68 protein-coding genes, 1 tRNA gene, 3 rRNA genes and 1 pseudogene (2 of these 73 only partly in view) are annotated in these 54,770 nt (G+C 47.0%); 10 read left to right on the plus strand and 63 right to left on the minus strand.

Features of this window, described 5'->3' with window-relative positions; translation table 11 throughout:
- The 31 genes and pseudogenes from NIA71_RS08175 to NIA71_RS08320 all read right to left on the minus strand — a co-directional run.
- A protein-coding gene (locus tag NIA71_RS08175) for a PBSX family phage terminase large subunit (RefSeq protein WP_253020159.1) crosses the window boundary here: on the minus strand, positions 1-296 show its 5' portion. Its footprint begins 1,348 nt before the window's first position; only the first 296 of its 1,644 coding nucleotides appear in the window; it begins with the start codon at positions 294-296; the stop codon falls past the left edge of the window.
- A 112-nt stretch (positions 297-408) separates the two neighbouring features.
- Positions 409-1,062: a DNA-methyltransferase gene (locus tag NIA71_RS08180; RefSeq protein WP_253020160.1), complete on the minus strand. Its 654-nt coding sequence runs from the start codon at positions 1,060-1,062 to the stop codon at positions 409-411.
- 177 nt (positions 1,063-1,239) lie between these two features.
- Positions 1,240-1,620 (minus strand): hypothetical protein, encoded by a 381-nt coding sequence (locus NIA71_RS08185; RefSeq protein ID WP_253020161.1) that lies wholly within the window; start codon positions 1,618-1,620, stop codon positions 1,240-1,242.
- A 3-nt stretch (positions 1,621-1,623) separates the two neighbouring features.
- Positions 1,624-1,818, minus strand: a complete 195-nt coding sequence (locus tag NIA71_RS08190; protein ID WP_253020162.1) for a hypothetical protein — start codon at positions 1,816-1,818, stop codon at positions 1,624-1,626.
- Positions 1,802-2,059 carry a hypothetical protein gene (locus tag NIA71_RS08195; RefSeq protein ID WP_253020163.1) on the minus strand — a complete coding sequence of 86 codons (258 nt, stop codon included), beginning with the start codon at positions 2,057-2,059 and terminating at the stop codon, positions 1,802-1,804. Before NIA71_RS08195 ends, NIA71_RS08190 begins: the two co-directional genes overlap by 17 nt.
- Complete coding sequence (locus NIA71_RS08200; RefSeq protein WP_253020164.1) at positions 2,056-2,328, minus strand: hypothetical protein; 273 nt, start codon at positions 2,326-2,328, stop codon at positions 2,056-2,058. The genes NIA71_RS08195 and NIA71_RS08200 overlap by 4 nt, the downstream gene beginning before the upstream one ends.
- Entirely contained in the window at positions 2,325-2,534 is a 210-nt protein-coding gene (locus tag NIA71_RS08205; RefSeq protein WP_253020165.1) for a hypothetical protein, read from the minus strand. The genes NIA71_RS08200 and NIA71_RS08205 overlap by 4 nt, the downstream gene beginning before the upstream one ends.
- Before the next feature lie 120 nt (positions 2,535-2,654).
- On the minus strand, positions 2,655-2,873 hold the full coding sequence (locus tag NIA71_RS08210; protein ID WP_253020166.1) for a hypothetical protein: 219 nt from the start codon (positions 2,871-2,873) through the stop codon (positions 2,655-2,657).
- 17 nt (positions 2,874-2,890) lie between these two features.
- Positions 2,891-3,076, minus strand: coding sequence for a hypothetical protein (locus NIA71_RS08215; RefSeq protein ID WP_253020167.1), 186 nt, complete (start codon positions 3,074-3,076; stop codon positions 2,891-2,893).
- 1 nt (position 3,077) lies between these two features.
- A complete protein-coding gene (locus NIA71_RS08220; protein WP_253020168.1) occupies positions 3,078-3,395 on the minus strand; it encodes a hypothetical protein in 318 nt (105 codons plus the stop codon).
- Positions 3,396-3,626: 231 nt separating this feature from the next.
- On the minus strand, positions 3,627-4,007 hold the full coding sequence (locus tag NIA71_RS08225) for a hypothetical protein (RefSeq protein WP_253020169.1): 381 nt from the start codon (positions 4,005-4,007) through the stop codon (positions 3,627-3,629).
- Positions 3,997-4,398: a hypothetical protein gene (locus NIA71_RS08230; protein WP_253020170.1), complete on the minus strand. Its 402-nt coding sequence runs from the start codon at positions 4,396-4,398 to the stop codon at positions 3,997-3,999. Before NIA71_RS08230 ends, NIA71_RS08225 begins: the two co-directional genes overlap by 11 nt.
- A 4-nt stretch (positions 4,399-4,402) precedes the next feature.
- A complete protein-coding gene (locus tag NIA71_RS08235; RefSeq protein WP_253020171.1) occupies positions 4,403-4,786 on the minus strand; it encodes a DUF551 domain-containing protein in 384 nt (127 codons plus the stop codon).
- Between the two features lie 4 nt (positions 4,787-4,790).
- Positions 4,791-5,114 carry a hypothetical protein gene (locus tag NIA71_RS08240; protein ID WP_253020172.1) on the minus strand — a complete coding sequence of 108 codons (324 nt, stop codon included), beginning with the start codon at positions 5,112-5,114 and terminating at the stop codon, positions 4,791-4,793.
- 27 nt (positions 5,115-5,141) lie between these two features.
- Complete coding sequence (locus tag NIA71_RS08245; protein WP_253020173.1) at positions 5,142-5,564, minus strand: phage N-6-adenine-methyltransferase; 423 nt, start codon at positions 5,562-5,564, stop codon at positions 5,142-5,144.
- A 139-nt stretch (positions 5,565-5,703) separates the two neighbouring features.
- The gene (locus NIA71_RS08250) at positions 5,704-6,183 is read right to left on the minus strand and encodes a hypothetical protein (RefSeq protein WP_148399160.1); all 480 of its coding nucleotides are present in this window, start codon (positions 6,181-6,183) and stop codon (positions 5,704-5,706) included.
- A gap of 9 nt (positions 6,184-6,192) precedes the next feature.
- Positions 6,193-6,321: a hypothetical protein gene (locus NIA71_RS19920; protein WP_290445980.1), complete on the minus strand. Its 129-nt coding sequence runs from the start codon at positions 6,319-6,321 to the stop codon at positions 6,193-6,195.
- A gap of 361 nt (positions 6,322-6,682) precedes the next feature.
- A complete protein-coding gene (locus NIA71_RS08255) occupies positions 6,683-8,563 on the minus strand; it encodes a DUF927 domain-containing protein (RefSeq protein ID WP_148399159.1) in 1,881 nt (626 codons plus the stop codon).
- Complete coding sequence (locus NIA71_RS08260; protein ID WP_148399158.1) at positions 8,542-9,057, minus strand: CHC2 zinc finger domain-containing protein; 516 nt, start codon at positions 9,055-9,057, stop codon at positions 8,542-8,544. Before NIA71_RS08260 ends, NIA71_RS08255 begins: the two co-directional genes overlap by 22 nt.
- A complete protein-coding gene (locus NIA71_RS08265) occupies positions 9,054-9,512 on the minus strand; it encodes an ERCC4 domain-containing protein (RefSeq protein ID WP_148399157.1) in 459 nt (152 codons plus the stop codon). The genes NIA71_RS08260 and NIA71_RS08265 overlap by 4 nt, the downstream gene beginning before the upstream one ends.
- A gap of 12 nt (positions 9,513-9,524) precedes the next feature.
- Positions 9,525-9,926 carry a single-stranded DNA-binding protein gene (locus tag NIA71_RS08270; RefSeq protein ID WP_148399156.1) on the minus strand — a complete coding sequence of 134 codons (402 nt, stop codon included), beginning with the start codon at positions 9,924-9,926 and terminating at the stop codon, positions 9,525-9,527.
- Positions 9,919-10,677: a PD-(D/E)XK nuclease-like domain-containing protein gene (locus tag NIA71_RS08275; RefSeq protein ID WP_148399155.1), complete on the minus strand. Its 759-nt coding sequence runs from the start codon at positions 10,675-10,677 to the stop codon at positions 9,919-9,921. The genes NIA71_RS08270 and NIA71_RS08275 overlap by 8 nt, the downstream gene beginning before the upstream one ends.
- On the minus strand, positions 10,678-12,108 hold the full coding sequence (locus tag NIA71_RS08280) for an AAA family ATPase (protein WP_148399154.1): 1,431 nt from the start codon (positions 12,106-12,108) through the stop codon (positions 10,678-10,680).
- Positions 12,089-12,616: a hypothetical protein gene (locus NIA71_RS08285; RefSeq protein WP_148399153.1), complete on the minus strand. Its 528-nt coding sequence runs from the start codon at positions 12,614-12,616 to the stop codon at positions 12,089-12,091. Before NIA71_RS08285 ends, NIA71_RS08280 begins: the two co-directional genes overlap by 20 nt.
- On the minus strand, positions 12,613-12,810 hold the full coding sequence (locus NIA71_RS08290) for a hypothetical protein (RefSeq protein WP_148399152.1): 198 nt from the start codon (positions 12,808-12,810) through the stop codon (positions 12,613-12,615). The genes NIA71_RS08285 and NIA71_RS08290 overlap by 4 nt, the downstream gene beginning before the upstream one ends.
- Entirely contained in the window at positions 12,803-13,042 is a 240-nt protein-coding gene (locus NIA71_RS08295) for a hypothetical protein (RefSeq protein WP_148399151.1), read from the minus strand. Before NIA71_RS08295 ends, NIA71_RS08290 begins: the two co-directional genes overlap by 8 nt.
- On the minus strand, positions 13,039-13,284 hold the full coding sequence (locus NIA71_RS08300; RefSeq protein ID WP_148399150.1) for an AbrB/MazE/SpoVT family DNA-binding domain-containing protein: 246 nt from the start codon (positions 13,282-13,284) through the stop codon (positions 13,039-13,041). Before NIA71_RS08300 ends, NIA71_RS08295 begins: the two co-directional genes overlap by 4 nt.
- A 48-nt stretch (positions 13,285-13,332) precedes the next feature.
- Positions 13,333-13,707, minus strand: a pseudogene (locus NIA71_RS08305) (STIV orfB116 family protein).
- Between the two features lie 64 nt (positions 13,708-13,771).
- Complete coding sequence (locus NIA71_RS08310) at positions 13,772-13,960, minus strand: hypothetical protein (RefSeq protein WP_253020174.1); 189 nt, start codon at positions 13,958-13,960, stop codon at positions 13,772-13,774.
- Positions 13,961-14,006: 46 nt separating this feature from the next.
- Positions 14,007-14,171: a hypothetical protein gene (locus NIA71_RS08315; RefSeq protein WP_253020175.1), complete on the minus strand. Its 165-nt coding sequence runs from the start codon at positions 14,169-14,171 to the stop codon at positions 14,007-14,009.
- Positions 14,172-14,219: 48 nt separating this feature from the next.
- Entirely contained in the window at positions 14,220-14,384 is a 165-nt protein-coding gene (locus tag NIA71_RS08320; RefSeq protein ID WP_253020176.1) for a hypothetical protein, read from the minus strand.
- 110 nt (positions 14,385-14,494) lie between these two features.
- Between NIA71_RS08320 and NIA71_RS08325 the strand changes: the two genes are divergently transcribed.
- Positions 14,495-14,812: a hypothetical protein gene (locus tag NIA71_RS08325; protein ID WP_253020177.1), complete on the plus strand. Its 318-nt coding sequence runs from the start codon at positions 14,495-14,497 to the stop codon at positions 14,810-14,812.
- Here NIA71_RS08325 and NIA71_RS08330 read toward each other — a convergent pair.
- On the minus strand, positions 14,796-14,996 hold the full coding sequence (locus tag NIA71_RS08330; RefSeq protein WP_253020178.1) for a hypothetical protein: 201 nt from the start codon (positions 14,994-14,996) through the stop codon (positions 14,796-14,798). The two genes, NIA71_RS08325 and NIA71_RS08330, sit on opposite strands and share 17 nt — an antisense overlap.
- A gap of 143 nt (positions 14,997-15,139) precedes the next feature.
- On the opposite strand from NIA71_RS08330, the gene NIA71_RS08335 reads away from it, so the two are divergent.
- Positions 15,140-15,529 carry a helix-turn-helix domain-containing protein gene (locus tag NIA71_RS08335; RefSeq protein WP_253020179.1) on the plus strand — a complete coding sequence of 130 codons (390 nt, stop codon included), beginning with the start codon at positions 15,140-15,142 and terminating at the stop codon, positions 15,527-15,529.
- On the opposite strand, the gene NIA71_RS19925 is transcribed toward NIA71_RS08335, so the two are convergent.
- Positions 15,526-15,654 (minus strand): hypothetical protein, encoded by a 129-nt coding sequence (locus tag NIA71_RS19925; RefSeq protein ID WP_290445982.1) that lies wholly within the window; start codon positions 15,652-15,654, stop codon positions 15,526-15,528. The genes NIA71_RS08335 and NIA71_RS19925 overlap by 4 nt on opposite strands.
- Before the next feature lie 212 nt (positions 15,655-15,866).
- On the opposite strand from NIA71_RS19925, the gene NIA71_RS08340 reads away from it, so the two are divergent.
- The 3 genes from NIA71_RS08340 (at position 15,867) to NIA71_RS08350 (ending at position 18,628) form a co-directional block, all read left to right on the plus strand.
- The gene (locus tag NIA71_RS08340) at positions 15,867-16,496 is read left to right on the plus strand and encodes a hypothetical protein (protein WP_253020180.1); all 630 of its coding nucleotides are present in this window, start codon (positions 15,867-15,869) and stop codon (positions 16,494-16,496) included.
- Between the two features lie 43 nt (positions 16,497-16,539).
- Positions 16,540-17,034: a hypothetical protein gene (locus tag NIA71_RS08345; RefSeq protein WP_253020181.1), complete on the plus strand. Its 495-nt coding sequence runs from the start codon at positions 16,540-16,542 to the stop codon at positions 17,032-17,034.
- Positions 17,035-17,095: 61 nt separating this feature from the next.
- Positions 17,096-18,628, plus strand: coding sequence for a recombinase family protein (locus NIA71_RS08350; protein ID WP_253020182.1), 1,533 nt, complete (start codon positions 17,096-17,098; stop codon positions 18,626-18,628).
- On the opposite strand, the gene NIA71_RS08355 is transcribed toward NIA71_RS08350, so the two are convergent.
- The 7 genes from NIA71_RS08355 to NIA71_RS08385 all read right to left on the minus strand — a co-directional run bounded on the left by NIA71_RS08355 (position 18,617) and on the right by NIA71_RS08385 (position 25,745).
- Positions 18,617-19,219 (minus strand): glycosyl hydrolase family 18 protein, encoded by a 603-nt coding sequence (locus tag NIA71_RS08355; RefSeq protein WP_253020183.1) that lies wholly within the window; start codon positions 19,217-19,219, stop codon positions 18,617-18,619. The genes NIA71_RS08350 and NIA71_RS08355 overlap by 12 nt on opposite strands.
- A 53-nt stretch (positions 19,220-19,272) precedes the next feature.
- Positions 19,273-20,916 (minus strand): family 10 glycosylhydrolase, encoded by a 1,644-nt coding sequence (locus NIA71_RS08360; protein WP_253020184.1) that lies wholly within the window; start codon positions 20,914-20,916, stop codon positions 19,273-19,275.
- A 134-nt stretch (positions 20,917-21,050) separates the two neighbouring features.
- Entirely contained in the window at positions 21,051-22,136 is a 1,086-nt protein-coding gene (locus tag NIA71_RS08365) for a glycoside hydrolase family 10 protein (RefSeq protein WP_253020185.1), read from the minus strand.
- Complete coding sequence (locus tag NIA71_RS08370; protein ID WP_148397185.1) at positions 22,133-23,044, minus strand: D-2-hydroxyacid dehydrogenase; 912 nt, start codon at positions 23,042-23,044, stop codon at positions 22,133-22,135. Before NIA71_RS08370 ends, NIA71_RS08365 begins: the two co-directional genes overlap by 4 nt.
- Positions 23,045-24,325 carry a M16 family metallopeptidase gene (locus NIA71_RS08375; RefSeq protein ID WP_148397184.1) on the minus strand — a complete coding sequence of 427 codons (1,281 nt, stop codon included), beginning with the start codon at positions 24,323-24,325 and terminating at the stop codon, positions 23,045-23,047.
- Positions 24,326-24,883 (minus strand): Fe-S-containing hydro-lyase, encoded by a 558-nt coding sequence (locus NIA71_RS08380; protein WP_253020186.1) that lies wholly within the window; start codon positions 24,881-24,883, stop codon positions 24,326-24,328.
- A 19-nt stretch (positions 24,884-24,902) separates the two neighbouring features.
- Entirely contained in the window at positions 24,903-25,745 is an 843-nt protein-coding gene (locus NIA71_RS08385) for a fumarate hydratase (protein ID WP_253020187.1), read from the minus strand.
- 158 nt (positions 25,746-25,903) lie between these two features.
- On the opposite strand from NIA71_RS08385, the gene spoIID reads away from it, so the two are divergent.
- Positions 25,904-27,022 carry a stage II sporulation protein D gene (gene spoIID, locus NIA71_RS08390; RefSeq protein WP_148397181.1) on the plus strand — a complete coding sequence of 373 codons (1,119 nt, stop codon included), beginning with the start codon at positions 25,904-25,906 and terminating at the stop codon, positions 27,020-27,022.
- Positions 27,023-27,098: 76 nt separating this feature from the next.
- On the opposite strand, the gene NIA71_RS08395 is transcribed toward spoIID, so the two are convergent.
- From NIA71_RS08395 to NIA71_RS08410, 4 genes are all read right to left on the minus strand, one after another.
- Complete coding sequence (locus NIA71_RS08395) at positions 27,099-27,635, minus strand: rubrerythrin family protein (RefSeq protein WP_148397180.1); 537 nt, start codon at positions 27,633-27,635, stop codon at positions 27,099-27,101.
- A 427-nt stretch (positions 27,636-28,062) separates the two neighbouring features.
- Positions 28,063-29,337 carry a UDP-N-acetylglucosamine 1-carboxyvinyltransferase gene (gene murA, locus NIA71_RS08400; protein WP_253020188.1) on the minus strand — a complete coding sequence of 425 codons (1,275 nt, stop codon included), beginning with the start codon at positions 29,335-29,337 and terminating at the stop codon, positions 28,063-28,065.
- 235 nt (positions 29,338-29,572) lie between these two features.
- Positions 29,573-29,815 carry an AbrB/MazE/SpoVT family DNA-binding domain-containing protein gene (locus tag NIA71_RS08405; protein WP_148397178.1) on the minus strand — a complete coding sequence of 81 codons (243 nt, stop codon included), beginning with the start codon at positions 29,813-29,815 and terminating at the stop codon, positions 29,573-29,575.
- Positions 29,816-29,887: 72 nt separating this feature from the next.
- On the minus strand, positions 29,888-30,220 hold the full coding sequence (locus tag NIA71_RS08410) for a hypothetical protein (RefSeq protein WP_148397177.1): 333 nt from the start codon (positions 30,218-30,220) through the stop codon (positions 29,888-29,890).
- A gap of 160 nt (positions 30,221-30,380) precedes the next feature.
- Here NIA71_RS08410 and NIA71_RS08415 point away from each other — a divergent pair, with 160 nt between their 5' ends.
- Positions 30,381-30,971 carry a nucleoside recognition domain-containing protein gene (locus NIA71_RS08415; protein WP_148397176.1) on the plus strand — a complete coding sequence of 197 codons (591 nt, stop codon included), beginning with the start codon at positions 30,381-30,383 and terminating at the stop codon, positions 30,969-30,971.
- Positions 30,955-31,482, plus strand: a complete 528-nt coding sequence (locus NIA71_RS08420; protein ID WP_148397175.1) for a spore maturation protein — start codon at positions 30,955-30,957, stop codon at positions 31,480-31,482. Before NIA71_RS08415 ends, NIA71_RS08420 begins: the two co-directional genes overlap by 17 nt.
- A gap of 12 nt (positions 31,483-31,494) precedes the next feature.
- Here the strand turns inward: NIA71_RS08420 and NIA71_RS08425 are convergent, their stop codons facing one another.
- The 15 genes from NIA71_RS08425 to NIA71_RS08495 form a co-directional block, all read right to left on the minus strand.
- The gene (locus NIA71_RS08425) at positions 31,495-32,223 is read right to left on the minus strand and encodes a tRNA1(Val) (adenine(37)-N6)-methyltransferase (RefSeq protein ID WP_253020189.1); all 729 of its coding nucleotides are present in this window, start codon (positions 32,221-32,223) and stop codon (positions 31,495-31,497) included.
- A 4-nt stretch (positions 32,224-32,227) separates the two neighbouring features.
- Positions 32,228-33,154, minus strand: coding sequence for a PSP1 domain-containing protein (locus tag NIA71_RS08430; protein ID WP_148397173.1), 927 nt, complete (start codon positions 33,152-33,154; stop codon positions 32,228-32,230).
- A 3-nt stretch (positions 33,155-33,157) separates the two neighbouring features.
- Positions 33,158-33,970 carry a hypothetical protein gene (locus NIA71_RS08435; protein WP_148397172.1) on the minus strand — a complete coding sequence of 271 codons (813 nt, stop codon included), beginning with the start codon at positions 33,968-33,970 and terminating at the stop codon, positions 33,158-33,160.
- Positions 33,967-34,584, minus strand: coding sequence for a dTMP kinase (tmk, locus tag NIA71_RS08440; protein WP_253020190.1), 618 nt, complete (start codon positions 34,582-34,584; stop codon positions 33,967-33,969). The genes NIA71_RS08435 and tmk overlap by 4 nt, the downstream gene beginning before the upstream one ends.
- 234 nt (positions 34,585-34,818) lie before the next feature.
- On the minus strand, positions 34,819-35,640 hold the full coding sequence (locus NIA71_RS08445; protein ID WP_148397170.1) for a lipase family alpha/beta hydrolase: 822 nt from the start codon (positions 35,638-35,640) through the stop codon (positions 34,819-34,821).
- A gap of 403 nt (positions 35,641-36,043) precedes the next feature.
- Complete coding sequence (locus NIA71_RS08450; RefSeq protein WP_253020191.1) at positions 36,044-37,957, minus strand: sensor histidine kinase; 1,914 nt, start codon at positions 37,955-37,957, stop codon at positions 36,044-36,046.
- Positions 37,958-37,970: 13 nt separating this feature from the next.
- Positions 37,971-38,654 (minus strand): response regulator transcription factor, encoded by a 684-nt coding sequence (locus NIA71_RS08455; RefSeq protein WP_148397168.1) that lies wholly within the window; start codon positions 38,652-38,654, stop codon positions 37,971-37,973.
- A gap of 227 nt (positions 38,655-38,881) precedes the next feature.
- Positions 38,882-39,382: a GNAT family N-acetyltransferase gene (locus NIA71_RS08460; protein WP_148397167.1), complete on the minus strand. Its 501-nt coding sequence runs from the start codon at positions 39,380-39,382 to the stop codon at positions 38,882-38,884.
- A gap of 186 nt (positions 39,383-39,568) precedes the next feature.
- Positions 39,569-39,685, minus strand: a 5S ribosomal RNA gene (rrf, locus tag NIA71_RS08465).
- A gap of 132 nt (positions 39,686-39,817) precedes the next feature.
- Positions 39,818-42,711, minus strand: a 23S ribosomal RNA gene (locus NIA71_RS08470).
- Positions 42,712-42,994: 283 nt separating this feature from the next.
- Positions 42,995-43,071 (minus strand) — tRNA-Ile (locus NIA71_RS08475).
- A gap of 37 nt (positions 43,072-43,108) precedes the next feature.
- A 16S ribosomal RNA gene (locus tag NIA71_RS08480) occupies positions 43,109-44,625 on the minus strand.
- The 16S, 23S and 5S rRNA genes sit together here with 1 tRNA gene alongside, the layout of an rRNA operon.
- Before the next feature lie 572 nt (positions 44,626-45,197).
- Positions 45,198-46,601, minus strand: coding sequence for an MFS transporter (locus NIA71_RS08485; protein ID WP_253020192.1), 1,404 nt, complete (start codon positions 46,599-46,601; stop codon positions 45,198-45,200).
- 434 nt (positions 46,602-47,035) lie between these two features.
- Entirely contained in the window at positions 47,036-48,481 is a 1,446-nt protein-coding gene (locus NIA71_RS08490; RefSeq protein ID WP_253020193.1) for a basic amino acid/polyamine antiporter, read from the minus strand.
- A 47-nt stretch (positions 48,482-48,528) separates the two neighbouring features.
- A complete protein-coding gene (locus NIA71_RS08495) occupies positions 48,529-49,299 on the minus strand; it encodes a dimethylarginine dimethylaminohydrolase family protein (protein ID WP_253020194.1) in 771 nt (256 codons plus the stop codon).
- A gap of 133 nt (positions 49,300-49,432) precedes the next feature.
- Here NIA71_RS08495 and NIA71_RS08500 point away from each other — a divergent pair, with 133 nt between their 5' ends.
- Positions 49,433-50,083: a GntR family transcriptional regulator gene (locus NIA71_RS08500; RefSeq protein WP_253020195.1), complete on the plus strand. Its 651-nt coding sequence runs from the start codon at positions 49,433-49,435 to the stop codon at positions 50,081-50,083.
- Between the two features lie 68 nt (positions 50,084-50,151).
- On the opposite strand, the gene NIA71_RS08505 is transcribed toward NIA71_RS08500, so the two are convergent.
- The gene (locus NIA71_RS08505) at positions 50,152-50,766 is read right to left on the minus strand and encodes a Crp/Fnr family transcriptional regulator (RefSeq protein ID WP_253020196.1); all 615 of its coding nucleotides are present in this window, start codon (positions 50,764-50,766) and stop codon (positions 50,152-50,154) included.
- A gap of 149 nt (positions 50,767-50,915) precedes the next feature.
- Here NIA71_RS08505 and NIA71_RS08510 point away from each other — a divergent pair, with 149 nt between their 5' ends.
- Positions 50,916-52,055: an MFS transporter gene (locus NIA71_RS08510; RefSeq protein ID WP_253020197.1), complete on the plus strand. Its 1,140-nt coding sequence runs from the start codon at positions 50,916-50,918 to the stop codon at positions 52,053-52,055.
- A gap of 271 nt (positions 52,056-52,326) precedes the next feature.
- Here NIA71_RS08510 and hypE read toward each other — a convergent pair whose 3' ends face one another.
- The 3 genes from hypE to NIA71_RS08525 form a co-directional block, all read right to left on the minus strand.
- Complete coding sequence (hypE, locus tag NIA71_RS08515; RefSeq protein ID WP_148399051.1) at positions 52,327-53,307, minus strand: hydrogenase expression/formation protein HypE; 981 nt, start codon at positions 53,305-53,307, stop codon at positions 52,327-52,329.
- 347 nt (positions 53,308-53,654) lie between these two features.
- A complete protein-coding gene (gene hypD, locus NIA71_RS08520) occupies positions 53,655-54,689 on the minus strand; it encodes a hydrogenase formation protein HypD (protein ID WP_148399053.1) in 1,035 nt (344 codons plus the stop codon).
- Positions 54,689-54,770 carry the 3' portion of a HypC/HybG/HupF family hydrogenase formation chaperone gene (locus NIA71_RS08525; RefSeq protein WP_148399055.1) on the minus strand. It continues 134 nt past the right edge of the window, so 82 of the gene's 216 nt are visible here — the last part of the coding sequence; the start codon falls outside the window, past its right edge; the stop codon is at positions 54,689-54,691. The genes hypD and NIA71_RS08525 overlap by 1 nt, the downstream gene beginning before the upstream one ends.

Below are 54,770 nucleotides of genomic sequence, written 5' to 3' on the forward strand. Positions count from 1 at the left end.
GCTGTTTGCATCAATCCGGCTTTCTGGATTTTCTTTTCGTCTTGAAGCGCCGCAAGGCATTTGTCTATGATCTTCTCAACGTCGCCTTTCTTTGTGTCCATGTAATCTAAAATGTCGGCGGTGTTCTGTTCTTTTTTCTTCTCAATTTTTTCCGAGGCGTCTTTATTTCCAAGTACAATCTGCCGAACCGTGTAGTCCGATACCTTTCTCTTCCTGGCAACCTGGCTATAATTACCACACTCTATATAATCAGCTAATATCTGTTTCTTCTGCTTATCGGTTAATCTCTTTCCCACATCACCACCTCTCTTTGCTCATATTTTTGATCGACCCGGTGGTGTTGCGCCGGGCCTAATTATCGTCCGTAAAGGGTATTGTCTGGTATACTGCCCGCTCAGGGGCGTTATTTTATATCTCTGCGATCCTCTCGCTTGCAATCTCACAATACTTTTTTTGCAGCTCAAAGCCAATAAAATTACGCCCGGTCTGCTTGCAAGCTACCGCCGTTGTGCCGGAACCCGTGAAACAGTCCAGTACGGTATCGCCCTCTTTCGTAGAATTGAGAATTGCCTTTTCGTGCAATTCTACAGGTTTTTGTGCATTGTGTAATTTATTTTTACTTGTATAGTTAATTGGCCTTATCCTCCACACGTCGCGCTCGGACGCCGAAAATGACCTTTTGCAATCCGGCATCGTAGCATATATGATGAACTCATGTGAATATCTGTAATGGCTCCCCGCTTTGATCCACTCATAGTCCCATACAATCAGGTTTCTAATGTTGAAATACTCTTGGAGGATTGGGTATAAAAATGGATATGTACGCCAATCCGTATTAATATACAGCGCAGCGGTATCACGCAAAACTCCCTTGCATTCGCTAAACAATTCCCTGAAAAATGGTCGGATCAAGTTGTTGTCCTGCCAATCACCCTTCTTTCCGTTGCTCGTCGTCCCGATACAATACGGCGGGTCTGTAATAATCGCATTGATGCTGTTATCATCTATCTTTTTAATACCCTCAAGGCAATCTATGTTGTATATTTTATTCAGTTCTAACATGCTGTGCCTTTCTGCCAAAACAAAAACTCCCCACACCGGAGGAGTCCTTGTCAGTTATTCAAGTTTGGGGAGGATCGAAATGAACTTTTTTCATTCTTTCCATGCTACCATAATATCATAAAATCGTTACCCCAGGGTTCGGATCGGTGCCCCCATGTTCGGATTTTATAAATATTTTTAAATCCAATATAATTTCTCGGCCACTTTACGTAAAAACTTTGTCTTGTATGTCCACCATGTGGTACGCCCGGCGATGATAGGGTATGGAGTTCTATGCACAATGTTGTTCCAGATTCCTTCCCTATACTGCTCCGGAATTTCCAGTTTTGATTGCTCAATCGCCTGAATCTTTTTAAACAGTTCCGCCCGCTTGATCGCCTCCTTAGAGGTAGGGTCACTTGTATTGCCCCCTCTTGGCTGACCATCTGGCGGGCCCGGACTGTCCCAGATCGCATTATCATATTCTAGTTTCATCCTGTCGTAATCTTTAACGAGCCAATATACCTGCCTTGCTAGATTGTCTGGTAGTTCGCAGCTCTTCGGTATGTAGTCCCTCAATCCTTATCCCCTCCTCACCCGTTTATCAACCGTGTCCCGTTTATACCCCGACCATCCGGCATCCTTACCCCTCTCTGCCTTAATCCGCTCTCTACGCTCATTTTGTGCCTGCTCATACTCTGCATAGTACGGGCAGCGGGAGTGGCAGCCTGGGGTTCGCTCGTCGCAGTTGCGGCAGGGGTTAATCATCGCTCTCACCTTTATATCTCCTTAGCGTCCTCACAAAGTTATACGTTGTCATGGCAAGTGGCACGCCGAACATAAGTATGATTGCCAGTATCTGGGGAATCATGAAAATCTCGATGAATATCATGATGCCCAGGACCACAAGCCCAATATATCCAACTTTTCTCAGGAAAAATTCAGCGGTTTTGAGATAAATGTCAAGATATGCAGTCACTAAACTATTGTGTTCGGTTCCGTCAACTCTGCACTTCATTTTGCCACCTCATATGTTTGCTCAAAGATAGCCGGTTTACAGGGATAGAGTTCCCCGGCCACACCCTTGATGATATAATCGCCTGGCTGTGCTATATGACTCCCCTTAAGCGTCTGTATCACCATGTATGGCGTATTGTAATTGTCTGATGTGATTACTACTCTTCCGTCTTTAATCGCTTCTACAATCCATTCTGGGTCCTCAGTTTGATCAATTCCGCCTGTCCATCTAAAGGCTTCTACTTCAACCGGCTTTTTTCTGTATTTCATTTTTCTACCTCCCCACAATCGCTTGCCACAAACTCATATCCGGCACCATCACTGTGTCCATTGCCGCTGCATCCGTCTCCATTTTGGAGATTGTGATAGTGTACAATTCCGCTGCCATCAACCCATATGCTATCATGGCAATCGTCTCCGACTCTATGTATTCGCCCGCTATGCTTGTCTAACACATACAGATCAGTCAGTGCCATCACCGCTCACCTCCCAGCTCCGAATCAGCAACTACAATATTATTCCGAATATCCGCGAGTCGTTGTACTATATTTTGATGGGTATTTATGTACTCATTAGCCTTCCTGAGTGTTATTGGTCTAATCTCCATTCCGTTCACATCCTACTAACTTGACAAACTTGACAAACTCTTTATACGACATTGCCCTATGGTCTATACCATGCTTAGTCCCACTCAATAGGTGCTGTAGTATATATGTCTTGTACCTATATTTCATCTTTAGGTCCATTCTGCTCACCTCCCGCACCCGGCCGGAGGTATGGATGGTTACCAGCTTTAGATTGTCCAGGTTGCTCATGGTCTATCAGCTCCTCTCTACTTGTCCCCCGCATAAATTAATTTGACCCACTCAACCGGAATTTTTCCTCCATGCTCTTCCAATAGACGATTAATTCCCTCTGCTGCTTCTTCCTGTGTCACAAACTCTTCAAAATTAAATGTCACGCTGATCTTTGCTTTTACCGAAGCATCTACCTTCGGAATTGGATTTACATAGGTCATTTTATTCCTCCTCTCCGGCAATCGCCGGTATCCCGCAGTGATGGTTTGGGTCGTTTCGAAAATAGGAACGACCCCTCAATATCGGGGTGTACTCCCCTAACTTTAAATCCCTGTCCCATCGAATGTGTTTCATGCTACCCCCGCATTCGGGGCAAGTAATTATGAAAGGCACCGGTTTATGAAGTTCCGGATATAGCTCGTCTTGAATCGGGTCTTCCAGCCCTTTTTCCAGCCACATTCCTTGCTTATGGCAGCAACGTTCACATCGGTACAGCATCGCACCATGTACCTGTATTTCAGGGATAACTCTACTTTTCATCGGATACCTCCTAATCTTCTCTTAGCAAACATCCACAATATGGGCAACACCTAATACCGAACGCAATATTTTTTTCATTTGCAGTATCAATGTGAAGATAATTTACGAGATACCACCCCTTGTATGATACCTTTTGATTTACGTCCTGAACCATTTCTTGTATAGCTATAAAATCCTCTTTACTGCTTTTTTGATTTTTTAAATACTCACATTTATGTTCATTTATCACTCTCATTCCGCTTCCTCCGATTCTGCTAATTTAGCATGAGTCCACGGGGTTGGGCTACTATTACTTGTCCACGATGTTTGTCCGATATCAAATGTATGCACCAACTCGTTTTCATACTTTGCGAAATGTTTTTTAAACCATCTTTTGCAATCGTTACTTACCAGTACCGGCGTATCCACGGCCACCTTACTCCAATCCGTCTCAGGCTCTTTGTATTCTTCATCGAGCCACATATGCAGTAAAATGTTACACTCTCTGCAATCGACCATTCCACATCTGAGTTCAAATGCAGGAAGTGTGAGGGGTTCTATGATTTTTTTACACATAGTTTTATTTATACATGCTCTAATTATTTCTTCTTCATACTTCTCTCTATTTTTCATTGTTCTCCTCCAATTCTTCCAGCCGTGCTTTTTTACGATGATTTACGCCATCATCAATCTCAAAGCTCTCCGGATGTTCGTTAAAATAGTACCAAGATCGTTCGGGGAACAAGGAAATAAGTTTAATACCTCTTTCGTCAACACCTATTTCGTCGACCCGAAAGCAACGTCTGCTATATTTGTCAGTGTATGTAAAATAATCCCCCAATCGCGCGGGTAACTCCATCAGTCGCCCCTGCTCTGCAAGGTCCTCGTAATATGTTAATTTTTCTAGTTGTTTTTGCCACAACGGGCAATCGCATGTACATCCTCTATCTGGGTCTATCCATTCCGGTTCGCAGGCTGCACAATCAACTTTTCCGTTTTTTAATCGTCTTGTTAATCTTTCCATATCCTTATCCCTCCCTATATGGCTCTGGTAGTGGCATCCAGGCATCAAATCCCGACTTCCAAAATTCCACGTCTATATCATTATCTTTCGCAAATTCACATATCTCTACTTTTGCAATCTCGTCAGTTTTGTTGTCGTAATCGGTGTAAGATATGAGGTAACAGCCGTTTTTATCCGGCAACCTCTCCCATACCGGTATCCAGCCGTGTATCTGCTCCGGCTCCATGCCGGTATCCTCGTATGCAGCAAGCCGGTCTAAAACTTTGCCCTCAAAGGTGCATTCCGGTGCTACGTATGTGCAGCAGCTTCTTTCGCCTTCACACGGGCTCTCAAAGCATTTTGGGTAATATGCGTGTCCGTGTTTATCTCTTGCTGTTAATCTGTTCATAATATCAACCTTTCTTTGCAAATTTTTTACGCATATCAATAAATCCTGTATAGGTATCAATTGCTTTCTTACAAATCTCTATTTTCTCCTCATCTTCGATGTAAGGCAACAGTGTGCTTTCTACCGCACATCCATCTTTGTCCAAAAGTAATTTCCCATATTCCAAATCACCCTTTATTTCCATGTATTTAAATGACATCATGATCCGATTAATTACAATTTTAAATTTCATGACAGACCATAAAATCCCCCATATCAATGCAATAATTATTGCGATTATCCCTACTACTCCAAATAGATCAAAGAGTATGCTTTGTAATTTTTCCATATTATTTCTTCCTCCCTGCCTTTCGGCCTATTTATAAACAACTACCATATTCGGAAAAGGCGCATTTTCTTTACACCCTCCAAATTTCAGCCGGCCTTTTACAAATCTTATCTCCGCTTTGCCGTATATGTAGTTGTGGAACCACCTTGTATCTGTCCTGGCCGGAAGCAACATCACCACGATGGTGTTGTCCTTTTGCGCCTCTTTATAGCCCTTTTCGACCCATCGTCCGATCTGCCTGCCATATGGCGGATTACAAAACACGGTATGACCTTCCCAAGACTGTGCAAGTCCGTCCTGCTGCTCGGTGTAATATCGGTGGCATTTGGCGTTGTTGTCACTGGCCGCAGGATCAAGGTCAAACTTAAATTCCTTGTCAAGCCTGTCATAAAACTCCTGTGGTGTCTCCCAGTCTGTTTTATTACTGCTAAACATTACATCCTTATTCAATCTTTCCTCCTTCCTCCCCGCAGGGCCATGTACTATATCTTGTGGTCTCTGAGTTTTAACGGATGCTCTGCGGGGACTATGTATTCCAACCCGCCTATCTATGGAATTTGACGCTTACCGGCGGGTGTTTGGTCGTTAGCTAATTTTGTACATTACCAACCATCCTAAGCGTTTCCGCAATCTGGCGATCTCTGTAATGCAGCCCCTGTTTCTGCGCCTCTCGCTCTTTGTCGAAAGCTCCACTTGGGCGTATATCCCGCATTGTCCGAATTTCTTTACGACCCGAATCCGCTTTAATTACAGCTTGATCCTTTAACAGATATGACCGATTTCTACATGCCTGAGAGCACATCTTCGCCGGACGGTATCTCGTCGTAAATTCTTTCCCGCAAATGATACAGGTCTTTTTAAAGAGAATCGACATGGTAGCACCCGCAGTTGGAAGATTCAGTATTTCGGAATAATGCTTCAAGCCACCGGATTTATTGATTGAGTCATAACATGTGCTATGCTCCCGTATCTCCCTTGCGCTGGGGAGACGATCCGATAGTCCCAAAAGCTTCATGACCTGCCGTATCTCAGAAATTATTTTTTCTTCGGTCCATTTCTTTTTTGACATTTTTACCTCCTAAACTTTCAATTCTTTCGTAAGCTTTTGCAGTTCTCTTTCCAGTTCCTCGCAAGACGCACAAGTCAGCATTAATTTTTGCTTTCTCCGCTCATACTCCTGCATTTTATCGGCATGTTTCTTGATCATTTCATATTGCCCCCCCTGGAAGGTGAGTTGTTCATAATTATTCATAGATATTTACCTTTTATGCGGTGTAACTGGTACAACTTGGTGCGACTTTGGTTCGCACCGCTTAACCGTTGCAAATACTTGTTTCTATCGATTGGTGCGACATGTGCGACGATTTTAAGCAATCTCTATAGAGCTTCGATATGACTGTAAGTTATTTACAGGGTATATATTTTTCTCTATATAAAGCTTAGTAAAAGTGGTTGTACTGGTCGCACCAGCGCCATTCAATCGCTGTATCCTTGCGTTTCCAATGGATTCAAAGTGCGACTTTGGTTCGCACCGCAAAATTTTTCCATTTTCAAGCTTTGTTGAAATTTCAACGTTTTTCCTCGTCCTCAAAGGTACAACCCATTTGCTCCGTTTTGTCCATTTCCTCAAATCCTTCTACTTGTCCTTCGATCCGCTTGATCACGACGCAGTGACAGGCGACCTTGTTTATCTTTACGGCCTTGGTGTATCCCTTGCCGCTTTTCGTAAGCTCAAGCTTATCATTCCGCTTTAACCAGGATAAAAATGCAGTCGGGTTATACCCGTTTTCCGTGCAAGCCTTATTAAAGACGCTTCGGACAATGGACGCGGATCCATATGCGATCTTTCCCCACGTGTCCGGTATTCGGTCCTGATTTTCGTCAAAGTGCGCGCTGTTTTGCGCCAGCCATTCCATCAGCCACTCATAGGCTTTTAGGTTTACGGACACCTCGTCGTGCGTGGATAAAAACTGCGCCACTTCTTTAATCGCAAGGCCGTGACCGTCTTTAAAAATCCAATCGTCGATCAGAGCATCCGCTGTTAAAATCAGGCTTGCGGCAAGCGCTTGTTTTTCGGTTATTTCCGTCTCCGTCAGCTCTTTATATAGGCTTTTTTGCGTCATTCTTGCTAAATCCATCATGCCCGGCTCCATCAGCTTGTCCACAAACAGCTTGCCCGCATGGCCGTGGTTCTTCCGGATCACGTCGACCAGCCCGGCCGGGTCTTTAAAGAGTTTTGTGTCCTCGCAGCTGATCTCAATAATTCGGTTAATGGCTCCGCCACCGGAGTGACTGCTGCTGATCGGCTGCTCTCCAGTGGTAATGATGCAGTTGTTCCAGATTCCCGTTCTTTGTAATCCCCCTGTTTTCTGACCACGTGACCGTCCAACTCCTTCGGATAATTGATAGATCAGTTGGTCAAAGTCTTTTCTATCCTTCACAATCTGCAATTCGTCCAGGATCAACGGCAACGAGTTGACAAAGCTTGCTGACAGCTCTTGCGCCACCGCGGTACTGTTAAAGGTGTGTATGTATTTACCCATTTCCGGGTTCGCGAAGACCGATGCCGCCAGCATCAGCCCGACCGTTTTACCCGACTCCGTGCCGCCCCACAGATGGACGAAAAATGGAAGGCAGTTGCACGGTCCAACCAGCACCGACGCAAAGGACGCGGCGACCAATATCTTTGCAGGCACATTCCCCTCGGCCCTGATCTGCTTTACTGCTCGGAGCCATTGATCGAAACTTCCCCGTGGCCCGACACTCTCAAAAAAGTGTTTGAAAGCAATGTCTCCATCGAATACAAGATTCTCGACATATGGAGCAAAGCCCTCCTCGCCGATCCAGCCCAGCCGGGACACGGAACTTGACTCCGGGATTTTTTCATAGTTTAGGTTCTCCACGTCGTGCAGGTATTGGACCAGGTACTTGGCATTTTCGCTGGTCACGGCTACCCCATAATCGGACAAAGCGACAATCGACGACGCGCTGGCGATCTGCCTGCGGTCAAAGATCATTTTCCGCCATTGGTAACCTTTTCGGTACGCCAGTTCCAACTTTTCAATTCCAGTGTCAATGTTTACCAGCCTTTTTACCGGCATGATCGGGTGGACACAGGCAATAACCTCTGATCCGTAAGGGCCCTCTCGCCGTATCCCTCCATCGTCCGCCTGCCATTGACCGGTTTCCAGCTCAATTTCCTGCTTGTCAAAATTGCTCACGTTGTAAGCAATCACTTGATTATTGGTCATCCGCACTTTCTGGCAATAGTCTTTAAACATGCCTTTAAATCCATTCACGCCGGTCGCCTTTGCCAGCTGCGCCATCTTTTCAAGCTTACGGTTCAGCTCAAATGGATCGTCGATCAGCTTGTAAAGCTCCTCAAATGGGGCGGTGCTGTCTAAAAAATCTTCTTTAGTGTATATCGTTACGTCATTGCCGTCTCCCACAGCCTCGCCTCCTCTCCGCTGAAATCATCGAGTAGATCATCCAGCTTTTCAACTATTTCCTTTAGCCATTCTTCGCCGTTGCAGAGCCGCCGGAAGAGAACGGAATGGACGTTACAGAGCGTTAAATACTCCTTGTGTCTATCGGCCTTAATCTGCTTATATAATCGCTCTATCCGCCTGTTTTCCGCCATCTGCTGCCGCTCCAGGTAGGTCGGTTTCCGCCCGATCAGCCCCAGGCTAAAATCGCTGTCTAACTTGACTAGAGCCTGCTGAAATGAAAGTCCGTATGACTCCATCACAAAGTCGATGATCCCGCCGTATGCTCCGCAGCCAAAGCACTTGTAATGCTCATTTTTGATGCTCAGGCTTGCGGTCTTTTCTGTGTGGAAGGGGCACTTTGCAAAGCCCCTCCCGTTAAATTTCACTCCATAAAACTCCATCACGTCCCGGAGCTTCAGCGCACCGGTGATCTGTCTGGCTAAATCGGTTCTCATTGTTCTGTCTCCAGCAGCCGGATGATTTCTTTGCCCGTATCCCTCTTATTACAAAACACATATTCCACGTTGTGCTTATATTCCCAGGCTTTCAGGATTTTATATACCTGCTGCCCGATGATCTCCCCGAACTTCGGCTCCCAAAAGATGATATCCTCCAGGCCAGTAATTTGCTTCCCGCCGATGGTATCCTGTTCGATCAAAAAGTACATCTTCGCGCCCATCTCGTCCAGGCGCTCCAGTTCTTTTTTTACTCGTTTATGCCCGCTGGTCGCGTTCTGGGCGATCTCGGCAATGTTCTGCTTCCGGTCGATGATCACCAGCGGCCGCTCCATGTTGATGTAATCGCCGACGTAAAGCTTGCTGACAAAATATTTCACGTCGCGGCGGTCAAATTCTGCCACGATTTTTTTGATCGCCCGGCTTTTTTCTCTGCTGTCTATTTGTATCTGCATAAGCTACCTCCTCTAAAAAGGCAAGTCCTCCTCTTCCACCATTTCCGATCCTTCATAGCCCGGCGGCACATCGTCTTGCTTTGAAGCACCCTCTTTGTCCTTCTTGCTGCCGCAGAAATCAAACTGATTGACCACAAGCGACCACGGATATCTTTTCGTGCCATCCTTGGCTTTGTACGGGTTGCACTGCATTTCCCCGGAGACGACGATTTCTTTCCCTTTTGAAAAATGTTTATCGATCACGTTTGACAAGGCCCCGAAGGTTATGCAGTTAAAGAAATCCGTTTCTTCTCCAATCCTACGGTCTACCGCAACAGTAAATTTGCAGTTGCTCTTTGTTTCGCCTTTCGCGGTCGTATATGTGCCAAACTCCGGATCCCTTGTCAACCGGCCTTTAATCGTTATGTTATTCATCGTAACCCTCCGTGTACGGTACCGGCCCGGTCAGCACCTTGGTTTGTTTGCAGTAGTCGCAGTGTTCGCAGCGGACCGGCTCGACCAGCCCGGCCTTGATATCCGCGTACCGGTCGATCTTTGCTTCGATGATCTTGAGCGCCGTGTCAATTTTGTACTGCGGCACCTCCAGCAGCGCCAGGTCTGGCACTTTTTCTTTCGTCGCACCCGCGATGATGAAAGGCAAATGGTTTCCTTCTGTTGCCTGGTAGATCGCGGCCTGGATGTCGTAACCCCAAGCTTCGATAAATGGAAGTTTCCCTTCTCCATCCACCCAAACCGGCGCGAAATCTTTCATGATTTTCAGATCCACGATGAACATTTCTTCGTGATAACTGTCAATCTTGATTTTCCACGGGTAGCCGAATAGTTCGCCGGTCATGATGACCTGGGGTTGTCCGGACATGTATAGCATGAATTGCTCGTCTCGCTCCAGGCGGCTGATAATTTCCTCGGCCTTCCGGTAATCGGACCGAAGATCGCCGGACCTTGTAAACAGTTCCGGGTGCTGCGCCTTAAAGATATCCAACGTCCCCTCAAAATGCGCGTCCACGTAGGAGCCGATGAGCAGGGAGACCGTTTTCTCCCGCTCATACTCGCCCCTGATTTCCGCCATCGCTGCGGCTTCGCATTTTTCAAACGCTTTGAACTGCGACGCCCCGAAATATTTCATCTGATTTTCTTTGTCAAAATATGTTTCTGCTGTTAACATTTACAGATACCTCACTTCCAATTCTCTGTCATTCGTGGTCCTCGTCGCCACGAACTGCAATCCCTTGTCTTTACACTTTTTATATAGCTTGTCCCTGTTCTCGTCGGACAGTTTTTCCGCCCCGTCGATCAGGATGATCTGTAAATTGTTCGGCTTAGAGAGCGCCACGTCCACGCACAGGTTCAGTTTTTCGCCTTCAGACAGGTTGCTCACCGGCAGCCCATTAATGAGCGGGATCCCGTTTTCCACGGTCAGGCCCTCAACTGGCAGCGTGGCCGTCTCTAAAATCTTGCCGGGCAGTTCCCTGGCAAGCTCGATCTTTCTGGTCAACTCTTCGGATTCCTTCTTTAACGCCTCCACGTCCTGCTCCAGCGTCTTCATGCGCCGGTATTCGTTCAGGTGTTTCTTCATGCGCTCCGCCGTGTCCACCTCGTCTTGTAGCGCTGTGCAGTCTGTCGGCTCCATAGCGATGTACTTGTCCGCCACTTCAATATCTTTGTCCAGCTTCGCTTTTTTCTCGTTATACTGGCTCTCTGCAAGGGCGATCTTGTCTCGTAACTTACCGTCAAGACCATTCAGCTTTTCTTCCGCCGCCTTAATCTCCGCTTTCAACCGCTCGATTGTGCTGGTCAATCCGTCCCGCTCCGATGCGATCGCCTTTTCTTCTGCGGATATCTGAATTTGCTTCTCCGCCTCAAGACCTCGGAGCTTATTGTCATAGCTGTCCTTAAAGACTCTTGCCCGCTCGATCCGGCTGTTCTCTTCCCGGATCCGCTCCAGCTCCCGATAACTGTCTCCCAAGTCATAGTTCTCCCATTTAGCCGCGTCATACTTGGCCGGGATATCGGCGGCGATCTCCGCAATAAAGGCGCGCTTGTTGCGGATGTCCCGGTTAACATCCTGCCGGTCTGTAAAGTATATGCCGTTCTCCGCCTGGATGTCGTTTAAGACCTGCAAAATGTTCTGCTGGTAGTCGACACCCTCCGGTATTTCCCCGAACTGCTCCTTGATCCAGTTCAGGTCCCAGTCAAACTCGATCAGGTCCAGAATGATCCGGTTCTGTTCCTGCTTGCTCATTCCGATAAAGGCGACCGGGTCCAGCTGCAAAGGAGTAAACAGCTGCCGAAGCACGGACTCCGGCCCTGGGACTTCCCTGCCTACCTCCTTTACGGACTTGTAGTCTGCTTTGTCCGTCCTCTTTCTGCGGTCTATGTAAAGGCCCGTGTCCGTCTCGATGATGATCTCGCCCTCGGACTCGCCGCGTTTGATGATGTAATCCCGGTCGGATTGGTTGGTCAGGCCGTAACGGATCGCGTCGATCACGGAGGTTTTCCCGGATCCGTTCGTCCCGGTGATCTCGATGCTTTTTCCATCTAGCTCCGTCTCTGTAATACCGAACAGGTTTTTTATCTTAATCTTCGTCGTTTTCATTTACTGGTTCCTCCGCTTCTTCTGCTTTCTTGGCTTCAAACCGCTTTGTCGCACAGTTCGCACAAAGCTCTACGCCGTACCGTTTCTTTGTCGACGCCGCGATCTGCCGCGGGCTTTTCCCATCTGACGCCTTGATTGCTGCGCCGCAATCGTCGCAGTAAAACTCTTCTTTTGGCGCAAAGTCCCTGACCCTTACAGCAGGCCCCGTTTCTCCGAACGCAGTGACCACCTCCGTATACAACTGGATCCTGACACCGTGCCAATCCTCGACATATGGGCTTCCGGCCACCTTCTCGATCCGCTTTGAGTTGGTTGAGTTCGCGATCATTGGCTTAACGTCTTTTTCGGCAAAATGGACAACCAGCCCCTCATCTTTCTTGCCTCCATTACCTGTGTATTTTTCTTTCTGTGCATAATCTATTGTTACTACTTTTTCTTCACCCTCATCGAAAGCATATGCTCCGATATAGTCCGGGTTCTGAAATTTTTTCCAATGTGTCTTACTCATTTCTTCTCCTCCATTTGACAAACCTCCTGAATTGGTTTATCCTGTACTTGATTAATTCGATTTGCTCCTGCATCTGGCTCTGCAAAGCCTGCGGGAGCGTTTTCTTTTAATTGCAGTCCGCAGATGATGCAGTAGTTATACTCCGGACCGATCTCTGTGTTGCCGCATCTGGGGCAGGCAGTTAGATTATTCATAGATTTCACCTCGCGCACCTCCCTCATAGACAGCTCGGCCCACTTCCATAAAGTTGGCTCCGTTACTATTGCAGGTTGCATTGATCCTTCGCTTCCCGCCTCCGATAAAGTATACGGTGATGATTTCCCTACCTTCATCACTCTGGTAGGTAATGTCTGCCACATTGCTTCTCGGGTCCTCGATTAGCGCAAGCTTGACCTGCTCCAAAAATTCTTTTTTCTTTTCCATCATTTTTCCTCCCTCAACATCGTCCGGCACATCCCACAAACTGGCCTCCCGCGAAAATCCACTAAATTGTCCATGCTCCCGCAGATGACGCAGCCTGGTTCATACTTTTTCAGGATGACCCGGTCGCCTTCCATAAAGGTTTCAACCTCGTCTCCATTTTCAATCTGCAAGGACCTCCGCAGCTCCCTTGGGACCACAACCCTGCCCAGATCATCGATTCTTCTTACGATTCCAGTGTTTTTCATTGTCTTACTCCTCTCAACTTTTCAATAACTTCCTGCGTCTTCCGGCCTTTACGCTTTTCTTTCAAGTAATTGGAATTTATATCCGATTTTCTCGATGTCCTCAAGGCTCAAAATCTTGCCTTCCTCCGGGCGGCCTAATAGCTTAAAGACGATACATTTTTGCCCTACCTGCTGCTGAAAAAACTAGCGGTTAACTGGCACGTCTCTCTTGAGTAGTGTCGTCAAAATCTCTGATGTAGACTGATGTCCAACTGCACTGTCAATCTCCTGTCCTGCAATAATCTGTTTTGCGTCCTCTAAGGTGATGTCCTTTAAGGTATACTCGCCCGCTGTTGTTAAGATTGATGTGTTTAAAATTCCGATTTTCATTGTTTTTCTCCTTTTCTTTATATTCCATACTGATATAACATTCCATTCAGCCATAGCGCCGGGAGCATGGTCGCCATTCCGATTCCCAGCCATCCGGCAATCTCTAGCAATAACCATTTCATGCGCTGCCTCCGTTCTTCATCCTGCTGATTGCATCTACAGCTATGTTCAGCAGGTCTTCCCGGTGCGCTTTCTCCGCAGACTCGATCTCGCCCAGCATTTTGACCATTTCTTTTGCCATTATGCGTGCCAGTATCAGCGATACGGTCAGGCTTACGAGACCGGAAACTAAAATTGTTGCTAACATGGTTTTTCACCTCTCATTTTTAGGCTTGTCCAATTTGTTCAATTTTTTAAATAGCCTTTTCCTCAACACTATTTTTTAATATTTGCCAGGCCACCGCATTTGCATGTTCGGCTATTTTTTTGAGTTCCTCTGGAGATTTGTCTCGGTAAGCGGCATCGTTGATCTTGATAGTCGCACCGTGTTCATTTTTATATTCTTTTATTACTGCCACTTACTCACCTCCTCATATAAGATATGCTTCCGCAGCTTTGTCCAATTCCTATCCGGTTTTCTTTGGATGATCTTTAGACTTGTCCACCTGTTCCAAATCTTGCCTTGCCTTTAAGATTTCGACATTGCTCTTTACGAGCGCCATGCTTTGCTTATCCAGCCCTTTCAAGACTTCAACGGTTTCTTCAATATCTTTCTTTTTTTCGTCTGTCATGCGCCTCACCTCCTTTTTAGTTTCCAATATTTTACTTTTTGCGCCATCCCTCCTATAATGTATGTACAGGCCCCGCCAGGCCGAGTACATAAGAAAGGAGGAGAAAACGAATGATTAAACTTACCAAAGATACTGATCTTATATTTTGTCAGATTTGCGAAGAATTTTTAACCCGCCGCAAACATGGAATTGATAAAGAAAATGCGATAATGTTTGCGAATCCTGCTGTTTTGCAAACTCAATTTTTACAAGGAACTCTTGAATCTGACATTAGATCAGCCATCAAGGAACTACGCAGCAAGAAGCTTCTGAAAGCGTATATTGACAACAGCTTTCAACTGACTGATGATGCAATTATTTATATAGAAAATCGCTTCAAAAACAGATTAAAAGAAGTTGTTGATATCATTGCTAAGCTTCGTCCGTAACCTTTTGGCCTGTGCATCCCGAATAAAACTCATCTTTCGCAATGCGCAGGCTCCACCTTGTACTCCCGTCGTCTTCGTATGTTCGCAGATCGAGCGCCTTGACGCAGCACATTGGATTTCCATTTAATTCGAAAATCCCTTCATTTAGGTCAATGTGAATTGATTCAAGTTTTTTTGTTTCCACCTTCTTCACCTCCTCTCCGTTGTGTTGCTTTGTGTTTATGGGACTATTATACGTCTCATTCGCACTCTTGTCAATAACTTTTTTGTTGACATTCGCACATTCGTATTATATACTTAAGATGCTCGAGGTTAGGAGGTGTAAAATTGAATGATAGAATAAGGGCGCTAAGAAAAGAATTGGGGCTTACACAAGAAAAGTTCGCGGACAGATTGAGCATGAAAAGAAATACGATTGCCAACTATGAGATCGGACGTAACGAGCCAATTGACGCAGTCATATCGCTAATATGCAAAGAATTTAATGTAAATGAAGAGTGGCTCCGAACAGGCACAGGGGAAATGTTTCAGCCGCTCGCAGAGGAGGATGAGACGGCCGCATTTGTCTCCGAATTGCTGTATGATGTAGATAACGAGCTTTATGCGATGATTAAGGAAATCATGCGCACGTACGACCAACTGGACGAAAAATCAAAGGCAGTTATAAAGCAGTTCAGTCGGTCACTTTTGGAGAATATAAAAAAGCAGGGCGGCTAATGCCGCTCCCGCCTTTCTTCGTGACGCTTAAGAATTGTATAAATCTGCCTTAGAAAAACAAGGTCGGATTCGTCGATTTTGTTAATAAATTGAAGAATGAGCTCTATGTATTGTTTACCGTTCATGTGCAACACCTCCCCCGGTCGCTCTTCGGACTTTAGAACGTATATTCATTATAGAACATACGTTCGCGGTTATCAACACAAAAATGCTGGTATAAATTTGCAGGTGTGCGCACACGTTGAGTTTACTATATTTTAGCACAAAAAATAATTAATTGGGGAATTTGGGGTTATTTGCTAAAAATTGGAAGTATAATTTTGAATGGAGGGAGATCATGGGTTTTTTTAAATCGTTATTCGGGAAAAAAGACGACCCTTGGACAAGATGGAATGATCCTAAATTTAAGGAAAGTATTCAAAAGGCCGCCGCAAAAAAAGAAAGGGCAAAAGAACATCTTGCCACACAAGAAAGCAAAAAGAAAAAGTCTGCTGAAAATGCGAATTTCAGCACGTTCCAAAGTGGTTGTGGTCAGAAACCTTCTCCCCCTTCGTCGGAAGCACACACCGATACATATTTCCAAAAGCTTCAGGCTGCCTATTATGCAGAACTTGAGGAGTTGGAGCGCAAATATTCAGTTATATATAACCAAAAAATATATATCGGCCCGAAAGTTCAAGAATTTTTAAATTTATGCTATAGCAATAAGGCGAAGTATGAAGCTCTAATCCCTTACTGGCAAAAGTACAATCTTGGAGTTCCAAAGAACGCCCCAGCCTATAAGCGGATTGCTATGATATACGAGAAACAGGAAGCGTATGGAAATGCTGTGCAAATATGTGCTGAGGCTATCCGTATAGGGGCCATTAATGATGGGACAAAGGGTAAAATGCACGGGAGACTTGCAAGGCTTATAAAAAAGTGTAATCATGATGTTGATCCAGAAATAAAAAAACTTTTAGATTAGTATTTTATGAACAGAATAGGTGTAGTTTGAATGGAGGAAAGTTATGAAAAAAATTTTAGCTATTGTTTTGTCTTGTGTTCTGTGTTTTGCTTTTGCTGCTTGTAAAGATTCACCCGAAGCCACTGAAGATGCAGCAGTAAGCAACAATCTACCAACTGCAAAATTCCATGACGTAGAGTTTCAATTTCCTGGGGAAGGGTTTGTTGAGTCTGATAGCAGTGATGATTCGGCAATTTATACGGACGGTGAGCAAATAATTTCCATCGCCTGGATCAAAGATCAAACAGAAAAAATGGAAATTGATGAGTCAAATATAATGGCTAAACAAGTGCTTGAAAACATGGGCTACCAAGCCGTAGACACGACAGAAATAAAGGATCAAGAATGTACGATGGGCACAAAAGTGGATGGTGATACAATGCGTTATGCGCTGATCTTTCTTTCTGATGGGCGACAATACAACTTGACATATAGCACGAAAGATAGCGATAGCGGCTCTCAAACCGCAGCCCTCATATGGCAAAGCCTGAAATGGTAAAAACAAAAGCCCCCATCTCTGGGAGCCAATGCTGATAGCTTTAAAATAACAGAGGTATAAAATGGCATACTGCATGTATTTGCGAAAATCCAGAGCAGATATGGAAGCCGAGGCACGCGGTGATGGTGAAACGCTGTCTCGACACGAAAATACGCTCTTGGAGCTGGCAGGAAAACTGAATATTAATCTTACGAAAATCTACAAAGAAATCGTGTCTGGCGAAACGATAGCTGCCCGCCCTGTTATGCAGCAGCTGCTTAATGAGGTCCGTAAAGGGCTATGGGAGGGCGTGCTGGTTATGGAGATTGAACGACTGGCCCGCGGGGACACGAAGGACCAAGGTGCCGTTTCTGAGGCGTTTCGGTTTTCTGATACTCAGATTATTACCCCAATCAAAACCTTTAACCCGGCTGACGAGTTTGACGAGGAATACTTGGAATTTAACCTCTTCATGAGCCGCCGCGAATACAAGACGATCAACCGCCGTATCCAGCGTGGCCGGGTGCGATCTATCCGAGAGGGAAAATGGATATCCCCAGAGCCGCCTTATGGATATAACCGAATCCGGATTCAGGGCGATTCCGGATATACGCTTGAGCCACGAGAGGATCAAGCCGAAGCTGTTCGCTTAATGTTTAGGTGGTACACCGAGGAGCACATTGGCGCTGATCGGATTGCACAACGTCTAAATGAGTACGGATTTAAGCCAGCAAGATCAGACAAGTGGTCTCGGCTTACAATCCGTAACATGCTCGCAAATCCGGTTTATACCGGTATGGTAAAATGGGGAGAACGGGCGGAAGTCAAGTCTATTGATGATAATGGAAACATCAAAAAGACACGACCGAACAATCCAAATTTAATTCTTACACAAGGTCTACACACTCCCCTTATAAGCCTGGAGACATTTAATAAGGCAGCCGAGGTACGGAAAAATAATATCATTCCCTCTGCTCCAAGGGACCGAAAACTAAAAAATCCGCTCGCTGGGCTTGTCGTCTGCGGGTGTTGCGGCAAAAAAATGCAAAGACAGGAAGAAAAACGCCGAGGTAGCGTGTGGCTGCACTGTGAGGGTCAGTATTGTGATAATGTGTCCAGCCATTTTGAATATGTCGAAGAGGATATTTTGAGTGGTCTAAAATCGCATCTGGATCTTTTAAAACTGAATCCTGTTAGTGAATCGACAGAAGATGCGGACCGAGAATTACTCGCAGCTATTGATAGACACAAAGAAGAGCTGAAAAAAATAAAAAAACAGATGGGGAATCTTCATGACTTGCTAGAGCAGGGCATTTACTCCGTAGACACCTTTCTGGAGCGCCAAGAATCGCTTTCAGCGCGGAAAAGTGAAATTGAGGAGCAAATATCTAATCTTGATAAAAAGATCGCGGATAAACGACAAAAAGTAGCAAAGGAAGAATTTATACCACAACTAGAACACGTTTTAGATGTTTACTGGAATACAGACGATGCAAAGGAGAAAAATGCGCTCCTCAAAACTGTACTCGAGAAATGCGTTTACATTAAAAAAGAAAAAGGAATAAAGCATATGAGGGATTACGAGTTGGAATTGCACCCTCTTTTAAAAACTTAATTGCATACAAGGTCGTTGTGGTAATGTATAGCCCCATTCATAGGTCATAGTCAAAATAAAATTTGCCGCCTGCCCCATCCCCCGATAATCATGGCCCTGATATAATAGTCCCGGCTGATCCGCTGATGTTTTTGGAGCCAACGCAACCGTAACCAAATATCCAGCCGCATTGAGCCGCTGCCGGGCTTTTCTTACCAGCTCCGTATACTGATCTCTATTTTCCGCAAGAACATATTCAAAGTCAAAATCTACGCCAAACATGCCTTTAGTCCGGATATTATCCAGTATATTATCGATCAATTGGTCCTGTGCCTGGGGATTTTCCAGCAGGGCTTTTGCCAGTTGATTGTTAAAAGCTCCCTGGCTGTCCAAAGGAGTCAGTACCATCAAAGACTGCACGCCCGCCGGTTGTGCGGCGCGAATTATATTTTCATCCATCAGATCGATCAGCTGCCCGTCTGCTGTGAAGCCGTAACTGAACGTAGAAACAAAGGTCAAGTCCGGCAGCCAGGCCTGCAGCGTCTCCGGCCCAATGCTGGGATATGCGTATCCGTTTACCAGGATCGTTTCCCGTTGTTGTTTTTCTACCATAAAAAAACCACCTCCCGTTACAAGTTATGCAAATGAGAGGTGGTTTATCTCTTCTATTTGGCTTTTTTGCTGCTGTAAGAACTGTAGCTGCTGTATACGCGCTTACCCTTAACCGTTTTATAAGCTCTTACTTTATAGTAGTAGCGTTTGCCCTTCTTCAGCTTTTTGTTGGTGTATTTTCTGGTTTTGCTGCTCTTAATGGTTTTAACCGTCTTATATTTTCCGGATTTTTTTGTTGCCCGATAGACTTTATAACCGGATGCTCCCGAAACTTTTTTCCAGCTGACCGTAATTTTGCGTTTTCCGGCCTTGGTGCTGATGCTGGGCGTCTTTGGTTTTGGTTTTTTCGAAACCACCGACGAGAAAGAATAAGTAGTTCCTCCCTTATATGCGCGAACCTTATAGTAATAGGTCTTGCCGGCGGTCAGCTTACTGTTTTTATAGCTGGTCGTTCCGCTTCCTGCAGTCTTAATCTTTTTATACTTCCCATTTTTGCTGGTGGCCCGGTAAATCTGGTAGCCGGAAACTCCGGAAATCTTGTTCCATTTGACTGTCAAGGCATTGTAATTATTGTAAGACACACTAGCCCTTGGAATCCGCTTAACCATTTTGTTCAGATTACTCAGCTCAGTCTTGGCTCCGCTCCGGTACAAATCCTTGGCGCTGAACAGGGAATAGCCGTCACATCCATAGGAGCGGAGGATATTCAGCTGATCTGCCAGGTTGGTGGATTTCTTCTTCCAGCCGGGGTCATCGTTGTATTTAATGCCTGTCCGATACGACGCCAGGCCGATGTACATCGTGGTCCCGTTCTTATTAAGATTTTTCCATTGCTTGATCCGGCTTGTGAACATGTTCGTCTTTCCGCTGGAACCCCATTGGTCGGTCCAGTAAATTTGGGGCATGATATAGTCGATATATCCCGATGAAGAAAGCCATGTGTCTACATCGGCTCCCGCTCCACGGCAATTATCGATATTGCCTTGGGGACTGATACCGAACTGGGCGTTTGCCTTGATGGATTTGACCGTGCTGTAAACGGAGCGCACCATTTTATTCACATTGCTGCGCTGTGTCTTGGCGGAAGGCTCCTTAGTTGTTGTAACTTTGCCTTCAGGATTTTTATAGCCTTTTTTTGCATGGTAAAAATAATCATCAAAATGGATCCCGTCCACTCCATAGGCCATTACCTCTTTTACCGCAGTTTCAATCCTGCCTGTGGATTCATCCAGCGCCGGATCCAGGTAATAATCCATGCTGATGCGGTAGGGATTCATCCAGGCGTGAAGCTCCATTCCCTTTTGGTGGGCAAGGTCCACCATGATCCTGAGGGGATCAAAGGAATAGGTCTGCGCTGCTGTTTTCCCCGACGTACTCTTTGATGTCAGATATTTGGACGCCTTGAAGGTATTGCTCTTCCAAGCCGCGTCATCAAAGGCTCTGACGTGAAAATACACGGTATTGAGGTTGTTGGACTTGGCCTTATCCAGAAAAGCCGAAGCCTTGGAACGGAAGGTGGATTCACTGTTTGTCTTCATGCCCAGTGAACTGAAGTCCACGTAGGCCAGCCAGACCGCTCTCACTTCCTGATTGCTGGCGGCGCTGACTTCCTCAGCTTTATTAAAAGGCAGCCCTCCTAATATCGTGGTAATTCCAAAGATACATACTGTAATGATTGCTATGACTCGTTTTTTCATTTTGTCCTCTTCATGGTATAAGAACTGTAACTGCTGTAAATCCGCTTGCTGTTCTTCACTTTGCAGCGAAAAGCGCTTTCAGCTTTATTATAAGGCTCCAATGCTATATAGTCAACATATGCTGGCCTGGCGCCTCACTTTTTCTCCAATTGGCGGCGATAGTTTTCCAATTCCGGCTGCGCACCTTTGCGGAAAAAGTCCTTTGCGCTGAACAAGGCAAAGCCTCCGCACGATTTCTGCCGCAGCTGGGCGATCTGTCCGGCCAGGATATTGCTGCGTTCGCCCCATCCGGGATCATCGTCCTCAGCCCTGCCCGTTCGATAAAGGGCCAGACCCGCATAAAGCGGAACATTGCTGTCATTGGCTGCAATCCATTCATCCAGAGTATCGGTAAACATTTTTGGGCGCCACTTGGCACTGTGTTCATCCGTCCAATAGATTTGGGGAACAATATAGTCCACGTATCCTTCCTCCGACATCCAAGTACGCACATCTGCCCCGATGGATTCACAATAACCTATATTCCCTGCAGGACTGATCCCAAACTGGAAATGATTTCCGCATGCCTTTACCTGTTGATAGACAGACCGGACCATACGGTTGACATTGGACATTTTTTCCTCAGCAGGCAGCTTGGAGTCCTCCCGGTAAAAATAATCATCAAAGTGGATCCCATCCACCTCATAGCTTTCCAGGACTTCCCGTACGCAGGAGAGAATTTCTTCCGTGGAAGCTTCCGCAGCCGGATCGAGGATTTTCTCGTCCAGGGTGTGATTTCGATAGGGATTGAGCCATGCATGAAGCTTCATATCGTATTTATGGGCCAGCTGAATCATGATCGCCAGCGGGTCGTAGGGAATCGCCTCTTCTTTGTCCCATATGTATTTGCTCATGGGAAAGGTTTCCGATGGATAGGACGCGTCCCGAAAAGCTCTGACGTGGAAATAAACCGTATTAATCGAGTTTTTCTCCGCCTGATCAAAAAAGGCTTGGGCGTTTTGGCGAAAATCGGCTTCATTTTGATTGTGCAGACCCAGGTCCTTAAAATCCACATAGGCCAGCCAAACTGCGCGGACTTCTTCCTGGGGCCGGCTCTGTTTGTTGTGGAATACGGATGCTGCGATGGCTGCTGCCAGCAGAAGCAAGACCAGGATCAGCACAGAGATCAGGATCTTTTCTTTTTTCGCCAGCCGGCGTTTTCTCCTTCTTCTCTTTTTCATACTAATCGATTCAGGGTTCCGCCGTTGATAAAGCTTTCCAGGTTGGCAGCGCAGGTATCGATGACAACCCGCCGCGTTTCCGCCGGACTGAATCCGATGTGGGGCGTGATGTAACAGTTTTCCAGCCCGATGAGCGGACTTCCTTCAAGAGGCGGTTCCTGCGCCAGTACGTCTAGTCCGGCCCCGGCCAGCTTTCCTGATTTGAGGGCTGCAGCTAAGGCCTCTTCATCCACCAGGCCGCCCCTTGCTGTATTGATCAGAATGGCCCCGTCTTTCATGCGGCTGATAAAGGATGCGTCGATTAGCTTTTCTGTTTCTGGCGTCAGCGGACAGTGGAGCGAAATCACATCGGATTTGATCGCTGCCTCCCGGTCCTGGCTGTAGACATGGACATTCATGCCCATGGCCCGAACGATTTCCGCCACTTTTTTTCCGATATTTCCATAACCGATGATGCCCATGGATTTGCCGGCCAGCAAAGTGATGGGAGTAGTGAGGAAGGTCGGTTCAGCAGAATCCCGCCAGTTTCCCGTGACCACTGATTGATGGTAGAGGTCCACACGATTTGTTACAGCAAGCAGCAGTGAGATGGCCTGCTGTGCCACAGCATCCGTAGAATAGGCCGGTACATTGGCCACCGCGATCCCCAGCTCCTTTGCCGCTGTCAGGTCTACATGGTTAAATCCAGTGGCGGCAATTCCGATAAACTTCAGAGATGGGCAGCTTTCAAGCCGCTCCCGGTCAAAGCAAAAAGCATCGATTAAAACCGCATCCACTCCTTGCATCCGCTCTTTCAGCTCGTCCGTTGACGTCTGTTTGTAATGTTCAAATTCACCCAGTTTTTTAACGGGCTCCCAGGAAAGGTCTCCGGGATTTACGATACCGCTGTCTAAAAAAACAATTTTCATTTAGTTCTCCTCATCCAGTTGTTTCAAAATTCCATTCATTTGGCGTTCCAGTTTTTTACTCTTCTTGCACTTTAAGGTTACAGTCAGATTGGAAAGGGTAAAGGCCTCTCGCACCAGCTGGGTAATATCGCCTGCTGTCGCATCGTAGAATTCCTTCCTGCGGTGCTCCAAATCGGGGCTGGTCCTGCCCAGGATATGGGCTTCATACGCCTGGGTCCAGTTCAGGTTGGAAGCATGGTCCAAAATCAGTTCGCTATTATCAATATAGACTGCTTTCACATAATCCAATTCGTCGGTGATTCCTTGCTTAAGCTCGCAGAACAAATCCACGACCATACTCACCGAGTCCAGCAGCCTGGAAGGCTGTACTTCATACTGAAAATAAAGGCTGCCAATATTGCTATACTGCTCCAGTCCCGGATCAAAGCTGTAAATATAACCGGATTTCTCGGAAAGGGCTTGGTGGATTTTCGAGTTTTCACAGTCAAAGAGGATATCGTAAAGCAGCATATAGGCTGCTTGGGAATATTTAGCGCTGTCGATGTCAAAGGAAAAACGCACCACCGTATCGGAACTGTTTTTTATAGCCAGATTGTTTGTCCTGTGAAAAAAATCTTCCGGCACCGGAGCCATATTCCTGCGGGCGGCTGAAGACGGTTTCAGCTGGTACCGCGCTGCTGCTTCTGCCAGATAGTCGATATCCGACTGCTGCGCGCATCCGGTCACGTAAAAAAACATATTGTTGGCCACGAAACATTCTTCGTGGGCGCTTTTGAGGGCTTTTTTGCCCATTCGATCCAAGGCTGTGCTTTTTCCGGTTATGGGCCGCACAAGCGGAGTTCCCTTCCAAATAATTTCATTGGTGAAGTACCCTAAAGATCCCTTCTCATCGTCTTCCCGGATCTCTGCTTTGATGCGTTTGCGCTCAATATCGATCTCCGCCGCCGGAAGCTGGATGGCCTCAAAAAGCTTGACAAAGACATCGATGGCTGCCCGGATATGCTTTTTGGCACCGGTGATCTCGAACTGGACGAATTCTTTATAAGTACAGGCATTAAACATCAGTCCCAGCCGATCCAGATAAGGATAGAGCTGTCCATCCATGAGCCAGTTGATATTGCGGATCACCACGTGTTCCAAAAAGTGGGTGATCCCGTTCTCATCTTCCGATTCATACAGACTGCCCGCCTTTACATAAAGCCCTATACAAAAACTATGCAGATGGCCGCCGGGATAGGAATAGATTTCAATCTGATTATCGGTAATAACTTTCTGCTCCATCTATTTTCTACTCTCCAGATATGCTGCCCTGCCTTCTTGATACAAATCCCCGCCGCAGCTGTCTAAAACCACTGTGACCGGAAACTCCTTCACCTCCAGTCTGCGGACAGCCTCGGCTCCCAAATCTTCAAAGGCGATGATCTGGGACTGGCAAACCCGCTGGGCCATCAGCGCCCCCGCACCGCCGATGGCGGCAAAATAGACGGCGCCGTTTCTCTGCACGGCTTCCTTTACTTCCTGAGAGCGCTGTCCTTTTCCGATCATGGCTGTTTCGCCCAAATCCAGCAGCGCGGGCGCATAAGCATCCATGCGATAGCTGGTAGTCGGGCCTGCGGAACCGATCGGATTGCCCGGTTTTTCCGGCGTGGGCCCCACATAATAAATGACGGCGTTCTTTATGTCAAAGGGCAGGCTTTCTCCCCGCTCAAGCATTTCCAGCATCCGCTTGTGGGCGGCATCTCTGGCTGTATAAATGGTTCCTGTCAGCAGGACGGTATCCCCCGCCTTCAAGTCCTTGAATTTTTCTGTGGTGAATGGTTCGCTGATTCTATGTTCCATATTTTTCTCCTCCGCTTCTCTACAGAATCCGCTGCGCATGGCGTGAAACATGGCAGTTGATATTGACGGCTACCGGAAGTCCTGCGATATGGGTCGGGGCAGTTTTTATTTTTACTGCCAGAGCCGTCGTCTCTCCGCCGAATCCCTGCGGCCCGATGCCTAGGGCATTGATCCGCGCCAGCAGTTCCGCTTCCATCTGTGCGTAATAAGGGTCGCTGTTTTCTTCATCAAAGGGGTACAGCAGCGCTTCCTTTGCCATCAATGCCGCTTTGTCAAAGGTTCCTCCAATGCCGACTCCGACTACGATGGGCGGACATGGATTTGCTCCCGCATCCTCACAGACTTTTACCACAAAGTCTTTTACGCCCTTCTCGCCGGCGGAAGGAGGCAGCATTTTGATCTGACTCATGTTTTCTGAGCCAAACCCTTTGGGTGCCAGAATAACCTTCACCTGATCTCCATCAACGATTTCGTAGTGGATATGCGCCGGGGTGTTGTCCTTGGTGTTGACTCTGCGAAGCGGATCCTTGACCACCGATTTTCTCAGATAGCCCTCGTCATAGCCCCTGCGGACCCCTTCATTCACCGCATCGTAAACAGATCCCCCCACCAGATGGACATCCTGTCCGATCTCTAAAAACACGCAGGCCATGCCGGTGTCCTGGCACAGAGGCAGAACGCCTTCTTCTGCAATGGCAATGTTCTCTTCTATTTTTTCCAATACGCCTTTAGCTACCGGCCATGGTTCTTTTTTTGCACGGCCAGAGATGGCGCACTTGACATCACTGCTGAGGAAATGGTTGGTTTCTTTCGCCATTTCCGCCACAGCGCTGGTAATCTCTTTTACGTCGAGTGTTCTCATAATTCCTCCCTCTTCTTTCCTGAAATTTCATTCTTTTATAGTATACGCTAAAATCCATTGCTTAACAAGACAGGCCGTTTGATCCGGAAATCTCTTTTTATTCATATCAGGTCTTTTTGCCGCATACCATATTATGTACATTACCTTTGGAGGACGCGATGAGACGAAAAATAAGAAAGATGCGAAACAAAATTCATATACCCCAAATCAGGACAAGACGTAGAGGGCGTTCAGCTGGAAGCGGCCAATACAGGAAATTTCTCAAGCCAATATTGCTCAGTCTGATGACGGTCGTTTTCGTATTAGTGGTCGTTCCCTTCACTATCACGAAAGTCTTTATTCCCGAGACTCCTCCTGCGCCTGAAAAAACTCAGGACAAGGCGCAGACGGCTCCGGCCGGGCAAACAGTTAAAAAGGAAACGGCTCCTGCAAAGATCCGTGTATATCGAAAAGCTTCCGGGAAAACGGAATCCGTCGCCTTTGAGGATTATGTTAAAGGCGTTGTGGCCAGTGAAATGCCGTCCACCTTTGAAAAAGAAGCGCTGAAAGCTCAGGCAGTTGCGGCCCGCACCTATTCTTTATCCAGATATCTTCGCGCAAAAAAAAGCGGAAATCCCGGTACCCATTCAAAAGCGCCGGTATGCGATACGGTGCATTGTCAGGTTTATCAGGATGAAGCTGACTTGAAAAAATCCAAAGGCTCTAAATGGATGAAGTCGGATTGGAAAAAGATTTCGGCTGCGGTGGATGAGACCAAAGGCCAGCTGTTATATTACGATGGGAAATTGGTAGAGCAGGCACTGTTCCACTCTTCCAGCGGCGGGAAAACCGAGAATTGCGAAGACGTTTTCTCAGCTTCCGTTCCCTATCTTGTCAGCGTAGAAAGTCCTTATGAAAACGAGGCCACTCACAAGCAGGAAAACACAACGCTTTCCATTTCAGACTTTGCTTCGAAAATGAAAACCGCTTATCCAAAAGCCGGTTATGGTTCAGTTTCTGCAGGCAGCATAAAAATCCTTTCCCACAGCAACGGCGGCCGGGTGGAGAAGATGCAGATCGGCGGCGGCACTGCCACAGGCAAACAGGTTCGCGAGGCTCTGGGGCTGTTTTCGGCTAATTTTAAAATCAGCATTTCTGGCAATAAGATCACCTTTACCACCACAGGCTCCGGCCACGGCGTGGGCATGAGCCAGTACGGGGCCAATGGTATGGCCAAAGCTGGTTACAGCTATAAAGAAATTCTGTCCCACTATTACAGCGGCACGGTCATTCTTTAAGGGCGTGGATTTCGTAACTAGTCAAAAGAGGCTGCTGCATGTTGTGCAGCAGCCTCTTATCAAAGGCTATATATTTTTAGTAGTTTTCTGCTTTAACCTGGAAGTAAGCCTTAGCGTGGAAGCATACCGGGCAAACCTGAGGAGCTTCTTTACCGACAAATTGGTGTCCACAGTTGGAGCACTGCCAAACAACCTCTTCATCCTTAGCAAATACTTTGCCTGTTTTTACGTTCTCAGCCAGCTTTCTATATCTTTCTTCGTGTTCCTTTTCGATAGCAGCTACGCCTTCCATCTGTGCGGCGATTTCAGGGAATCCTTCTTCTCTGGCTGTTTTCGCCATTTCCGCATACATTTCAGTCCATTCATAGTTTTCACCTTCTGCAGCAGCAATCAGGTTTTCTTCTGTTGTTCCGATGCCTACTGCATGCTTGAACCACAGCTCAGCATGTTCTTTTTCATTGGCAGCCGTTTCTTCAAAGAGCTTTGCGATCTGAACGTATCCGTCTTTTTTTGCTTTGGAAGCAAAGAAGGTGTATTTGTTTCTAGCCTGTGATTCCCCTGCGAACGCGGTCAGTAAATTTTCCAGTGTTTTTGTTCCTTTTAAATCTTTCATTTTGTTCCTCCTCAATAAATCTCTCATTCTATCGATTTTGTTAGCACTACTCATTGGTTACCGTTTACTATTAGTAACTCTTCTCAATAAGTAATATATACTATTATAAGCCAATAGTCAATAGTATTTTTAGCAAAAAAGCAAAAAACTTTCCTTTTATTTATAATAAAGTTAGAAATTTCGCAGTTTTGCTCACTTTCTTTTCCAGTATATCATATTTCAGCAGTAGATTTCGAAAATTTTGAATTATCATTTCATAATTGGAGTTCCGCGCGATGACTCGATCCCAGATCAGCCGCTGCATATATCAAGTTTTATAACTGGCGGCAGACATGGTACATTCCAGCGATAAGTAACACCGTTAGCAGATAGGCACTAAAAAACCGCAGCAGCCCTTAACATTATGCTGTTGCGGTTTCCATACAAACTAGTTGTCTTCAATTCGAATAATCGTTGCTCCCAACCCTCTGAATTTTTCCACGAATTTCTCATAACCCCGATCTATATGATAAATGTCCGATACTTCGGTAGTTCCTTCTGCTACCAGACCTGTGAGAACGACAGCCGCTCCCGCCCGCAGGTCGGTCGCTACAACCTGCGCACCCTGCAGCTGTTTAGCTCCAGGTATGATCGCACAATTACCGTCAGTCTTGATATTCGCGCCCATCCGGTTGAACTCGGCCACATGCATGAATCGGTTTTCAAAGACGGTCTCAATTACGACGCTGGGTCCTTTGGATACTGCCAAAAGCGCCATGAACGGCGACTGCATATCGGTGGGAAACCCCGGGTAGGGCATCGTTTTAATGTCAGTAGAAACAATCGGATTCACGTCTCCTCGTACTACCATGCCTTCATCGGTCATGTAGATTTCAGCGCCGCACTCTCTCAATTTGGCAGTCACAGGCTTAACATGATCCGGCAGGATATTCCGAATCAGAATATTACCTTTGGTAATGACCGAGGCAACCATAAAGGTTCCTGCCTCGATGCGGTCCGGAATGACATGATGGCTGACGCCATGTAGCCGTTCCACGCCTTCGATCTTAACCGTATCTGTGCCGGCGCCTTTGATCCGAGCTCCCATTTTATTCAAAAAGTTGGCGAGATCGACGATCTCCGGTTCCTGTGCCGCATTTTCAATTATGGTCGTTCCTTCTGCCAGAGCCGCTGCCATGATAATCACCTCAGTCGCCCCCACGCTGGGAAAATCCAGGTAAACATCGTTGCCTACCAGCTTGTCCACCCTGGCCTCCAGCGGGCCTTGATGGTCAGCATCCTCTTTAATCTCCACGCCCAATGCCCGCAGGCCCTTTAGGTGTAGTTCAATCGGCCGCTTGCCGATGGCACAGCCGCCGGGTAAAGGTATAATTGCTTTGCCTGTCCTAGCCAGCAACGGCCCAATCACCAGGATCGAGGCGCGCATCTTTTTTACCAGCTCAAAAGGAGCTTCTGATTCCACCACATCTTTTGCTTCTATCTCAACAATGTTTTCATCCAGCTTGTCGTTAACCTCGGCACCCAGGCTGCGAAGCAGACGGCACATAACATCAACATCCCTCAAGGCCGGGGTTTCCATGATCGTACACTTATCATCCGTCAGCAAAGCCGCCGCCATGATCGGAAGTACAGCATTTTTTGCTCCGCTAATTTCGACTTCCCCTTTTAACGGAGCACTCTTTTGCACCAAAAATTTTGCCACTTCTTTCCTCCAAACATTTTTCTCTAACTTACAGTATAACTGTTTCATTACTCCATTTCAAGGATAATAAAAAAAGAAAGAGACATTAAATGTTTCATGCTAAAGGGGAACAAAACATATTTTTTATTGCCTCTTTCTTTCCTAATTATTCTTGCCTTCTTTATACAGAAACATTCCAATATAAAGAAAAAAAGCATTGCAAGCAACGCTTTTTCACATGCTCCATCAAACCGTTCTATAGTTCCTGAAGCTCTTTAATACAATTTTCACATACATTTTTGCCTTTTACCTGCTTTACGGTTTTGGCGCTGCCGCAGAAGATACAGCACGGCTCGTATTTTTTAAGCAGGATGTAATCCTCGTCCACAAAGATCTCAATTGGATCCTTGATCTCAATATCCAGTGTTCTCCTCAGTTCAATCGGCAATACGATCCTGCCCAGTTCATCCACTTTCCTAACAATACCTGTTGCTTTCATGATTTCTCCTTTCTCCGCAGCAAGGTACAGCCCTTCATCTGATCTGCCACGGACCCACAAAATTCACCCTTACTATTCCTTATCTTTGTTTCTAGTCACCAGGTTTTTCAGGGAGCTAAGCGCGTTGACAATGGAGGTCAGGGCTGCAACGACGCTTTGATTTCCTTTAATTACATCCGCCATTCCACTAAGAGATTCCGCTACATCGCCAATGGACTCATTTACTTGCTCCGTCCTCTCAGCCGCGATCGTAGAGATTCGCTCCGCATCTGCAAGGATCTTATTGGTATGCCTGATGGTTGCGATGAAATTCTTCATAAATACGATACAAAAAATAATCAAAACCAACAGAGCAATTATGATCAATGCCCATCCTAATGCCTTTAAATCTAGTGTTACTACCATTTTAATACCTCCGCCCCTTAAACAATATATTTCTATTATTACATAAATTGTAAATTGTTTCAACAAGTTTTTATAATCTATTTTCTTAATTAATCGTTAAGAAGCGATTTCGTACATATTTTAAAGGATCCAGAATAAGTTTACTTTGAGGTGACAAACAATGATGAACTATATATGGGCAGGAATGCTCTGCCTGGGAATCGGCTTTGCCTGTGTCAGCGGGAACCTGAGCAGCTTTACCGATGGGCTGATGGAGAGCTGTACGGAAGCAGTGGAATTCGTGATCAGTCTCATCGGAATCATGGCGGTATGGAGCGGTCTTATGAATATCGCCGACAAGTCTGGGCTGATTGAAAAAATTTCTCGGAAAGTACGCCCTCTAATGCATTATCTTTTCCCCCATGAAAAGGACGATCAGACTATCGCCGTCATGCTGATGAGCTTTGTAGCTAATATTTTCGGCGCCGGAAACAGCGCCACGGTTTTTTCCTTAAAAGCAATGGAACGGCTGGATGATGAGAATCACCAGTCTCCTCAGGCCAGCAACGCCATGTGCATGTTTACGGCGGTAACCATGTCCATGGTGCAGCTGGTTCCTGTTACAATCATCAAAATCCGAAATGATCTGGGTTCTGTCAATTCTGGGAGCATAATCATTCCGTCTATCATCGCAGGCTTGATTTCTATGGTCGTTTCTGTAGCAGTATGCAAATTTTTTGAAAGGAAGTATCCGGATGTCAACCGTCCTTAGCACAATTTCGGTCTTTTTTATACCTGTTATTATAACCGTCATTATCGTCTATGGGCTGAAGAAAAAAGTAGCGGTTTATGATCTCTTTGCGGAAGGCGCCAAAGACGGCATCACGACGGCAGTAGAAATCCTGCCTTTTATCATTGCCATCTTTATCGGCATTGAAGCGATCACTGCTTCCGGTGCCATGGAATGGCTGGAGGGTCTTTTAGGTCCTGTCTTTGAGTTCGCCGGTATCCCCAAGGAATTAATCTCTCTGATCATGCTCCGTCCTGTATCCGGCAGCGGCTCCCTGGTTCTGGCAGAGCGCATCATGCAGGAAAACGGAGCCGATACCCTCATCGGCAGAGCCGCCTCTGTTATGGTCGGAAGCTGCGAGACCGTGTTCTATGTTCTGGCGCTTTATTTTGGCGTCACTGCTGTAAAAAAAATGAGACACGCCTTTGCGGCAGGCCTCATCGGTTATATTGTCGGCATTTTCGCTTCTGTTCTTATTTGTCAGATCATGTAGCTTCCGGCGGCTTCAGCGGATTCGTTCGTAGATTCGCTGTATTTCATCGGAATAAACGCCCTTTTCTTTGTATACGCAAAGCGTCTGTAAAAGCTTGAGTTCCGGTCCCCCTCCTTTTACAGAATGAAGTAGGACAATATTGGGAATCTGCCCTCGGCGGGGTGCCACAAAACGAAGCTCTTTCGGCTCCAGACGGTAGTTTCTGCAAATGGAAAAAATATCGACCAGCCTGCTGGGTCTATGGACCATATAAAAATCGCCTCGGGCGCACAGCAGCCGTGCAGCGCAGCTGATGAAGTCTTCCAGCGTTCCTACCGTTTCATGGCGGGCGATGGTTTTGGCTTCATTCCGGTTGGCAATACCTGCGTTTCCAGGCATGTAGGGCGGATTGGCCGTTACTGCATCGGCCCACCCATTGAGTTGATCGAACTCTGCTACATTCGCTTCAATGAAAGACAGCCGGTCTCCAAGGCCGTTCAGCCGCGCGCTTCTTATTGCTCTCTGGCAGGCATCCTTTTGATATTCAATACCGTATATCTTCTCTGCATTGGTTTTATGGCTGAGAATATGGGGTATGATCCCGGTTCCTGTTCCCAGATCAACCATTCGCCGTGCCTGTCTTTTGGAGGCAAAATCCGCCAGGATCACAGCATCTACGCCGTAGCAAAAGTCTTCCGGTTTTTGGATCAGCTTTAAATTGGAAAACCCGATCTGATCAATACGCTCCCCTGGGTACAGCATGGCTCTAATCCTTCAGCAGATCCTTGATCTCTGCCAACAGTTCTCCGTCCAGCTCTTCCAGGTCATCATTTCTCTTCTTCTTTTTGCCCTTACCAAGACGTTTGATTTCTTCTTTTTTGTAATTATAAAACTCTGTACTCAACTTTTCCTGGCGGTCTTTTTCTTTGTTTCCTTCTTCCAGGATCAGCCTGGTCTTGATGTTATTTTCCAAAATATTGGTATCCACAACCACTGCCATGCCGTCCGGCGTTTTAATTCGTTCTCCGTTGTCCGGCAGGCCCTTTCTCATCTCCATGTAAACATCGTTTTCGTACTTCAGGCAACACATCAATCTCCCGCAGATACCGGAAATCTTGGTTGGATTCAAGGAAAGGTTCTGAACTTTCGCCATTTTTATGGAAACCGGTTCGAACTCGGACAGCCAGCTGTGGCAGCATAGGCTGCGGCCGCAGGTTCCAATGCCGCCCATCATTTTTGCTTCATCCCGCACGCCAATTTGGCGCAGCTCAATGCGCATCTTGAATACACCGGCCAGATCCTTGACTAACTCTCGAAAATCCACCCGGCCGTCGGCAGTGAAGTAAAAAATGATCTTGCTGTTGTCAAAGGTATATTCCACGTCGATCAGTTTCATCTCTAGCTTGTGTTTATTAATCTTTTCCTGGCACAAACGCAGAGCGCGCTCTTTTTTCTTCACATTGTCCCTATGTTTTTTGCAGTCCTTTTCATCAGCGATGCGAATAATCTTTTTCAGCGGCATAACGATCTCTGAGGGATGAACTTCCTTTTCCGCCATATTGATTGTTCCAAATTCCATGCCTCTGGCTGTTTCAACAATGACATTTGTTCCGATCTCGACCTCCAGATCAGCCGGATCGAAATAGTATACTTTACCGGCAGTTTTGAATTTAACGCCTACTACTTTTACCATTCTTTATCCTCCAATTTTTATCATCAAGTCCTTGAGAGCATAGCTCTTGGCCACACCCCGCTGGATCTGTCTTCTCGCTTGTTCAACTAAATCTACATTGCGGTAGATTTGGCTCTTTTTATACAGTTTTCCCGCTTCCGTGTTTTCCACTAAAAAATCCCGGTATACTTTTTCCAACGCATCCAAAAATGCATAGGTCTGGCCGCTGTCTTTCATGATTTCCGCAACAGCTTCTTTCCTCTTATAAAAGGGCTGGCCGTCAAGGAGCATGTCCGCCACTTCTCTGGCCTTGTCCAGCATTCCTTCATAGCTTTCTTTTCCAAAATAGCTGAGACGGAATTTTACACATCTGGATAAGATGGTCTGGGTCAGGTTTTCAAGATTTTCCGATAATAGAATCAAGATCGTCCCCTCTGCAGGTTCTTCCAGCGTTTTTAAAAGACGATTCTGCGCTCGCAGCGTCATTGTATCAGCATCGCTGATAATAGCCACATTCCGATCTCCGTATGGTTTTGTCTTCAGCCGTTCCTGCAAATGTTCGATAGCCTCGTCCTTGATACTGCTCCCGTCAGCTTGCAGATAGATCAAGTCCTCATGGTTACCATGGTCAATCTTGCTGCAAATCACACATTGATCGCAGCCTTCTGCCGGCGCTTCTTTACATAAAACCGCTTTTATGAAAGCTTCTGCGAACGCTTTCTTGTCCAGCATGGCCTCACCTTCAAAGATATAGGCGTGGGAGATATTTCCACTCCGGATCGCCGCCGACAGCCGATCCTTTAATTTTTCATTTCCCTTAATCTGATCAAAGCTCATTTTAAAAGCCTTTCTATATGTTCCAAAATCTCCCCGCTGATAGCTTCAACGTCCCTGCTGGCGTCAATACCAACAATGCGGCTTGGGAACTGGAGTTCCAGCTCTTCGTACCCCTCATACACTCGATTATGAAAGTCCAGCGCTTCCATTTCAATCCGATCTTCAGCTTCCTGTTCAATTCGTCCTTTGCCGATGCTGGGATCTATTTTTAAAAGGAAGGTGATATCCGGGATGCAGTCTCTGACCGCATAGGCATTGATGATCGAAACACAATCGCCTAAATCCCGGCCGTACCCTTGATAGGCAATGCTGGAATCGATAAAACGATCGCAGATGACATGTTCACCCCGCTCAAGGGCCGGTCTGATCACCTGAGCCACATGCTGGGCCCGGGACGCCGCATATAGCATGGCCTCGGTCATGGCATCCATGTCACGGTTTTCTTTATCTAAAATAATGGTTCGAATTTTTTCGCTGATGGGGGTCCCTCCTGGTTCCCTTGTTAGAATCACTTTTTCTCCCCGCTGCTTGAAAAAAGTCCGAATTCTTTCTATCTGTGTTGATTTTCCTGACCCGTCAGGCCCTTCCAGCGTAATAAACAGTCCGTTTTTCATCTTCTGCCTCTCCTGTTTGATTTCTTGCTTCCGCCATTGTCTTTATTTTGCTTTACAACCTCATCAATCAGCTGCATGAGAAAATATATGATCACATATGCGAGAGGGACACAGAGCAGTAATACGAATATAATTTTTAGGATTGTCATGAAAGCCATATTACGCCCCCTTCTTTTCATAAATTGCACAAAATATACATGATATTATACCATGTCCGGCGGCGTTTTCACAACACTAATATCCCAGTGCTTTCAATCTGGCTGCGATGTCCCAGTAAAGGTCAGTAATATCTGCCACACCTCCGCCGGTTCGCCGTTCCGTCAGCGCCTTCATATCGGAATCCACCGCCTGGGGATGGGAAATCCCTTTTTTCCCCGGCCCCGAATAAATACCTCTAAAGTCGCCCCACTTGGCAGACTCCACGCAGACCAGCCCATCGTTGGGGCCCTCGATCTTCTTCACCAGCGTGTAAAAAATTCCCATAGCCGGATTGCTCCAACTGTTTTTCATGTCAAAAGCATAACTCTGATAGTAGACCTCCTCCATATCGGGGACCAGTTGGTTAAAAACCCCCATGTAATCAGCTGTAAGCTGTTCGTAGGGCTTTAGGGAATTGTTTTTTTCTCCTCCGTCGTAGCGCAGCATGAGATTGAAAAGGGACAAAAGTCCTTTATAGGCCGCCCCGGCACGTTTTTTCATCTTATCCATGGAAAGGATGCCCCGGTGGGGAGTCGCCAGGGTGGTAAGGGAAGCTGTCTTATAGGCCATACCCAGCCGTGAAACCATAAACCGTGCTTCTATCCCGCCCTTGGAGTGGGCAATCAGGTTGACCTTTTCCGCTCCTGTTTCTGCAAGGACCTTTTCCGCAGAAAGCTTGATCTGGGCTGCATTATGTTCCACGCTGCCAAAAGCATCTTGATTGCCAAAATAGATTTCCGCCCCGTGCTTTTGCAGGAATCCGGGAATCCGGCCCCAGTAGCGGTCATAATCCCCATCCCTATAACCAATGCCATGAATCAGCATAATCGGATATTTTGTAGCACAAGTATCATCCACTCTCCCAAAACTCCTTCCTTGCAGCCCGCGGGCTTCAATGCTCGCCTCTTCTCGGCAACGCCGTTTTCATCCATGCGAACATTATACCACACCTCTTCCCTCGCGTGAAGAATGCCCGGCCGTGTGACAGTCCGCCGGCAATGGCTGGACAGTAACGCCAATTATCCCATTCTTCGCCCATTAGCCCCGTAAGGGCTTCAAATCAGTTAAAATTCTACACGAAACTTTTAAAAACTAAAAATTTAGTATAAGCTCGAACACCGCACCAGCACTGCCGCATGAATCAAATCAGTTTTCTGGAAACTGCCCACCATCTAGCCCGTATAAACTCCATTCCCAAAAAATAAAGTACGGTCAAACCAGCCAAGAGCTGGTTTAACCGCGCCAATCCTATTTCTTCCATTTAATCGATCGTTTTAAACCGGATCACTACCTTAAACAAATCACCGTCAATCACGATATCAAAGGTTCCGCCCTGTAATTCCACTAGGTTGCGGGCGATGGATAAACCCAGGCCGCTGCCTTCGGTATGGCGCGAACTGTCACCCCTTACAAAGCGTTCCATCAATTCTTCCTCTGAAATATCCAGCTCATAGCGAGAAGTATTCCGGTAGGTGATGACCGCATCCCCGTTCTTTTCTTCCAGGCTTAGATAGACCCTTGTCCCTGGCTGAGAATATTTGCAGATATTGTTTAATAGATTGTCAAAAACTCGCCACAGCCTTCTGCCGTCGGCCATGATTTCCAGCTCTTGCTCAGGCAGCCTCATAATGATGTTTAAGTCGCTGGCTTCCGCTTTTTCTTTATACTCGCCCGTTGTCTGCGTCATCAGAACCCCTACCTGACACGGAGACAGGTTCAGTTTCACATTTCCGGTAGCGGCCTTGGATGCATCCACCAAATCCTCGATCAACTTTTTCAAGCGTCCGGACTGGCGGTCCAGAACCTTGATATACTCCTTTGCCTGTTCATTGTCCAGCTCTTCCTTCTTGAGAAAATCCACATAATTAATAATCGAAGTAAGCGGCGTCTTAATATCATGAGAAACATTCGTAATCAACTCCGATTTAAAACGTTCACTTTTTAATCGTTCTTCTACAGCCTTTGACATTCCCTTTCCGATGCTGTTGAGATCGTCCGCATGACTGGCCAAATCCCAGCGCAGGCCGCTCTTATCAATCTGGTAGCTGAGGTCGCCGTCTGCAAGATGTTTTCCCCCCTCTTGCAGCTTTTTGAGTCCCAATGCAATATAAACCACAAATACACACGCCGCGATCAGCAGGCCGCCCCACAGGAGCACGAGCACCCCGTTGTTGTACATCATCGGCACCAACATCAGGTTCAAGAGAAGAAATACTGCCGCACCTAAAGCCGTTCGCCACACCAACGGAACAGTTTTCATAAACGAGAGCATATATCTTCCGCCTTTACGCAAGATGTGCAAGCCCTGATAAAGAACCGTACTGTGCCACCACTTACTCTGCTTGGTTCTGGCGGAAAAAACCATAAAAAATCCTGTTATAACCGCAACGGCCATCATAATACCCAGCCCGAAAGGAACAATATCTCGTTCAACGTTATCTCCCGGACCGCCGATATCACGCAGAAAGCGGAGTGCCGTATATAACACGATCAGGGATACCAGCCCCAGCAAATCCAGAGGAAGGATTTTCAATATTCCCTCTGATTCGTTTTCCGCCCCATATCCTGCGCTGGCCATTAAGAAGCAAAACAGGGCAATAGAGAGGACCAATCCTGCAATACCGACCGCGATCGCGTAGCTGCGGTATTGGTAAATATTACTGTTGGATAGATAGACCGCCCCTATCTCTGCCGGCAGTCCACCTCCTATTTCACTAGGTTTTAGGTAGATAGCGATTCGGTAATCGCTATGGTCAAAGGTCTCTGTATATGCCTGGGGATCGGATTCCAAACTTGCATTAACCGCTCGAACCGCTTGTCTTTCTTCACCCTCTTGCGTTGCTGCTGAAAAAATCGTATATCCAAAGCCTGCAGCATGTTTTTCGCCTGCTAGAATTTCTTCATCCGGCCCATAGTCAACCAGTTTTGGAACCTCACTTCCATCAAGATCTTGATAATCTCCATATTCTACAGCCGCCTCCATAATTTCAGAGGAAGCTTGGAGCGCAGTCTCGTGATAAATATCAGCCTTGACGGATTCGCCGCTCTGAGAGTACCATCCATAATTTAAGTTTTTTATGACAACAATTGCTGAAAAAAATGTAATGGCTGCAAATACCAGCAGCAGCAAAAATGCCGACAATTTGGCCCATTGATTCTTTTTTAATGCTTCCATTTCAATACACACCTCACTCTATTTTATATCCCTGCCCCCAAACAACTTTTAAATGCCTCGGCTCCTCCGGGTTGACTTCCAGTTTTTCTCTAAGATGCCGAATATGTACAGCTACGGTCCCTTCTGCTCCATAGGCCTGTTCTTCCCACACTTGCCCGTAAATCTGTTTGGGCGAAAATACCTGCCTTGGATGTTCCATCAGGAACTTGAGAATTCCGTATTCTTTTGGCGTCAGTCCCACCGGTTCTCCCATCAGAAAAGCAGCCTTAGCTATGTCATCCAGCTCGATATCCCCCACCTTCAAAACCTGCTTCTGTTTGTTTCCTGACCCCAATTCCATATAACGCCGCAGCTGCGACTTTACCCTTGCCAGTAATTCTACCGGATTAAACGGTTTTGTGATATAATCGTCCGCACCCAGGTTAAGACCCAATATTTTATCAGTATCCTCACTCTTTGCCGTAAGAAAAATGACAGGGATATTATAATTCTTACGCATTTGTGCCAGCACTTGCACACCGTCCAGTTTGGGCATCATAATGTCAAGAAGAATCAAATGAATCTCTTCTTGCTCAATGACTTCCAGAGCTTCCCGACCGTCATACGCCTCATACAGATGGTAATCATTACTTGCAAGATAGATTTTTATAGCGGAGACAATATCTTTTTCATCGTCGCATATTAATATGTTATACATCCTTTGTCAACCTCCAATAGTATTATGCCATAACAAACTTTAAGATAAAATCAGGAAACTCTTTAAGAATTGTTTAAAATACCTATTTCTTTAAAGAGGATGTTGTCTGCAATTTTTAATGAAACCCGATTGATATAGGCAAAAAGGCGTGCAGACAGAAAACGGGCTGATACATGAAGCAAATCGCTTCGCTTCTTGCGTCAGTCCGTTTCACTCTTTGATCCTGGTTATTTCGAATCAGCTAAATCCTGTATTTTATCGGGCGTTAATCGGTAAATCGTCATGATATCCACGCCTTTCGCTCCCAAATTGCCATAAAAGTTCAAGGCTGATTCATTCCAGTCCAGGCACCCCCATTCCAGGCGCTTGCACCCCCTTTGAAGCGCCAGGTTTGCCATATATTTCATCATCTGTTTGCCGAATCCATGCTCCCGATAGGCTTCGTCCACATAAAATCCATCGATATACAGCCCTTTCTCTCCAATGAAGGCTGAAGAGTTATTGTAATAATACAGGAAAGCAATCGTCTTTCCTTCCAAATCGCCGAAGATCGCTTCACCAGCCCCATCCATCAATAATCTGCGGATGCCTTCTTGTGTAGCAGTGACGCCATCTCTCATTTTTTGGTATGTCCCCAGTTTCTGCATAAACGCTACTACCATGGCCGCATCTTCAGGCTGTGCCTGTCTGATCTGCAGCTCCTTGCGTCCGTTTTTTCTTTCTTCCATAATTTGTCCCCCGTGCTTTCATTCATATTGTTCATTATACCATAAATGCTTGACCTGTATGAAAAACAAGGTACCTTTTTTTCTCAACATCTGGGCGAAATGGTCCTGTTGTTGAAAAAACTGCCTCTTTCGCTGTCCAATTTTACATAAAAATAGAGACTGTTTAAACAGTCTCTATTTTTGTAAAATTGGCAACGTCCTACTTTCCCAGGCAGTCGCCCGCCAAGTATCATCAGCGCTAAGGAGCTTAACTTCTGTGTTCGAGATGGGAACAGGTGTGACCTCCTTGCTATCGTCACCAAATCAGATCCCCTACCCAAGCGTCTTACTTGTTAAGTAGGTATCCGTTCTTTCTTGCGAAGGCTTCTTTTGTACCTTCAAAACTGAATAATGTCAAGTGTCTTTCTTCCTTTACACGCTTCTTCCTTGAAACCATTGGTCAAGCGTTCGACCGATTAGTACCTCTCAGCTTCATACATTGCTGCACTTTCACCTGAGGCCTATCTACGTGGTAGTCTTCCACGGGTCTTATCATTTCCATGAAGGAGATCTTTTCTTGTGGGGGGCTTCGCACTTAGATGCTTTCAGCGCTTATCCCGTCCATACTTAGCTACCCAGCTATGCTCTTGGCAGAACAACTGGTGCACCAGAGGTATGTCCATCCCGGTCCTCTCGTACTAAGGACAGCTCCACTCAAATCTCCAACGCCCACAGCGGATAGGGACCGAACTGTCTCACGACGTTCTGAACCCAGCTCGCGTACCTCTTTAATGGGCGAACAGCCCAACCCTTGGGACCTACTTCAGCCCCAGGATGAGACGAGCCGACATCGAGGTGCCAAACACCCCCGTCGATGTGGACTCTTGGGGGGTATCAGCCTGTTATCCCCGGGGTAGCTTTTATCCGTTGAGCGATGGCCCTTCCACTCGGTACCACCGGATCACTAAGCCCGACTTTCGTCCCTGCTCGACCTGTTTGTCTCGCAGTCAAGCTCCCTTCTGCCTTTACACTCTTCGTGCGATTTCCGTCCGCACTGAGGGAACCTTTGGGCGCCTCCGTTACTCTTTAGGAGGCGACCGCCCCAGTCAAACTGCCCGCCAGACACTGTCCCAACGCCGGTTCACGGCGCATGGTTAGAATTCCAACATTACAAGGGTGGTATCCCAACGGTGACTCCACTAAAGCTGGCGCCCTAGCTTCGCAGTCTCCCACCTATCCTGTACGTGCAATGCCGAAACTCAATATCAAGCTGCAGTAAAGCTCCACGGGGTCTTTCCGTCCTGCTGCGGGTAACCGGCATCTTTACCGGTACTACAATTTCACCGAGTCTATTGTTGAGACAGTGCCCAGATCGTTACGCCTTTCGTGCGGGTCAGAACTTACCTGACAAGGAATTTCGCTACCTTAGGACCGTTATAGTTACGGCCGCCGTTTACTGGGGCTTAAGTTCATGCCTTCGCCTAAGCTAAGCAGTCCCCTTAACCTTCCAGCACCGGGCAGGCGTCAGCCCCTATACTTCAGCTTTCGCTTTCGCAGAGACCTGTGTTTTTGGTAAACAGTCGCCTGGGCCTTTTCACTGCGGCCTGCTTGCGCAGGCACCCCTTCTCCCGAAGTTACGGGGTCATTTTGCCGAGTTCCTTAACAATAGTTCTCTCGCTCGCCTTAGGATTCTCTCCTCATCTACCTGTGTCGGTTTGCGGTACGGGCACCTACGGTCTCGCTAGCGGCTTTTCTTGACAGCTTGAAATCAGCAGCTTCCGGTACTAATCTTCCCTCCGCGTAACGCCTCAGAATTATCACAGGGGATTTGCCTCCCGTGACTCCCTTGACGCTTGCACACGCTCTACCAACGGCGCGCTCTGCTTATCCTTCTGTGTCCCCACTTCGCTCAAATGACTTTCGGTGGTACTGGAATCTCTACCAGTTGTCCATCGCCTACGTCTTTCGACCTCGGCTTAGGTCCCGACTTACCCTGAGTGGACGAACCTTCCTCAGGAAACCTTAGATTTTCGGCGGGCAGGATTCTCACCTGCCTCTCGCTACTCATGCCAACATTCTCTCTCGTATACCGTCCAGCAATCCTTCCAGATCACCTTCTGCCTGTATACGATGCTCCTCTACCATACCTTGCGGTATCCTAAGCTTCGGTAGTAAGTTTTAGCCCCGTTTATCTTCGGCGCAGAGCCACTCGACTAGTGAGCTGTTACGCACTCTTTAAATGAGTGGCTGCTTCTAAGCCAACATCCTAGCTGTTTATGCAGCTCCACATCCTTTTCCACTTAACTTACATTTTGGGACCTTAGCTGTAGGTCTGGGCTGTTTCCCTTTCGACCACGAAACTTATCTCACGTAGTCTGACTCCGGGGTATGATCGCACGGCATTCGGAGTTTGATAGTTTTCGGTAACCGGTGAAGGCCCCTAGAACATTCAGTGCTCTACCTCCGTGTATCTTTCCCCCAGGCTAGCCCTAAAGCTATTTCGAGGAGAACCAGCTATCTCCGAGTTCGATTGGAATTTCACCGCTATCCACACGTCATCCCAACACTTTTCAACGTATATGGGTTCGGTCCTCCACGAGATTTTACTCTCGCTTCAACCTGCACATGGATAGGTCACCCGGTTTCGGGTCTACAGCATGTAACTTTCGCCCTCTTAAGACTCGCTTTCGCTTCGGCTCCAATGCTCCAGCATCTTAACCTCGCTACATACCATAACTCGTTGGCCCGTTCTACAAAAAGTACAAGGTCACTTGCGCTCCCTTTGCTTGTAAGCATAAGGTTTCAGGTTCTCTTTCACTCCCCTCCCGGGGTTCTTTTCACCTTTCCCTCACGGTACTGTTCGCTATCGGTCACTGGGTAGTATTTAGCCTTGGGGGGTGGGCCCCCCTGCTTCAAACCGGGTTTCACGTGTCCGGTCCTACTCTGGTGCCACTCCTGCATAAACTCCATTTCGCCTACGGGGATTTCACCCTCTTCGTCCCTGCTTTCCAGCAGCTTCGGCTATGAATTTCATGTCCTTTGAGTGGTCCGCAACCCCGAAAACTAAAGTTCTCGGTTTGGGCTCTTTCCCGTTCGCTCGCCGCTACTAGGAAAATCGATGTTTCTTTCTCTTCCTAAGGGTACTTAGATGTTTCAGTTCCCCTCGTTGCCTTCTCCGCACCTATGTATTCAGTACGGGATACCGCCCCATTACGAGCGGTGGGTTCCCCCATTCGGATATCTACGGATTGTCGGATATTTGCTCCTGCCCGTAGCTTTTCGCAGCTTGTCACGTCCTTCTTCGGCTCCCAGTGCCAAGGCATCCGCCTTATGCTCTTCTTCGCTTGACCAATCAAGCCTGCCTGATCTAGCGTGATCAGGTCTTTTACTGTTAATTCACTCTGTGAATCAGCTTTTTCTGGTTTCTCGGTTGAAATCGCAGCATTACCCTATTTCGCAGTCTTTTCAAAAAGACTTCTCTTAGTTTAATACTCTCTTCTCTATTTACCGTACGGTAAATAGCTCGATTTCGTTTTCGTTGTAATTTGATTTACACTCTTTACATTATTCAGTTTTCAAGGTACATCCTTCTCCCAATCGCCACAACTTCTTGCCCGTTCCGACAATTGGTCTTGGTGGGCTTGGGAGGACTCGAACCTCCGACCTCACGCTTATCAGGCGTGCGCTCTAACCACCTGAGCTACAAGCCCATGTAAACTCATAGTGCAGAAACGTTCGTCTCCTTAGAAAGGAGGTGATCCAGCCGCACCTTCCGATACGGCTACCTTGTTACGACTTCACCCCAGTCATTGATTTCGCCTTAGGCAGCCTATTTACTAGCCGACTTCGGGCGCCCCCAACTTCCATGGTGTGACGGGCGGTGTGTACAAGACCCGGGAACGCATTCACCGCAGCATTCTGATCTGCGATTACTAGCAACTCCGACTTCATGCAGGCGAGTTGCAGCCTGCAATCCGAACTGGGATCGGTTTTTGAGATTTGCTCCACCTCGCGGTCTTGCTTCTCTTTGTACCGACCATTGTAGCACGTGTGTAGCCCAGGACATAAGGGGCATGATGATTTGACGTCATCCCCACCTTCCTCCGTGTTATCCACGGCAGTCTCATTAGAGTTCTCATCTTACTGTTAGCAACTAATGACAAGGGTTGCGCTCGTTGCGGGACTTAACCCAACATCTCACGACACGAGCTGACGACAACCATGCACCACCTGTCTCCCCCGTCCGTAGAAAGGTCCGATTAAGGACCGGTCGGAGGGATGTCAAGCCCTGGTAAGGTTCTTCGCGTTGCTTCGAATTAAACCACATGCTCCGCTGCTTGTGCGGGTCCCCGTCAATTCCTTTGAGTTTTACACTTGCGTGCGTACTCCCCAGGCGGAGCACTTAATGCGTTAACTCCGGCACCGAACTCTTGCGAGCCCGACACCTAGTGCTCATCGTTTACGGCGTGGACTACCAGGGTATCTAATCCTGTTTGCTCCCCACGCTTTCGTATCTCAGTGTCAGTTACTGTCCAGAAAGCCGCCTTCGCCACTGGTGTTCCTCCTAATATCTACGCATTTCACCGCTACACTAGGAATTCCGCTTTCCTCTCCAGCACTCAAGTCTCTCAGTTCACGGGGCGAACAATGGTTAAGCCATTGCCTTATACCCTGCGCTTAAGAAACCACCTACATACTCTTTACGCCCAATAATTCCGGATAACGCTTGCCCCCTACGTATTACCGCGGCTGCTGGCACGTAGTTAGCCGGGGCTTCCTCCTCAGGTACCGTCATTTGTTTCTTCCCTGAGGACAGAGCTTTACGACCCAAAGGCCTTCTTCGCTCACGCGGCGTTGCTGCATCAGGGTTTCCCCCATTGTGCAATATTCCCCACTGCTGCCTCCCGTAGGAGTTTGGACCGTGTCTCAGTTCCAATGTGGCCGATCACCCTCTCAGGTCGGCTACTGATCGTTGCCTTGGTAGGCCGTTACCCCACCAACTAACTAATCAGACGCAGGCCCATCCTCTGCCGATAAATCTTTGACCGTCTGCCCATGCGGACATACAGCATCATGAGGTTTTAATCCCGGTTTCCCGAGGCTATCCCTCTGCAAAGGGCAGGTTGCCTACGCGTTACTCACCCGTCCGCCGCTTTCCACTGATTCTCTCAACCGAAGTGTCAATCATCAGCTTCTCGCTCGACTTGCATGTGTTAGGCACGCCGCCAGCGTTCATCCTGAGCCAGGATCAAACTCTCATATAAATGGTATTTAAATCTCTTTCGAGACATAAATCTAGTTTGTTCTTACTCTTCCGAACGCATCGCGTTTCGCGATTTCTTTCGAAATTATTGTTGTTTCTTTTTTAGAAATTGTCGGAAACTCTCACGCAATTGTCTTACCAATTTTATGATTGTTTCTTTCTTTAATCTCCTTGAGAATCTCTCGATTCCCGTTTTGACTAAATTTCTACACTATGAAGTTTTCAAGGTTCTGTCGCCCTTCATTTCAGGCGGCCGCTCCGTTTTGCGGAGCTTTTCTAGTTTATCTCATTTTTTCCAATTTGTCAAGGGCTTTTTTTAGCTTTTTCTCGACGTCCTCGGCTTTGCTTCGGCCCTTCGGCCTCGCTGAGACAACTTTTATATACTACCATGTGCGCTTTGCTTTGTCAACCTCTTTTTTTCGGTCCGTTTCTTCTCTCCCTCGTTGACTCCGCCGCCTCACCTGACAGCTTGTCTATATTACCAAACTTCTTCCCCTCTGTCAACCGCTTTTCTCTTTCTTTTTTACTCTTTTTTGTAATTCCCCTTACACAAAGGGATTATATGAGGGAATACTACTTTCGAATAATCCTATCCAGCCCCGTCGTATCATAGCTCAGACCCTTGCGTTTATTATGAAGGGCCCTCTCCAGCAGCTCAAACCTGCCTTTATTGAGCGGATATAAAAACTGAAAGATGGCAGCAAGGATCAGCGCGGCAGCCGGCACCAGCATGAAGGCATTTTCAATGGTGGTCACCGCATGGGCGGACTGCTCTGCCAGCGCCCCGTTATAGCCGCCCCATTCCAGCATGCTGCCGAGAACCTTGCTGGAAATGGACATGCTCAAAGAAAAGGCGATTCCGTAGACAGAGATCACACTTCCTTCTACTCTCTTTCCCATCACAAACTCGCCCACCTCGCTGATGTCGTAGAGCACTGCGTTGAACAACTGCCAAAAGGCAGCGTATGCGATGGAAAACACGCAGGCGTATGCGATCAGTCCCAGATAGCTGCTCACATCCAGAAAACGAAATACGATGGCGCCAATTCCCGACACCAACAGCGCCAGGGCCAACGCGTTCTTCTTTTCAATTTTAATCGCCGCCCATCCCAAAAGTGGGGTGCATATGGCATTGACGATCATCGAAATCAGAAAAATGGTCGAAGTCACCTGATCCCCCAGACCCAGCTTGTAGCGGGCAAAGAATACCATGTTGGAACTATAAAAGGTATTTGCCGCCACAAAGGCAAAGATGACAATGATCAAAAAGATAAATGGCCTTAAACGAAGAATCTGTATGTAATCCCGTAAAAGCTGGACGAGTCCTGCTTTTGGTTTTGTCTTATCTTCAACCGGAGGCTTTTCCATTCCCCTGGTGCTGTTCCAGGTAATCAGAATCGAACCGCAGGCTACGACGGCAATCAGCAATGCAACGGAAAACCAGGCGCCTCGGTCGCTCATGCCCAGCCCTGCCAGCAGCTCCACCATTGCCAGCGGCAGGACCATCCCCAATATGTTGCCCATAATTCCAAATACCCTGGCGCAGGTCCGAAGAACACTTCTTTCATTATATCCTGGTGCAATCTCCGCTCCCAGCGCGGAATAGGGTGTGTAATACGCGCCAAATCCAATCCAAAACAAAAACCCTGCGCCAATATACACGGCCACCTTCAGCGTTTCATCCCATCCAAAATCAGTAAATAAAGCAATCAGCCCCACCCCCAGGGGTACTACGGCAAAGATTAAAAAAGGACGGCGGCGGCCGTACTTGGAGTTCCAGTTATCGGAGACATATCCCAAGGACATCTCGGCGATTCCATTGAGTATAATTGTCACCGCCGAAATCATTCCCGCAGTTTCTGCTGAAAGTCCGGCCACTGTAGTAAAAAAGACGATGGAATATACGGTCACGAAGCTGTAGGGCGCCGCATCGGCAATCGTCGCAACGCCATAGCCCCAATAAGTTTTCCTTTTCATAGATTTACGTCAACTCCTTTTCTTTCAATGAACCTATTATACGCAGGAAACCTGGAACATGTAAATATGAAAATATTTCTACACCCGCTGCAGCAACCCGATAAGTCCGATATTTTTTCATTAAAGTGATCCAAAGTTCCTGGAAGCTCTCTGTCACAATGCCATAAGTAAAAGGTTTTTGCCCTAAATCAGATAGTTCCTATTATGGCGCGTCTTTAATCAACCCGCACTGTGTCGTAAGCGGTCAGCATCATCAGCTTTTAAAACAAAGTATGACACTTGCCGCCCAATTCCACCCCTCATTCAAATCCCAGGTCCCGGTAGTTCCAGCAAACAACAAAAGAAGGCATCGCCCAAACACTTATCAATGTTTAGGTCGATGCCCTCTGTTTTTACAAATTTAATGACTCATCTTACGGCACTTTCCCTTCCCATTAGAAAAGCTGAATCGTACCGTTGGCCATGAGAATGATCGCAGCCACAAAAGCAGCAAGAACAACGACAACCGCAACCGCGTCGGTAGTTTTCGGAAGTACTTTGACCCCCTTTTGCTTTTGTGTATATAGATAGAGCAAAATCCCCGGCCCAAACAATACTGCCGATGCCAAGACGGACTGCCATCCGCTGGCATACAGCATCCATGCGCCATATACAGCCCCGATCACTGCAAAAATCCAAACGCTGGCTTTCGTTCCGCTTTCCATGGGGCCCGTCAGCGTCTCACCCTTTATGGTTATCTTCAGGCAGTACAGCCCAGACAGAAAGTAAGGGAACATGATCATACTGGTGGACAATGCATAGCACACTTGATATGTGGCAGCATTGAAATAGATGATGACCAAGAAAATCTGGATAACCACCGTCGATAAAAGCAGCGACGTCACCGGGGCTCCCCGCCGGTTGAGTCTGGCAAAAAACTTGGGGAAACATCCCTTGGATGCCGGAGCATAGGCACTATCTACACACAGAATGGTGTAAGTAAACAGCGCGCCTGCGATGGAAATGATTACTGCTATGTTAACCAGCATAGCGCCCCAATCACCTACAACAGCCTGAAGTACTCCTGCAACAGACGGAGTCTTAAGCGCCGCCAGTTCTTCTGTCGGCATGACGCCCATGCTCAGGATTGAAATCATCATATACAGCGCCAGCATGCACAGGAAACAAATGAGTGTAGCCCGCCCTGCAACCTTGGTGTTTTTAGCTCTTTCAGAAATAACGACAGACCCTTCAATACCGATGAAAATCCATACGGTAATAAATGTCGTTCCCTTAACCTGCTCCAACAGGCTCTTTCCAACGCCTTCGCCGGTAAAGTTGGCAAAGAAAACGCTAGGATCAAAAGCCCGGGCGAAAACAATCGCCACCAGCAGCACCAGAATCGGCAGCAGTTTGGCAATTACCACAACTACATTGATGGTAACCGCCTGATTGATTCCTCTGGATACAAGCAGAGCAATCAACCAGATAATCACCGAAGCCGTTACGATTGACGCCACATTGTTGCCTTCACCAAATACAGGGAAAAAACTTCCCAATGAGCTGAAGAGCATGGTGATAAAAGAAATCTGAGCCAGTATGGCGCTGATCCAATATCCCCAAGCCGAACAAAATCCGATAAATTCACCGAATCCTTCTCTCGCATAGGTATACAAGCCGCTGGTCAGTTCCGGCTTTGCAATGCCCAGCCTAAAGAAACACATACATAAGGAAAGCATTCCGATTCCCGCAATTCCCCAGCCGATCAGCGAGGCGAGCGGGTAAGCACCCGATGATGCGAAATCACCTGGAATGGCAAAAGCGCCGCTGGCCAGGATCAATCCGATGCCGAACATAGTCAGCCGCAGGGTGCCAAGCCCTTTTTCATTTGAATTTCCCATAAATTCACGTCCTTTTCAATTTTAACAAGTTATGATTGCTTGTTATCCTAGAATCGGAGCGAAAGACAGCTGAGACCTCCATCCAGCTTTCTGTATTCGGATGTGTCTACCAGCAGAATGTCGTACCCAGCGTCCTTTACTGCTTTTTCAACTGCCGGATATCCCTCAGGAACAATCACCGTTCCATTGACCCAAATGCAGTTGGCAGCATACGCCTCTTCTTCAGGGATAACAATTTTATTATATTTAGCAAAATCTTCCTTGTCAATAAATTCACCGGAAACTAACATATTATTGTTTTCAATGTAGTTTACGCCGGTTTTCAGATGGAGTACTTCTTCCAGAGGAACTTCTGAACCGCTGAGTCCATATTTTTCCAGAATCGCGATAAACTGCTTGATACCCTCTTCATTGGTTCTTGCAGAACGGCCGACATAGAAATGATCTCCCACCATCATAACGTCGCCGCCTTCCAGCGTTCCCGGATCCTTGATATATTCGATTTTATCTTCGGGGAAGAATTTTTTCACTGCACCAATGATCTCATTCTTCTCGCCGTTTCTGGAAGCTGCGCCTGGATTTGTAATGATCGCGCATTTTCTTGTGATTACAGCCGGATCTTCGACAAAGCAGGAATCCGGATAGCGTTCGTCCGCCTCGAGAACCGTTACTTCCACGCCGCACTTCTTGAGCGCTTCAATATAGTCATCATGCTGCTTTAACGCCAGTTCATAGTCGGGTTTTCCCAATTCCGGAGCAGAAGTGATCCCTTCAACCATCGCTTTACACGGTCTTCTTACGATTACATTTTTAAACATTCTAGATACCTCCATCTTTTTTCAGAATTTTATGTTGAATATATAATATATTATATTTTATATTCTGTCAATGTTGCAATTCATTTTTTTTGATGCTATTATAATAGTACTATTTGCAAGAAGGAGAAAATGTATGTATAAATTCCTGTCTCTGAAAGATCATGTTTATCAATATATTGCCGACCAGATCTCCAAAGGTGCATTGGTTCCAGGTAAAAAAATCAATGAAAACGAAATATGCCAGCAGCTGAGTATCAGCCGCACACCGGTCCGGGAAGCACTGATTCAGCTTTCCAGTGAAGGAGTTTTGGAAAACGTTCCCCGCAAGGGCTTTATAATTAAGGAAATGAAACCTGGTGAAGCCCGCCAGTTGTATCAGGTAATCGGCGTACTGGACGGTCTGGCCGCCCAGCTGGCCTGCAGCCGCATAACGGAAAAACATCTCAAGGATATGGCCTTTTATATCGACAGCATGGAACTGGCCATCGATTCGGATAACTATGAGATGTATTATAAACAGCAGGAAATCTTTCATGACATCTATTTGGAAGAGTGCGGCAATGAGGTGCTCATCGGCGTTCTCTCCCAGCTAAAAAACAAATTCGTATCTAAGACTTACGATCTTTCTACGGATAAAAAGGGGAAAGAAATTTTGCATACAACCAACGCGGAGCATCGAATCATCCTCAGCCTGTTTGAAAAAAAAGATTCCGCTGGTCTTTCTGATTATTTGCAGAAGACACATTGGAATCCGGAGCTGGCCTGCACAGAAGTCACCAGCTGAGCAGAAATGGATTTGCGCAAACAAAAAGAAACCACTGATGCCGATCAAAACTAGGCAGCAGTGGTTTTTTATTCGGACAGCGATAAAAACGGATCTTTTTTAATCCGTATATGCCCGCTCATTCCTTCAATGAGACCTTCCTCCCGGAGTTTTTTCATTTCCCTCAGCATCGCCGTCCTGTCCACACATAAGTAATCGGCCAACGCCCGCATGGTCAGGGGCAGAACCAAATCATTTGTGTGTTGTTTGCGGGATTCCATCGAAAAATAAGCAAGGAGTTTATCGCGCGTTTTTCTTTGACTCAACAATTCAATGCGTTCTGTAAGATAATTGTTTCGATTGGCAAGGCAGATCAGCAGGTTGCGTGCAAAACGCTTGTGAGCCTGGCAGCATTTGCTGCACCAGCCAGTTGCTTTGTCCAAATCGAAGAACAGCAGCTTGCAGCCGTTTTCGGCGCTGCGGACCATTATCTCTTGAGCTGTATTGGCTTTAACCCATGAAAAGTCCGGATGAATCAACATGTTCCTTTCTATAATGCCAAGTATATTGCGTATTCCGTCCAGCCGCAGTTCGCTTATTTCAATGGCCCCCTGTGCAACAATAGCGATTCGGCTTTCTGTTACTTGCCGGCGAATGAGTGCACCGGGAGGATAATTTTTTTCTCGCCCATTCAGACATTGCATAATTCTGCATTTCTCTTGAGGCGAAATACCCTCAAATATGGAAACTTGGCCCGATGCGTGTTGCAATTACAACACCTCCTTTTTCGACTATATTATATAATGAAATCGTTTAGACCCCTACATCTGTGTAACACTATAAAGGAGAATACATGAAACTTTTTAACCGATCTTTTTTGCTGCTATTGGCGGCGACCTTTTTTTATATGCTGAGCTTGTCCATGGGCAATCCCATCATTGCCGGTTTTGCCGGCGAACTGGGAGGCAGCGGCGTTGTAATGGGTATAGCAGGAGGAATCCTTAACATCTGTTCGCTTTGCTGCCGGCCGCTGGCGGGTAATGCGGTCGATCATTACGACCGACGAAAACTGGCTATGCTGGGGCTAGGCGCCATGATCATGAGCAATGCGGGATACTGCTTCTGTAAAGTGCCGATTTGTTTGATTCTGTTCAGGCTGCTTAACGGTGCCGGATTTGCAGTGAGTTCAATCACGCTCTCTACATCCGTAGGAGCCAGTCTGCCTCCGGAGCGAATCGGTTCGGGGATGGGAATATACGGCATGGTCCAGGCCGTCAGTATGGCCTTCGCTCCCTCAATTGCACTCTGGGTATCAGATATGTGGGGATATCGCATTGCCTTTGCCGTTTCTGGGGCCTTTGCCTTAACTGCATTTGTCATCATCTTTCTTCAGGGTAAAGGCGCAGAAAAACAGGATTTGCTCTCCTCACAGCATGTAAAAAAGCAGTTTATTGCCCGGGAAGTACTGCCGACTGCGCTGGTTGTAATGCTCGTTACCCTCCCATACAGCGCATTATCCGCCTTTATTGCCACCTTCGCAGCAAACAGAGCCCTAAGTATAAACGTTGGCCTATATTTCCCGCTGTATGCCATTTTTTTAATTGCCTTCAGAGTTGTTTTCAGCAGGTTTTTTGACAGATGGAAGTATTCCCGCTTTGTGCTGATATGTGCACCGGCAGCCGCTGCATCTCTGGTTGTGGTGAATTTTATGAACGGCCTTGCAGTAATGGCTGCTGCAGCGCTTCTAATGGCACTGGGGTATGGAGTACTTGTTTCAGTCTCCCAAGCAAACGGCATACGCAAGGTGAGCATTTCCCATCAAGGAACCGCCAATAGTACTTACTACATTGGATTGGATTTGGGACTTGCCGGCGGGCCCATCCTGGCCGGATTTTTCTATACACATCTGGGCAGCCAGTATATGTTCTTAGCCTTGGCGGCGGTGCCTCTGCTTGCTTATGGAGTACTGGCTGTGAAAGGGAAATCCCTTTGACGATATAGGCCATCGATCAAAATAAGGCTGTTGCAGTAATCGTGATCATCGTGACCCCTGAATCCTTGAGCGTTACGTTCTTGGAGGGTTGGGGCGGGAGTCAAGGTCGGGAGCAAATCATTGTGATCTGTGCCTGACAGTCTTTTCCACGATGAAAAATCATCGCAAACTTAAGCCAAAATAAGCTCCAGCGATGATGTTGCTTTTCACCCTTTATGAATCTGGGTCCGAAGGACCCGCTCCTTCGGATCCAGAGCAGGTTAACCCCCGTCTAGCAAATCCGCGGAAGGCCTTCTCCGTAGAGCACATCCACCACGCGGCTGGCGCCCAGTCTGGTCGTGATAAAAGTCCCCGACCCTTCTGTCACCTGGCCGATGATCGCCGCATCTTTTCCATGCTCCGTCTTTTGCATCAGTTCCAGCGCCTGCTGCGCCTGCTCGGCGGGCACGACAGCGACCATCTTGCCTTCGTTGCCCATATAGAGCGGATCCAACCCCAGAATATCGGCAAAGCCCCGGACTTCTTCGTTTACTGGAATGGATTCTTCCGCAAGCTCGATCCTGCATCCGCTGGTATCTGCGATTTCATTGAGGATTGTACCCAATCCGCCTCTGGTCACATCGCGCATGGTCTTTACATCGATATCAGCAGAAAAGAGAGCATCCGTAATATCAGACAGACAGCCGCAGTCGCTCTTAATGTTGTTCTCAATCTCCATTCTGGCACTGAGGATGCAGGCATGGTGATCGCCCAAAGTTCCCGACAGCAAAATCTGATCGCCCGGCTCGCAGTTTGCGGCGCTCACATCCCGCCCGGCAGGAATCACCCCGATGCCGGAGGTATTGATGTAGAGACCGCCGCTTCCTTCCACCACCTTTGTATCGCCCGCGACAATGGTCACGCCGGCCGCCTTTGCCTGAGCCGCCATGGAGGAAACGATGCGATCCAGCGTATCCACATCCAGCCCTTCTTCTAAAATAAAACCGCAGGTCAGGTATTTGGGCTGGGCCCCCATCATCAATAGATCATTGACTGTTCCGCAAACACACAGCTTGCCAATATCTCCGCCTTTAAATTCCAGCGGTGTAACCACAAAGGAATCGGTGCTGAAGGCGATTTTTCCGCTGATCTCAAGTACCGCCGCATCTTCCATCTTATCCAGCACGCTGTTTTTAAAATGTTTTCCGAAAACGCTGCTCATCAGCTCTGCCGATGTTTTTCCTCCGCTTCCGTGGGCCATCGTAATTTTCATCTTATCCTCCTCAGACACTCTAATCAAAAATATACTTGTATAACTAAAAAAAAAGCGTTATAATTTAAAAAAGGAGCCACCGGTGAACGGTTGCTCGGAGTGGCAATTAAAACACTCGTCCTGCCTCCAAGCCTGGACGGGTGTTTTACTTTATATGTAAAACTAACGCTTAATCTTTGCGACTAAGGCAATCACTGTGCAAAGAACCATTGTATAAACCATCAGGTTATCAAACGTCAAATACATAGGATCACCTCCTTTTCAGGAGCAACCGTCCACCGTTACCGCGGCTCGAATCGATTATACCATACTTGCAACCAGAATTATACCATATTTTCCATTTTTTTCTATTTGTTCCGATACCAGATTCCGCAGGCCCCTTCCGCAGAAACCATGCACGGTCCGAATGGATTGGTTGGACTGCACTGGGTCTTGAACATGGGACACTGATCAGGGTTGATCTTGCCTACGATCACATCTCCGCATCTGCAGCCCTCCGGAAGCTTCATATCCGCCACCAGTCCCCTGCTTCCGCCGTCATAGAAGGTATCTTTCAAGTAAAGTCCCGAATCGGGAATAACGCCAAGCCCCCTCCACATAGCCGGACCCGGTTCAAAATAAGCGTCCAGCACTTCCAGAGCTTTTGAATTTCCCTCATCGCGCACAGCGTTGGTATAGAGATTTTTTACCTTAGCTTCTTTTTTCTCCAGCTGTCTGACCAGATCATAAATAACCGCTAAAATATGCTCCGCTTCAAACCCGGCGACGACAAAGGGTTTTTTATACGTTTGCGCCAGCTGCTCATAAGGCTTGCTGCCGATGATCACGCTCACATGTCCGGGGCAGATAAAGCCGTCAATATCCTTTTGATTTTCGCAAATCCAGACCAATGCGGGGATAACGGTTTTCAAAGCCGTCACAAGACGCAGATTTTCAATCCCTTTGGCCAGAGCCTGCTGCATCATCAGAGCATAGGCGGGCGCCGTCGTTTCAAAACCCACCGCTGCGATCACATAGGTAGTGCTCGGATCAGCCTGGGCTTTTTCTAATGCCTCGAAAGGAGAATACATCAGCTCCACCTTAGCGCCTTTTCCTTTCATATCGGACAGACTTCCTTCGGTGCCCGGAACCTTCATCATATCGCCGAAGGTCAGCAGCACATGATTCTCTTTTTGCGCGTACTCGATGCACTGATCGATATATGCCGTGGGCGTCACGCAGACGGGGCACCCCGGGCCTGAGATCAGCTTGATCTTGGGAGAAATCAGGCTGCGAATGCCGTTTTTAAAAATACTGGCCGTATGGGTTCCGCAGACTTCCATCAGTTTGATCTCCGGTCCGTCATAAGCTTTCAAATATTCGATTACCTTTTTAAGTTCCACTATGATAATTCCTCCAGATCGGCAAAGAGATCGATCAGCTCTTTGGCCTTATCCTGTTCCATAACTTCGATGGCGCATCCC

The organism is Ihubacter massiliensis, assembly GCF_024125305.1.
Lineage (GTDB): Bacteria > Bacillota > Clostridia > Peptostreptococcales > Anaerovoracaceae > Hominibacterium > Hominibacterium faecale.

Bases quoted from the DNA above. Each gene is read 5' to 3' on its own strand.
- NIA71_RS08180 (WP_253020160.1), bottom strand. From the start codon at position 1,062: ATGTTAGAACTGAATAAAATATACAACATAGATTGCCTTGAGGGTATT.
- NIA71_RS08195 (WP_253020163.1), bottom strand. From the start codon at position 2,059: ATGAAGTGCAGAGTTGACGGAACCGAACACAATAGTTTAGTGACTGCA.
- NIA71_RS08200 (WP_253020164.1), bottom strand. From the start codon at position 2,328: ATGAAATACAGAAAAAAGCCGGTTGAAGTAGAAGCCTTTAGATGGACA.
- NIA71_RS08205 (WP_253020165.1), bottom strand. From the start codon at position 2,534: ATGGCACTGACTGATCTGTATGTGTTAGACAAGCATAGCGGGCGAATA.
- NIA71_RS08210 (WP_253020166.1), bottom strand. From the start codon at position 2,873: ATGAGCAACCTGGACAATCTAAAGCTGGTAACCATCCATACCTCCGGC.
- NIA71_RS08215 (WP_253020167.1), bottom strand. From the start codon at position 3,076: ATGACCTATGTAAATCCAATTCCGAAGGTAGATGCTTCGGTAAAAGCA.
- NIA71_RS08220 (WP_253020168.1), bottom strand. From the start codon at position 3,395: ATGAAAAGTAGAGTTATCCCTGAAATACAGGTACATGGTGCGATGCTG.
- NIA71_RS08225 (WP_253020169.1), bottom strand. From the start codon at position 4,007: ATGAAAAATAGAGAGAAGTATGAAGAAGAAATAATTAGAGCATGTATA.
- NIA71_RS08230 (WP_253020170.1), bottom strand. From the start codon at position 4,398: ATGGAAAGATTAACAAGACGATTAAAAAACGGAAAAGTTGATTGTGCA.
- NIA71_RS08235 (WP_253020171.1), bottom strand. From the start codon at position 4,786: ATGAACAGATTAACAGCAAGAGATAAACACGGACACGCATATTACCCA.
- NIA71_RS08240 (WP_253020172.1), bottom strand. From the start codon at position 5,114: ATGGAAAAATTACAAAGCATACTCTTTGATCTATTTGGAGTAGTAGGG.
- NIA71_RS08250 (WP_148399160.1), bottom strand. From the start codon at position 6,183: ATGTCAAAAAAGAAATGGACCGAAGAAAAAATAATTTCTGAGATACGG.
- NIA71_RS19920 (WP_290445980.1), bottom strand. From the start codon at position 6,321: ATGATCAAGAAACATGCCGATAAAATGCAGGAGTATGAGCGGAGAAAG.
- NIA71_RS08260 (WP_148399158.1), bottom strand. From the start codon at position 9,057: ATGAGAACCGATTTAGCCAGACAGATCACCGGTGCGCTGAAGCTCCGG.
- NIA71_RS08265 (WP_148399157.1), bottom strand. From the start codon at position 9,512: ATGCAGATACAAATAGACAGCAGAGAAAAAAGCCGGGCGATCAAAAAA.
- NIA71_RS08270 (WP_148399156.1), bottom strand. From the start codon at position 9,926: ATGAATAACATAACGATTAAAGGCCGGTTGACAAGGGATCCGGAGTTT.
- NIA71_RS08275 (WP_148399155.1), bottom strand. From the start codon at position 10,677: ATGTTAACAGCAGAAACATATTTTGACAAAGAAAATCAGATGAAATAT.
- NIA71_RS08280 (WP_148399154.1), bottom strand. From the start codon at position 12,108: ATGAAAACGACGAAGATTAAGATAAAAAACCTGTTCGGTATTACAGAG.
- NIA71_RS08285 (WP_148399153.1), bottom strand. From the start codon at position 12,616: ATGAGTAAGACACATTGGAAAAAATTTCAGAACCCGGACTATATCGGA.
- NIA71_RS08290 (WP_148399152.1), bottom strand. From the start codon at position 12,810: ATGAATAATCTAACTGCCTGCCCCAGATGCGGCAACACAGAGATCGGT.
- NIA71_RS08295 (WP_148399151.1), bottom strand. From the start codon at position 13,042: ATGATGGAAAAGAAAAAAGAATTTTTGGAGCAGGTCAAGCTTGCGCTA.
- NIA71_RS08300 (WP_148399150.1), bottom strand. From the start codon at position 13,284: ATGAAAAACACTGGAATCGTAAGAAGAATCGATGATCTGGGCAGGGTT.
- NIA71_RS08310 (WP_253020174.1), bottom strand. From the start codon at position 13,960: ATGTTAGCAACAATTTTAGTTTCCGGTCTCGTAAGCCTGACCGTATCG.
- NIA71_RS08320 (WP_253020176.1), bottom strand. From the start codon at position 14,384: ATGACAGACGAAAAAAAGAAAGATATTGAAGAAACCGTTGAAGTCTTG.
- NIA71_RS08325 (WP_253020177.1), top strand. From the start codon at position 14,495: ATGATTAAACTTACCAAAGATACTGATCTTATATTTTGTCAGATTTGC.
- NIA71_RS19925 (WP_290445982.1), bottom strand. From the start codon at position 15,654: ATGAACGGTAAACAATACATAGAGCTCATTCTTCAATTTATTAACAAA.
- NIA71_RS08340 (WP_253020180.1), top strand. From the start codon at position 15,867: ATGGGTTTTTTTAAATCGTTATTCGGGAAAAAAGACGACCCTTGGACA.
- NIA71_RS08345 (WP_253020181.1), top strand. From the start codon at position 16,540: ATGAAAAAAATTTTAGCTATTGTTTTGTCTTGTGTTCTGTGTTTTGCT.
- NIA71_RS08350 (WP_253020182.1), top strand. From the start codon at position 17,096: ATGGCATACTGCATGTATTTGCGAAAATCCAGAGCAGATATGGAAGCC.
- NIA71_RS08355 (WP_253020183.1), bottom strand. From the start codon at position 19,219: ATGGTAGAAAAACAACAACGGGAAACGATCCTGGTAAACGGATACGCA.
- NIA71_RS08360 (WP_253020184.1), bottom strand. From the start codon at position 20,916: ATGAAAAAACGAGTCATAGCAATCATTACAGTATGTATCTTTGGAATT.
- NIA71_RS08365 (WP_253020185.1), bottom strand. From the start codon at position 22,136: ATGAAAAAGAGAAGAAGGAGAAAACGCCGGCTGGCGAAAAAAGAAAAG.
- NIA71_RS08370 (WP_148397185.1), bottom strand. From the start codon at position 23,044: ATGAAAATTGTTTTTTTAGACAGCGGTATCGTAAATCCCGGAGACCTT.
- NIA71_RS08375 (WP_148397184.1), bottom strand. From the start codon at position 24,325: ATGGAGCAGAAAGTTATTACCGATAATCAGATTGAAATCTATTCCTAT.
- NIA71_RS08380 (WP_253020186.1), bottom strand. From the start codon at position 24,883: ATGGAACATAGAATCAGCGAACCATTCACCACAGAAAAATTCAAGGAC.
- NIA71_RS08385 (WP_253020187.1), bottom strand. From the start codon at position 25,745: ATGAGAACACTCGACGTAAAAGAGATTACCAGCGCTGTGGCGGAAATG.
- spoIID (WP_148397181.1), top strand. From the start codon at position 25,904: ATGAGACGAAAAATAAGAAAGATGCGAAACAAAATTCATATACCCCAA.
- NIA71_RS08395 (WP_148397180.1), bottom strand. From the start codon at position 27,635: ATGAAAGATTTAAAAGGAACAAAAACACTGGAAAATTTACTGACCGCG.
- NIA71_RS08405 (WP_148397178.1), bottom strand. From the start codon at position 29,815: ATGAAAGCAACAGGTATTGTTAGGAAAGTGGATGAACTGGGCAGGATC.
- NIA71_RS08410 (WP_148397177.1), bottom strand. From the start codon at position 30,220: ATGGTAGTAACACTAGATTTAAAGGCATTAGGATGGGCATTGATCATA.
- NIA71_RS08415 (WP_148397176.1), top strand. From the start codon at position 30,381: ATGATGAACTATATATGGGCAGGAATGCTCTGCCTGGGAATCGGCTTT.
- NIA71_RS08420 (WP_148397175.1), top strand. From the start codon at position 30,955: ATGTCAACCGTCCTTAGCACAATTTCGGTCTTTTTTATACCTGTTATT.
- NIA71_RS08425 (WP_253020189.1), bottom strand. From the start codon at position 32,223: ATGCTGTACCCAGGGGAGCGTATTGATCAGATCGGGTTTTCCAATTTA.
- NIA71_RS08430 (WP_148397173.1), bottom strand. From the start codon at position 33,154: ATGGTAAAAGTAGTAGGCGTTAAATTCAAAACTGCCGGTAAAGTATAC.
- NIA71_RS08435 (WP_148397172.1), bottom strand. From the start codon at position 33,970: ATGAGCTTTGATCAGATTAAGGGAAATGAAAAATTAAAGGATCGGCTG.
- tmk (WP_253020190.1), bottom strand. From the start codon at position 34,584: ATGAAAAACGGACTGTTTATTACGCTGGAAGGGCCTGACGGGTCAGGA.
- NIA71_RS08450 (WP_253020191.1), bottom strand. From the start codon at position 37,957: ATGGAAGCATTAAAAAAGAATCAATGGGCCAAATTGTCGGCATTTTTG.
- NIA71_RS08455 (WP_148397168.1), bottom strand. From the start codon at position 38,654: ATGTATAACATATTAATATGCGACGATGAAAAAGATATTGTCTCCGCT.
- NIA71_RS08460 (WP_148397167.1), bottom strand. From the start codon at position 39,382: ATGGAAGAAAGAAAAAACGGACGCAAGGAGCTGCAGATCAGACAGGCA.
- NIA71_RS08485 (WP_253020192.1), bottom strand. From the start codon at position 46,601: ATGAAAAGGAAAACTTATTGGGGCTATGGCGTTGCGACGATTGCCGAT.
- NIA71_RS08490 (WP_253020193.1), bottom strand. From the start codon at position 48,481: ATGGGAAATTCAAATGAAAAAGGGCTTGGCACCCTGCGGCTGACTATG.
- NIA71_RS08495 (WP_253020194.1), bottom strand. From the start codon at position 49,299: ATGTTTAAAAATGTAATCGTAAGAAGACCGTGTAAAGCGATGGTTGAA.
- NIA71_RS08500 (WP_253020195.1), top strand. From the start codon at position 49,433: ATGTATAAATTCCTGTCTCTGAAAGATCATGTTTATCAATATATTGCC.
- NIA71_RS08505 (WP_253020196.1), bottom strand. From the start codon at position 50,766: ATGCAATGTCTGAATGGGCGAGAAAAAAATTATCCTCCCGGTGCACTC.
- NIA71_RS08510 (WP_253020197.1), top strand. From the start codon at position 50,916: ATGAAACTTTTTAACCGATCTTTTTTGCTGCTATTGGCGGCGACCTTT.
- hypE (WP_148399051.1), bottom strand. From the start codon at position 53,307: ATGAAAATTACGATGGCCCACGGAAGCGGAGGAAAAACATCGGCAGAG.